55 protein-coding genes and 1 pseudogene (1 of these 56 running past the window's edge) are annotated in these 57,671 nt (G+C 42.1%); 44 read left to right on the top strand and 12 right to left on the bottom strand.

All coding sequences use genetic code 11. The features are described 5' to 3' along the window. Positions 1-110: 110 nt before the first annotated feature. The 5 genes and pseudogenes from ODU45_RS03555 to ODU45_RS03575 form a co-directional block, all read right to left on the bottom strand. The gene (locus tag ODU45_RS03555; protein ID WP_398580784.1) at positions 111-530 is read right to left on the bottom strand and encodes a DUF6176 family protein; all 420 of its coding nucleotides are present in this window, start codon (positions 528-530) and stop codon (positions 111-113) included. A 54-nt stretch (positions 531-584) separates the two neighbouring features. Further along, positions 585-2,300, bottom strand: coding sequence for a dihydroxy-acid dehydratase (gene ilvD, locus ODU45_RS03560; protein WP_398580785.1), 1,716 nt, complete (start codon positions 2,298-2,300; stop codon positions 585-587). 160 nt (positions 2,301-2,460) lie between these two features. Then, positions 2,461-2,877, bottom strand: a complete 417-nt coding sequence (locus ODU45_RS03565; RefSeq protein ID WP_398580786.1) for a hypothetical protein — start codon at positions 2,875-2,877, stop codon at positions 2,461-2,463. Beyond that, complete coding sequence (locus ODU45_RS03570) at positions 2,852-3,790, bottom strand: phosphodiester glycosidase family protein (RefSeq protein ID WP_398580787.1); 939 nt, start codon at positions 3,788-3,790, stop codon at positions 2,852-2,854. The genes ODU45_RS03565 and ODU45_RS03570 overlap by 26 nt, the downstream gene beginning before the upstream one ends. After that, positions 3,777-4,829, bottom strand: a pseudogene (locus ODU45_RS03575) (glycosyltransferase). The gene ODU45_RS03570 and the pseudogene ODU45_RS03575 overlap by 14 nt, the downstream one beginning before the upstream one ends. A gap of 225 nt (positions 4,830-5,054) precedes the next feature. Between ODU45_RS03575 and ODU45_RS03580 the strand changes: the two are divergent. The 6 genes from ODU45_RS03580 (at position 5,055) to ODU45_RS03605 (ending at position 11,128) form a co-directional block, all read left to right on the top strand. Further along, complete coding sequence (locus ODU45_RS03580) at positions 5,055-6,758, top strand: acetolactate synthase large subunit (protein WP_398580788.1); 1,704 nt, start codon at positions 5,055-5,057, stop codon at positions 6,756-6,758. Then, a complete protein-coding gene (gene ilvN / locus ODU45_RS03585; RefSeq protein WP_398580789.1) occupies positions 6,751-7,227 on the top strand; it encodes an acetolactate synthase small subunit in 477 nt (158 codons plus the stop codon). The genes ODU45_RS03580 and ilvN overlap by 8 nt, the downstream gene beginning before the upstream one ends. A 138-nt stretch (positions 7,228-7,365) precedes the next feature. Then, positions 7,366-8,388 carry a ketol-acid reductoisomerase gene (gene ilvC, locus ODU45_RS03590; RefSeq protein ID WP_398580790.1) on the top strand — a complete coding sequence of 341 codons (1,023 nt, stop codon included), beginning with the start codon at positions 7,366-7,368 and terminating at the stop codon, positions 8,386-8,388. Between the two features lie 282 nt (positions 8,389-8,670). Continuing rightward, complete coding sequence (ilvA, locus tag ODU45_RS03595; RefSeq protein WP_174854286.1) at positions 8,671-9,921, top strand: threonine ammonia-lyase IlvA; 1,251 nt, start codon at positions 8,671-8,673, stop codon at positions 9,919-9,921. Positions 9,922-9,930: 9 nt separating this feature from the next. Next, positions 9,931-10,833 (top strand): SPFH domain-containing protein, encoded by a 903-nt coding sequence (locus ODU45_RS03600; RefSeq protein WP_002942264.1) that lies wholly within the window; start codon positions 9,931-9,933, stop codon positions 10,831-10,833. Between the two features lie 85 nt (positions 10,834-10,918). Continuing rightward, on the top strand, positions 10,919-11,128 hold the full coding sequence (locus ODU45_RS03605; RefSeq protein ID WP_009910800.1) for a hypothetical protein: 210 nt from the start codon (positions 10,919-10,921) through the stop codon (positions 11,126-11,128). A 122-nt stretch (positions 11,129-11,250) separates the two neighbouring features. On the opposite strand, the gene ODU45_RS03610 is transcribed toward ODU45_RS03605, so the two are convergent. Then, positions 11,251-11,994 (bottom strand): amino acid ABC transporter ATP-binding protein, encoded by a 744-nt coding sequence (locus ODU45_RS03610; protein WP_398580791.1) that lies wholly within the window; start codon positions 11,992-11,994, stop codon positions 11,251-11,253. Beyond that, entirely contained in the window at positions 11,987-13,552 is a 1,566-nt protein-coding gene (locus ODU45_RS03615) for an ABC transporter substrate-binding protein/permease (RefSeq protein WP_253213382.1), read from the bottom strand. The genes ODU45_RS03610 and ODU45_RS03615 overlap by 8 nt, the downstream gene beginning before the upstream one ends. 126 nt (positions 13,553-13,678) lie before the next feature. On the opposite strand from ODU45_RS03615, the gene ODU45_RS03620 reads away from it, so the two are divergent. The 8 genes from ODU45_RS03620 to sufB all read left to right on the top strand — a co-directional run bounded on the left by ODU45_RS03620 (position 13,679) and on the right by sufB (position 22,195). Continuing rightward, the gene (locus ODU45_RS03620) at positions 13,679-14,515 is read left to right on the top strand and encodes an undecaprenyl-diphosphate phosphatase (protein WP_105115871.1); all 837 of its coding nucleotides are present in this window, start codon (positions 13,679-13,681) and stop codon (positions 14,513-14,515) included. Between the two features lie 127 nt (positions 14,516-14,642). Further along, positions 14,643-15,365, top strand: a complete 723-nt coding sequence (gene mecA, locus ODU45_RS03625) for an adaptor protein MecA (RefSeq protein WP_002938171.1) — start codon at positions 14,643-14,645, stop codon at positions 15,363-15,365. Then, a complete protein-coding gene (locus ODU45_RS03630) occupies positions 15,362-16,534 on the top strand; it encodes a glycosyltransferase family 4 protein (RefSeq protein ID WP_398580792.1) in 1,173 nt (390 codons plus the stop codon). Before mecA ends, ODU45_RS03630 begins: the two co-directional genes overlap by 4 nt. A 395-nt stretch (positions 16,535-16,929) precedes the next feature. After that, entirely contained in the window at positions 16,930-17,703 is a 774-nt protein-coding gene (gene sufC / locus ODU45_RS03635) for a Fe-S cluster assembly ATPase SufC (RefSeq protein WP_105210233.1), read from the top strand. Positions 17,704-17,719: 16 nt separating this feature from the next. Then, positions 17,720-18,982, top strand: coding sequence for a Fe-S cluster assembly protein SufD (gene sufD, locus ODU45_RS03640; RefSeq protein ID WP_398580793.1), 1,263 nt, complete (start codon positions 17,720-17,722; stop codon positions 18,980-18,982). A gap of 3 nt (positions 18,983-18,985) precedes the next feature. Further along, positions 18,986-20,209: a cysteine desulfurase gene (locus ODU45_RS03645; RefSeq protein WP_398580794.1), complete on the top strand. Its 1,224-nt coding sequence runs from the start codon at positions 18,986-18,988 to the stop codon at positions 20,207-20,209. Next, entirely contained in the window at positions 20,196-20,636 is a 441-nt protein-coding gene (gene sufU, locus ODU45_RS03650; RefSeq protein WP_398580795.1) for a Fe-S cluster assembly sulfur transfer protein SufU, read from the top strand. Before ODU45_RS03645 ends, sufU begins: the two co-directional genes overlap by 14 nt. 143 nt (positions 20,637-20,779) lie before the next feature. Continuing rightward, the gene (sufB, locus tag ODU45_RS03655) at positions 20,780-22,195 is read left to right on the top strand and encodes a Fe-S cluster assembly protein SufB (protein ID WP_002938151.1); all 1,416 of its coding nucleotides are present in this window, start codon (positions 20,780-20,782) and stop codon (positions 22,193-22,195) included. A gap of 238 nt (positions 22,196-22,433) precedes the next feature. Here sufB and pbp3 read toward each other — a convergent pair whose 3' ends face one another. Then, positions 22,434-23,675, bottom strand: coding sequence for a D-alanyl-D-alanine carboxypeptidase PBP3 (pbp3, locus tag ODU45_RS03660; protein ID WP_398580796.1), 1,242 nt, complete (start codon positions 23,673-23,675; stop codon positions 22,434-22,436). 212 nt (positions 23,676-23,887) lie between these two features. Here pbp3 and ODU45_RS03665 point away from each other — a divergent pair, with 212 nt between their 5' ends. The 10 genes from ODU45_RS03665 to ODU45_RS03710 all read left to right on the top strand — a co-directional run bounded on the left by ODU45_RS03665 (position 23,888) and on the right by ODU45_RS03710 (position 34,276). Further along, a complete protein-coding gene (locus tag ODU45_RS03665) occupies positions 23,888-25,678 on the top strand; it encodes an oligopeptide ABC transporter substrate-binding protein (RefSeq protein ID WP_398580797.1) in 1,791 nt (596 codons plus the stop codon). A 376-nt stretch (positions 25,679-26,054) separates the two neighbouring features. Further along, on the top strand, positions 26,055-27,053 hold the full coding sequence (locus ODU45_RS03670) for an ABC transporter ATP-binding protein (protein WP_002942324.1): 999 nt from the start codon (positions 26,055-26,057) through the stop codon (positions 27,051-27,053). 2 nt (positions 27,054-27,055) lie between these two features. Further along, positions 27,056-27,997, top strand: a complete 942-nt coding sequence (locus tag ODU45_RS03675; RefSeq protein ID WP_002938145.1) for an ATP-binding cassette domain-containing protein — start codon at positions 27,056-27,058, stop codon at positions 27,995-27,997. 1 nt (position 27,998) lies between these two features. Beyond that, positions 27,999-28,955 (top strand): oligopeptide ABC transporter permease, encoded by a 957-nt coding sequence (gene opp4B / locus ODU45_RS03680; protein WP_002938143.1) that lies wholly within the window; start codon positions 27,999-28,001, stop codon positions 28,953-28,955. Positions 28,956-28,968: 13 nt separating this feature from the next. Beyond that, the gene (locus tag ODU45_RS03685) at positions 28,969-29,871 is read left to right on the top strand and encodes an ABC transporter permease (RefSeq protein WP_398580798.1); all 903 of its coding nucleotides are present in this window, start codon (positions 28,969-28,971) and stop codon (positions 29,869-29,871) included. Positions 29,872-29,992: 121 nt separating this feature from the next. Then, on the top strand, positions 29,993-30,358 hold the full coding sequence (locus tag ODU45_RS03690) for an Asp23/Gls24 family envelope stress response protein (protein ID WP_002939192.1): 366 nt from the start codon (positions 29,993-29,995) through the stop codon (positions 30,356-30,358). Positions 30,359-30,360: 2 nt separating this feature from the next. Next, on the top strand, positions 30,361-32,025 hold the full coding sequence (locus ODU45_RS03695; protein WP_398580799.1) for a DAK2 domain-containing protein: 1,665 nt from the start codon (positions 30,361-30,363) through the stop codon (positions 32,023-32,025). A 100-nt stretch (positions 32,026-32,125) separates the two neighbouring features. Further along, positions 32,126-32,566, top strand: a complete 441-nt coding sequence (tsaE, locus tag ODU45_RS03700; protein WP_024412041.1) for a tRNA (adenosine(37)-N6)-threonylcarbamoyltransferase complex ATPase subunit type 1 TsaE — start codon at positions 32,126-32,128, stop codon at positions 32,564-32,566. After that, positions 32,559-33,086, top strand: coding sequence for a GNAT family N-acetyltransferase (locus ODU45_RS03705; RefSeq protein ID WP_172027612.1), 528 nt, complete (start codon positions 32,559-32,561; stop codon positions 33,084-33,086). Before tsaE ends, ODU45_RS03705 begins: the two co-directional genes overlap by 8 nt. After that, positions 33,083-34,276 carry an LCP family protein gene (locus ODU45_RS03710; protein ID WP_398580800.1) on the top strand — a complete coding sequence of 398 codons (1,194 nt, stop codon included), beginning with the start codon at positions 33,083-33,085 and terminating at the stop codon, positions 34,274-34,276. The genes ODU45_RS03705 and ODU45_RS03710 overlap by 4 nt, the downstream gene beginning before the upstream one ends. A 108-nt stretch (positions 34,277-34,384) precedes the next feature. Here the strand turns inward: ODU45_RS03710 and ODU45_RS03715 are convergent, their stop codons facing one another. Together ODU45_RS03715 and ODU45_RS03720 are read right to left on the bottom strand one after the other, a co-directional pair. Continuing rightward, positions 34,385-34,687 (bottom strand): hypothetical protein, encoded by a 303-nt coding sequence (locus ODU45_RS03715; RefSeq protein WP_024395377.1) that lies wholly within the window; start codon positions 34,685-34,687, stop codon positions 34,385-34,387. Between the two features lies 1 nt (position 34,688). Continuing rightward, positions 34,689-35,102 carry an HIT family protein gene (locus ODU45_RS03720; protein WP_029171023.1) on the bottom strand — a complete coding sequence of 138 codons (414 nt, stop codon included), beginning with the start codon at positions 35,100-35,102 and terminating at the stop codon, positions 34,689-34,691. Positions 35,103-35,164: 62 nt separating this feature from the next. On the opposite strand from ODU45_RS03720, the gene ODU45_RS03725 reads away from it, so the two are divergent. The 12 genes from ODU45_RS03725 (at position 35,165) to ODU45_RS03780 (ending at position 46,626) form a co-directional block, all read left to right on the top strand. Continuing rightward, on the top strand, positions 35,165-35,899 hold the full coding sequence (locus ODU45_RS03725) for an ABC transporter ATP-binding protein (RefSeq protein WP_002942356.1): 735 nt from the start codon (positions 35,165-35,167) through the stop codon (positions 35,897-35,899). Beyond that, positions 35,896-36,936: an ABC transporter permease gene (locus tag ODU45_RS03730; protein ID WP_332420698.1), complete on the top strand. Its 1,041-nt coding sequence runs from the start codon at positions 35,896-35,898 to the stop codon at positions 36,934-36,936. The genes ODU45_RS03725 and ODU45_RS03730 overlap by 4 nt, the downstream gene beginning before the upstream one ends. Before the next feature lie 49 nt (positions 36,937-36,985). After that, the gene (ccrZ, locus tag ODU45_RS03735) at positions 36,986-37,780 is read left to right on the top strand and encodes a cell cycle regulator CcrZ (RefSeq protein WP_002942360.1); all 795 of its coding nucleotides are present in this window, start codon (positions 36,986-36,988) and stop codon (positions 37,778-37,780) included. Beyond that, entirely contained in the window at positions 37,777-38,415 is a 639-nt protein-coding gene (gene trmB / locus ODU45_RS03740) for a tRNA (guanosine(46)-N7)-methyltransferase TrmB (protein WP_002939002.1), read from the top strand. Before ccrZ ends, trmB begins: the two co-directional genes overlap by 4 nt. A 297-nt stretch (positions 38,416-38,712) precedes the next feature. Beyond that, positions 38,713-39,183 (top strand): ribosome maturation factor RimP, encoded by a 471-nt coding sequence (gene rimP / locus ODU45_RS03745; RefSeq protein WP_002942369.1) that lies wholly within the window; start codon positions 38,713-38,715, stop codon positions 39,181-39,183. A gap of 72 nt (positions 39,184-39,255) precedes the next feature. Beyond that, positions 39,256-40,398 carry a transcription termination factor NusA gene (gene nusA, locus ODU45_RS03750; protein WP_014638606.1) on the top strand — a complete coding sequence of 381 codons (1,143 nt, stop codon included), beginning with the start codon at positions 39,256-39,258 and terminating at the stop codon, positions 40,396-40,398. Between the two features lie 16 nt (positions 40,399-40,414). Beyond that, positions 40,415-40,711 (top strand): RNase P modulator RnpM, encoded by a 297-nt coding sequence (rnpM, locus tag ODU45_RS03755; RefSeq protein WP_024389460.1) that lies wholly within the window; start codon positions 40,415-40,417, stop codon positions 40,709-40,711. Then, positions 40,668-41,006: a YlxQ-related RNA-binding protein gene (locus tag ODU45_RS03760; RefSeq protein ID WP_043028741.1), complete on the top strand. Its 339-nt coding sequence runs from the start codon at positions 40,668-40,670 to the stop codon at positions 41,004-41,006. The genes rnpM and ODU45_RS03760 overlap by 44 nt, the downstream gene beginning before the upstream one ends. A 17-nt stretch (positions 41,007-41,023) precedes the next feature. Next, a complete protein-coding gene (gene infB, locus ODU45_RS03765) occupies positions 41,024-43,846 on the top strand; it encodes a translation initiation factor IF-2 (protein ID WP_105179571.1) in 2,823 nt (940 codons plus the stop codon). Between the two features lie 155 nt (positions 43,847-44,001). Further along, positions 44,002-44,355 carry a 30S ribosome-binding factor RbfA gene (gene rbfA, locus ODU45_RS03770; RefSeq protein ID WP_398580801.1) on the top strand — a complete coding sequence of 118 codons (354 nt, stop codon included), beginning with the start codon at positions 44,002-44,004 and terminating at the stop codon, positions 44,353-44,355. 280 nt (positions 44,356-44,635) lie between these two features. Then, positions 44,636-45,307, top strand: coding sequence for a colicin lysis protein (locus ODU45_RS03775; protein WP_105179572.1), 672 nt, complete (start codon positions 44,636-44,638; stop codon positions 45,305-45,307). Between the two features lie 164 nt (positions 45,308-45,471). Then, complete coding sequence (locus ODU45_RS03780) at positions 45,472-46,626, top strand: carbohydrate-binding domain-containing protein (protein ID WP_398580802.1); 1,155 nt, start codon at positions 45,472-45,474, stop codon at positions 46,624-46,626. Between the two features lie 35 nt (positions 46,627-46,661). On the opposite strand, the gene ODU45_RS03785 is transcribed toward ODU45_RS03780, so the two are convergent. Further along, positions 46,662-47,321: a trimeric intracellular cation channel family protein gene (locus ODU45_RS03785; RefSeq protein WP_024385176.1), complete on the bottom strand. Its 660-nt coding sequence runs from the start codon at positions 47,319-47,321 to the stop codon at positions 46,662-46,664. Positions 47,322-47,553: 232 nt separating this feature from the next. On the opposite strand from ODU45_RS03785, the gene ODU45_RS03790 reads away from it, so the two are divergent. From ODU45_RS03790 to rpsR, 8 genes are all read left to right on the top strand, one after another. Then, entirely contained in the window at positions 47,554-48,522 is a 969-nt protein-coding gene (locus tag ODU45_RS03790) for a thiamine pyrophosphate-dependent dehydrogenase E1 component subunit alpha (protein ID WP_398580803.1), read from the top strand. A gap of 1,106 nt (positions 48,523-49,628) precedes the next feature. After that, positions 49,629-50,624, top strand: coding sequence for an alpha-ketoacid dehydrogenase subunit beta (locus tag ODU45_RS03795; protein WP_002942393.1), 996 nt, complete (start codon positions 49,629-49,631; stop codon positions 50,622-50,624). 330 nt (positions 50,625-50,954) lie between these two features. After that, a complete protein-coding gene (locus ODU45_RS03800) occupies positions 50,955-52,343 on the top strand; it encodes a dihydrolipoamide acetyltransferase (protein ID WP_136647199.1) in 1,389 nt (462 codons plus the stop codon). Between the two features lie 198 nt (positions 52,344-52,541). After that, positions 52,542-54,302, top strand: a complete 1,761-nt coding sequence (lpdA, locus tag ODU45_RS03805; RefSeq protein ID WP_105179576.1) for a dihydrolipoyl dehydrogenase — start codon at positions 52,542-52,544, stop codon at positions 54,300-54,302. Between the two features lie 100 nt (positions 54,303-54,402). Then, complete coding sequence (locus ODU45_RS03810) at positions 54,403-55,392, top strand: lipoate--protein ligase (protein WP_105179577.1); 990 nt, start codon at positions 54,403-54,405, stop codon at positions 55,390-55,392. 171 nt (positions 55,393-55,563) lie between these two features. Then, entirely contained in the window at positions 55,564-55,854 is a 291-nt protein-coding gene (gene rpsF / locus ODU45_RS03815) for a 30S ribosomal protein S6 (protein ID WP_002942403.1), read from the top strand. An 11-nt stretch (positions 55,855-55,865) separates the two neighbouring features. Next, positions 55,866-56,360, top strand: a complete 495-nt coding sequence (locus ODU45_RS03820) for a single-stranded DNA-binding protein (RefSeq protein ID WP_002942409.1) — start codon at positions 55,866-55,868, stop codon at positions 56,358-56,360. A gap of 32 nt (positions 56,361-56,392) precedes the next feature. Next, positions 56,393-56,632: a 30S ribosomal protein S18 gene (gene rpsR, locus ODU45_RS03825; protein ID WP_002939250.1), complete on the top strand. Its 240-nt coding sequence runs from the start codon at positions 56,393-56,395 to the stop codon at positions 56,630-56,632. Positions 56,633-57,020: 388 nt separating this feature from the next. On the opposite strand, the gene ODU45_RS03830 is transcribed toward rpsR, so the two are convergent. Then, a protein-coding gene (locus ODU45_RS03830) for a DUF1129 domain-containing protein (RefSeq protein ID WP_012027735.1) crosses the window boundary here: on the bottom strand, positions 57,021-57,671 show its 3' portion. The gene runs 6 nt beyond the window's last position; 651 of the gene's 657 nt are visible here — the last part of the coding sequence; its start codon lies off the right edge, out of view — the gene reads right to left on this strand; the stop codon is at positions 57,021-57,023.

Genomic DNA, 57,671 nt, shown 5'->3' on the forward strand with positions numbered 1-57,671 from the left:
TTGAAAAATAGGGTTAAAAAACCTCCTTTTTGTGCGCCCTAAAATAAAAACTATTCCCGTTTTGTCATGAACTGCTCAGACGGGAATAGTTTCTTTAGCTACTTAAATGCTTAACTTAATGACATTGGGCTTTTTGTCCAGCCTCTTTTTTTAAATGTTTCATCGTATTGTCTGTCTAATTCTTCCATGGTTTCATAAACAGGCTTGGGAATCATGATAACTTGCGGAGCCAAGTCTACCATGCTGTAGCTTGGGTCGATACATTCTTCCCAGTATTCTAAATGTTTTTTATCAATATAGGATTCTGAATCTTCGACTTCAATCCCTCCTTCGACTTGGACAGAGTACCAGTAGAGGTATTCGCGGCCGTCCAGTACTTCACGGAAGATAGTTTCGACATACATTTTCTCTCCTTCAAGAGTCAGAAGGGTGTCTACCATGTGCTCGTTGAGAAAGGCCATCCATTCATCTACTTTGGCAGTCTTGCCTTCCTTAACGCGGAAGCGGGATAGTTCGACGTTTAGTTTCATTCCATTTACTCCTTTAAAAACCCCGGTCATTGTGTGACAGGGGTTGTATTCTTTTTATTTTTTACCGCTTCGTTCGGGTCTCCAGAAGTCGGTAACGGCTCCTTTAGAGGCAGATGATACGGTGTGGGCATATTTTCCAAGAACACCACGAGAGTAGAGTGGTGGGATAACAGTTGTTTTCTTGCGTTCTTCGATTTCTTGGTCAGAAACATGCATGGTGATTTCTTTGGTATCTTGGTCAACCGTCACCAAATCACCTGTACGGAGGTAGGCAATTGGACCGCCATCCTGAGCTTCAGGTGCGATGTGTCCAACAACCAGTCCATAGGTACCGCCAGAGAAACGACCGTCTGTTAGAAGGGCTACTTTGTCACCTTGGCCTTTTCCGACAATCATGGAAGAAAGGGATAGCATTTCAGGCATACCAGGACCGCCTTTTGGTCCAACATAGCGGACAACGACTACATCGCCATCTACAATTTCGTCAGTCAAGACTGCTTCGATCGCTTCTTCTTCAGAATCAAAGACCTTGGCTGGACCTGTATGGTTGCGGACTTTCACACCAGAAACCTTGGCAACGGCACCTTCAGGAGCAAGGTTACCTTTGAGGATGATGAGTGGACCATCTGCACGTTTTGGATTTTCAAGAGGCATGATGACATCTTGACCTGGATTCAAGTCTGCAAAATTCTCTAGGTTTTCAGCAACGGTCTTACCTGTACATGTGATGCGGTCGCCATGAAGGAAGCCGTTTTTGAGCAAGTATTTCATAACCGCAGGGACACCGCCGACATTATAGAGGTCTTGGAAAACATATTTACCAGATGGTTTGAGGTCAGCTAGGTGAGGCACACGCTCTTGGAAATCGTTGAAATCTTCCAGTGTTAATTCAACATTAGCAGCATGGGCGATGGCTAGAAGATGGAGCGTAGCGTTGGTTGAGCCCCCCAGAGCCATTGTGACTGTAATAGCATCTTCAAAGGCTTCACGCGTCATAATGTCAGATGGTTTGATGCCAAGTTCTAGCATGCGTACAACAGCACGACCAGCTTCTTCAATATCAGCCTTCTTCTCAGGAGATTCAGCAGGGTGAGAAGAAGAGCCAGGAATGGACATGCCCATTACCTCAATGGCAGTAGCCATGGTATTGGCAGTGTACATACCACCACAACCACCAGGTCCAGGACAGGCATTACACTCAATCTGACGAACTTCTTCAGCAGTTAAGTCGCTATTATTCCATTTTCCGATTCCTTCGAAGACAGAAACCAAGTCAATATCTTTACCGTTGATGTTACCTGGTGCGATGGTTCCACCGTAGGCAAATACGGCAGGAATGTCCATATTGGCGATAGCAATCATAGAACCAGGCATATTTTTATCACAGCCGCCGATTGCGACAAAGGCATCCACGTTGTGCCCTCCCATAGCTGCCTCAATAGAGTCGGCTATGATGTCACGGGAAGTCAAGGAGAAGCGCATACCAGGAGTTCCCATAGCGATTCCGTCTGCAACGGTGATGGTACCGTATTGAACAGGCCAGGCACCTGCATCCTTGACCCCCTCTTTGGCTAATTTTCCAAAGTCATGAAGGTGGATGTTACAAGGTGTATTTTCAGCCCATGTCGAAATAACCCCAACAATAGGCTTTTCAAAGCTATCGTCGGTCATTCCTGTTGCGCGAAGCATGGCACGGTTGGGTGACTTGACCATCGAATCATAGACAGAACTGCGATGTCGAAAGTCTTTAAGTTTGTTTGTATCGGTCATAATTTTCTTCTCCCTATCTTATTTTACCCATTATATCATAGATATGAAAGAAACGATAAAATATTTGATAAATAATTGGAAATTTCCGAATTTTTCAACAATTCATTCTACAATAAAAGGCACCTAAGAATTTTAAGTGCCCTTATCATTTATTTGTAGATTAAGTGGTCGTTTTTCGGCGATTGTTTGCGGATGGATTGATGAAAAGACCGACTAAGGATAGAACTAGGAAGGCTGCGCCGATGTACCAATAAGGTTGATCTAAGGTAGTTGAACGTCCAGATAGGTTGATAATGCCTCGGAGAAGACAACCGGCTGTAATAGTTGCAACGCCAGAATTCCACAAATTATAGGAGAGACGTGAAAAAGTAGGTATAAGTTGCAACAGACCGAGTAGCACAGCTCCGCCTATTAATGGTACACAGAACATATAATGCATAAAGACAGAGACTTCGCCATAGCTGAGACTTTCATAGATTCGACTGAAAATAAACAGGAAAGCTATTATTGCTAAGTAGGAGATAAATGTTCTTGAAACTCTTGTAGTTGAATTAGTAACCGATGTAGACAATGTCACTCACCGCCCTTTCTGAGATAGTATTTCCATTTGTTGTTGGGTTGTTAACAACTTGACCGTTGAAGTAAAGAGTAGATGAACCACCGCCATCAAGGTTGTAGGCAGTTTGAGCACCATATTGTTTCATAACTTCTGCCAATTGATAGAGAGAGAGTCCTTCGCTTTCAGACGTACGTCCATCTGCTACGACGATGATATAATGATTTTCATCGATAATCCCGATAGCAGAACGAGGGTTGGATGACATTGCACGTCCGACTTCTGTTGAAGTATCGACGACAATTTCGCCGTTTTCGACCAATGATGGACCAAATGCTAAGAGGTTGACAACGCCCTTGTCAATCAATTCTTGGGCGGTAATCTCATTTTCATAAATGACCTCAAACGAGCCGTCTGTGTAGATGGCCAAGTCGCCATAAGATGCATTGTCCCGAACGGTGTCTCGATACAGAACCCCATTCTTAATAACATAACCAGTTGAGTTGGCTCCGTAGTAGTCACCGTTAACCGCTAGAATGGCATTGTTTGCTGCCGCTGTTTCTGAGGTTTTAGCTGTTACATTTGTACCGTAAGTGTTTTGTGCAAGTGCTGTTTTTAAATACTCGGGTGAGCTGACTTGAATATCTGCGACGTAAACAGTTGTGTTATTGGTGGTAATCGTCTCTAAATTTATCTGAATATTATCATCAGAGTAACTAGTATCAGTAGTAGATACATTGGTTGCTGTTGTGGCAGTGGTGGAAGACGAAGCTGCGGTCGTATTCTGCTCGCTCGTAGAAGTAGCATTGCTTGCTGAGACGGTTGTTATCGCTTCAGAAATGACGAAGGTTTTTAACATGGAGTAAGTAAAGCCTCCTGTCAAAAGCATTCCGAAGATGGATGCGTAGGCAAAGGGTTTTTTAAGCAATTTCATGGGAAAATGATTTCCTTTCTTTAAAAATAATATTCTTTTGAACAAACCAAGAAGCTAGGAAAAGGAGGATGCCAACTGCAAGTTTGACAATGTAGAGGTTGAGTCCTAGAATTTGGTGGAAGAGATAGAGGAGGGCTGTATCGCAAAGGAAGAGGACAAGGGCTAGTGTAAAGTAGCCTGCGCCTGTTCGTGCGATGCTCTCTTCATTGTTAAAGACTAATTTCTTATTAAGTGCAAAATTACAGGTAGCGCTACAAATGCGAGCAATCATGTTTGCGACCAATAAGCGTACAGCAGTTGGTAAGCTAGTGAGTAGCAATAAGGCAAGTGCATATATTTCGTAGTCAACTAAAAATCCACCAAAAGATGCCAGGGCAAATTTGAAGAGATTTTTGTAAATGAGCAGTCCATCTTTTATGGGACGAAAATGCGAACTGGCATTATCATCGATATAAATGGTTTGGATTGGGACTTCCGTAATTTTATAGCGTTGACTTGCCTGAGTTAACATGTTCATCTCGTACTCATAGCGGTTGCCTTCAATATCTAACATGAATGGAATTAAGTCAGTATGGAATCCACGCAAGCCTGTTTGTGTATCGGACACATTGATACCAGTTTGCAGTCTAAACAATACTCTGGTTAGTTTGTTACCAAAACGACTCCGAAAGGGAATGTCTTTGGTAAATTGACGAACACCAAGAATCAGGCGACTTGGCAGATTTATAGCTGCACGGGCGATGCGGTCAATATCATTCACAGCGTGTTGACCATCTGCGTCAGCAGTTACGATAACACCTGGTTTTCTCAAATCTTAGATGAAACTAAAGGCTGTTCGCAAGGCTTGGCCTTTTCCTTTGTTGACATCATGGTGTAGAACAATTGCATAGGTTTTGGCGATTTCAAGAATATTTTTGGATGCGCCAGTACTACCATCATCCACAACGATGACCTGACAATTTAGCCTGTTTTTCATTATTTCTAATAGTTGGATTAATTTTTCATCTGGCTGGTAAGCCGGTATCACTACATAATACATATCCTAAACCTCATTTAATTTTCTTAGTGGAACTACTATACTGATGTTTTCTGAAAGCAAGCTGAAACCAAGCCGGTCAAGGGATTTGCTTAAGTTTTGCTTAAGAAAATGTTAGGAAATAGTTAAGAAAACGAACAAATGTAGGAATTTTCAGAAAATTCCTTGACATTCTACTTACTTGTGATATTATAGTAGATAACAAATTTGCAGAGAGGAGGAATATTCGTGCAAGAAATTCAACTAGACCAACCGCGTTCGGGGTCCTATCTCATTTTGGACACCCTGCATCAGCTGGGAGTAGACCTTGTTTTTGGTTACCCTGGTGGGGCAGTTTTGCCTCTATATGATGCTATTTATCAATATGAGGGAATCCAGCATATTTTGGCTCGTCATGAACAAGGAGCGGTCCACGAGGCCGAAGGATACGCTAAATCATCAGGAAAGGTGGGCGTAGCCATTGTAACCTCTGGGCCAGGAGCTACCAATGCCATTACTGGAATTGCGGACGCAATGGGTGATAGTGTTCCTCTTTTAGTTTTTACTGGTCAAGTCGCAACACGTGGTATCGGTAAAGATGCTTTTCAGGAAGCAGATGTCTTGGGGATGACAATGCCGATTACCAAGTACAATTACCAAATTCGGGATACGGCAGATATTCCTAGAGTCATCACAGAAGCTCTCCATATTGCAACAACAGGGAGACCGGGTCCCGTTGTTATTGATGTTCCAAAAGACATCCAAGAAAGAGTTGTTGATTTTTATCATGACCCAACTCTACACCTACCAAGTTATCAGCCAACGATTGAACCAAATGGTTTGCAAGTTAAGAAAATTTTGAAACAGCTTAGCCAAGCTCAAAAACCAGTTATATTGGCTGGTGGTGGTGTCAATTATGCGGATGCCAATAAAGAATTAGTTGCCTTTGCAGAGCGCTACCGTATTCCAGTAGTTTCAACCCTCCTTGGATTAGGTGCAATGCCCATTGAGCATGAATTATCCTTGGCTATGGGGGGGATGCACGGTTCATACGCTGCCAATATGGCTATGGATCAGGCTGATTACATTATCAATATTGGAGCGCGATTCGATGACCGCCTAACAGGAAATCCAACAACCTATGCGCCAAATGCGACGGTAGCGCATATTGATATTGATCCCGCAGAAATTGGTAAAGTTGTCAAAACGGCTATTCCAGTAGTAGGTGATGCTAAGGCAACCTTGAAAGCTCTACTTGCTTTAGAAACAGTCGAAACAGGCTATGCTGATTGGACGGCACAAGTATTGGAAAACAAACGTCGGGCGCCATTTTGGTATGATGAAGATGAAAAGGTTATTAAGCCACAGGCGGCAATTGAATTAATTGGTCAGTTGACGCAAGGGGATGCCATTGTCGTGACAGATGTTGGTCAGCATCAAATGTGGGCTGCCCAATTCTACCCCTACAAACATGCACGTCAACTTGTAACATCTGGTGGCATGGGAACCATGGGCTTTGGTATTCCTGCGGCTATCGGCGCCAAATTAGCCAATCCAGATAAAGAAGTAATCATCTTTGTTGGTGATGGCGGCTTCCAGATGACCAACCAAGAATTGGCTATTTTGAATGGCTATGGTGTACCGATTAAGGTCGTATTGATCAATAACCACTCTCTTGGCATGGTGCGTCAATGGCAGGAATCCTTCTATGAAAAGCGTCGTAGCCAATCTGTATTTGACGATGAACCAAATTTCCAATTGTTGGCAGAAGCTTATGGTATCAGTCATTATAGTTTTGACAATCCAGTGACACTGAGCGAAGATATGAAAGTTATCTTAGAAGATAAGCCAATGTTGATTGAAATACATATTTCTAATCGTGAACATGTTCAACCGATGGTGCCAGCAGGTAAGAGCAATGCAGAAATGTTGGGGGTGAAGTTTAATGCGTAGAATGTTAACCGCAAAATTACGAAATTCATCAGGCGTCCTCAACCGCTTTACGGGTGTATTATCTCGTCGCCAAATCAATATTGAGTCCATCTCCGTCGGCCCAACAGAAGTAGATGGCATCTCACGTGTGACGGTGATTATAGACGTGGCCAGTCACGATGAGGTCGAACAAATCATCAAACAGCTGAACCGCTTGATTGATGTGGTTCGAGTACGTGACTTAACGGACATACCCCACTTAGAGCGTGAGGTGATTCTTGTCAAAATTTCAGCTCCGCCAACAAAACGAGCAGAAATTTTAGCGATTATCCAACCCTTTAGAGCAAATGTTGTCGATGTGGCACCTCACTCTATTACCATCCAAATGACAGGTGATGGAGATAAGATTGACGCCCTCCTGCGTGTGATTCAGCCTTATGGCATCAAGAATATCGCAAGAACGGGTGCGACTGGCTTTAGTAGAGACTAATCCTCTTCGATAATCAATCCTATACTGCGTTGACTTGGCTTGATGAACGTTAGTTCTATCTTCGTCTGCATCGCCTAGTCTAGCCTTCATTTTCTTTGAACATCCAAAATTACAAATAAAAATAGAAAAGAGAATCTTATGACAGTAACAATGCAATATGAAAAAGATGTAACAGTAGCAGCACTTGACGGTAAACGTATCGCCGTTATCGGTTATGGTTCACAAGGTCATGCCCATGCCCAAAACTTGCGTGATACAGGACACGACGTCATCATCGGTGTGCGTGCAGGCAAGTCATTTGACAAGGCAAAAGAAGACGGTTTTGAAACTTTTGAAGTAGCAGAAGCAGCAAAACAAGCAGATGTCATCATGATCTTAGCTCCAGACGAAATCCAAGCAGACCTTTACAATGAAGAAATCGCTCCAAACTTGGAAGCGGGCAATGCCCTTGGTTTTGCCCATGGTTTCAACGTTCACTTTGAATTTATCAAGGTACCAGCAGATGTGGATGTCTTCATGTGTGCACCAAAAGGTCCAGGTCACTTGGTTCGTCGTACATTTGAGGAAGGCTTTGGTGTGCCTGCTCTTTATGCGGTATATCAAGATGCTACTGGTGATGCAAAACATATTGCGATGGACTGGGCAAAAGGTGTTGGTTCAGCCCGTGTTGGTCTTCTAGAAACAACTTTCAAGGAAGAAACGGAAGAAGACTTGTTTGGTGAGCAAGCTGTTCTCTGCGGTGGTTTGACAGCCCTTATGCAGGCAGGTTTTGAAGTCTTGATAGAAGCTGGTTATGCACCAGAATTGGCTTATTTCGAAGTTCTCCACGAGATGAAACTTATCGTTGACCTTGTCTACGAAGGTGGCTTTAAGAAAATGCGCCAATCTATCTCAAACACTGCTGAATTTGGTGACTATGTATCAGGCCCACGTGTCATTACAGACCAAGTCAAAGAAAACATGAAGGCAGTTCTTGCAGATATTCAATCTGGTAAATTTGCAAATGACTTTGTAAATGACTATAAAGCAGGCCGTCCACGTATGGAAGCTTATCGTAAAGAAGCAGAGAATCTTGAAATCGAAAAAGTAGGTGCAGAACTCCGCAAAGCAATGCCATTTGTCGGACGCAATGATGACGACGCATTCAAAATCTATAATTAAACACTATCATGGTAGATAGGGTGATAGTCAGCTTTACTTTGAGTGATGGCAATACATTTAAGGTTTGAGTTGGCAGATGAGGGGATGTCATTCCCTTTTTTCCCCTATCTCCGAAAATGAATAAAAGAGCTGGTTTTTCCGGCTCTTTTGCCCATTTCATTCATGAATATATTAAAAAAATAAAAAAGTTCGGTTTTTATAAAATGACATAATAATAGTTTAAATACTAGGAATTTCTAGGGAATATTGATACAATAAATATAGAAAGAAATTAATGGAACTATGATTACAGCAAAAAATGTAGAACAAGCATACTCCGTTCTTAAGCGCGTGGTAGTACGTACCCCCTTGGATTATAGTCGATACTTGTCGGAAAAATATGGTGCAACTATTTATTTAAAAAGAGAAAATGAACAGCGTGTTCGCTCTTTTAAAATTCGAGGAGCCTATTATGCTATTTCACAATTGACAGATGATGAGAAGTCACACGGTGTGGTCTGTGCTTCGGCCGGAAACCATGCTCAAGGTGTGGCCTACACCTGTCAGGAAATGCAAATTCCTGCTACGATTTTCATGCCCATTACAACTCCGCAACAAAAAATAGGGCAGGTTAAATTTTTCGGAGGAGACCACGTAGAGATTCGACTCGTAGGTGATACCTTTGATGAGTCAGCCAAGGCGGCACAAGATTATACTCAGGAAAGTGGGAAAACCTTTATAGACCCATTCGATGATGAAAATGTGCAGGCTGGTCAGGGAACAGTAGCTTATGAAATCTTGGAAGAAGCGGAAGAGCAAACCATTAGTTTTGACCAAATTTTAGTTCCCATAGGAGGAGGTGGTCTGGTTGCAGGCGTTTCGGCCTATCTGAAAGAACATGCACCTGAAATTAAGATTGTTGGTGTTGAAGCAAGTGGGGCACGGTCAATGAAAGCGGCTTTTGATAAAGGTCGTCCGGTTAAATTAGACCAAATTGATAAATTTGCTGACGGTATTGCGGTACAGAAAGTCGGTAAGTCGACCTACGAAGTGGCTCGGAAATACGTAGATCGCCTGATTGGTGTGGATGAAGGATGGATTTCTGGGACTATTTTAGACCTCTATTCTAAGCTGGGTATTGTTGCTGAGCCAGCAGGAGCAGCAACGATTGCAGCTCTTGAGGTAGTCAAGGACCAAATCAAGGGGCAAACCATTTGTTGTATCATTTCTGGTGGTAATAACGACATCAACAGGATGCCGGAAATGGAGGAACGTGCGCTTATCTACGAGGGAATTAAACACTACTTTGTTGTTAATTTTCCACAACGTCCAGGGGCTCTTCGTGAATTTGTAAATGATATTCTAGGGCCAAATGATGATATTACTCGTTTTGAATATATCAAACGTGCCAATAAGGGAACAGGGCCGGTTCTAATCGGTATTGCCCTAGGAGATAAAACAGATTATACGCAGTTTATTTCTCGCTTGGAAGAGTTTGATCCCCAGTACATCAATCTTCATGAAAATGATTCGCTTTATAAAATGCTAGTTTAGGAGGTCATTATGGTGCTTGGTCCAATTGTTTTTATTGGTAGTTTCTTGTTCTTTGTACTGATTGCTTTGATTTTGATTGCTTCAGGGCTATACGTTGTCAAGCAGCAGACGGTCGCTATTATTGAGCGCTTTGGGAAATACCAAAAAACATCTACTTCAGGTATTAACTTTAAAATACCATTTGGAGTCGATGTCATCGCAGCCCGCATTCAATTGCGGATGTTGCAAAGTGAAATTGTGGTAGAAACCAAGACGCAGGATAATGTTTTTGTCACAATGAATGTGGCAACTCAATATCGAGTAAATGAAAATAATGTGACGGATGCCTATTACAAGCTCATGCACCCAGAAGCACAGATTAAGTCCTATATTGAAGATGCCCTGCGTTCATCTGTGCCTAAATTGACCCTGGATGAGCTCTTCGAGAAAAAGGATGAGATTGCACTTGAGGTACAAAAACAAGTAGCAGAAGAAATGTCAACCTACGGCTATGTTATTGTCAAAACCTTAATTACCAAGGTAGAGCCAGATGCCGAGGTTAAACAATCTATGAATGAAATTAACGCAGCTCAGCGGAAACGGGTTGCGGCCCAGGAATTGGCAGAAGCGGACAAGATTAAAATTGTCACAGCAGCAGAAGCGGAAGCTGAAAAGGATCGCTTGCATGGTGTAGGTATTGCACAACAACGTAAGGCGATTGTAGACGGACTGGCAGATTCGATTCGTGAACTGAAAGAATCAAATGTTAGCCTATCTGAGGAGCAAATTATGTCTATCTTGCTGACCAACCAATACTTGGATACTCTCAATAATTTTGCACAAGGAGGTAATCAAACTATCTTCCTTCCGGGGAATCCGGAGGGGGTCGAAGACATAAGGACGCAAATACTATCATCTCTTAGGGCAAAATGATGGTAAAAAGCGAACATTTTACTTGACAAAATAGGTTAAAACATATTATACTAAATTGCACGAATAAAAAAGAAAGGGGTTTCTAATGACTAGTTACGAAAAAGTAGCCGCTGTTGTCGGCTGGGTTCGTGAAAAGAAAATCACAGGTTACCGTATCAGTAAGGAAACAAATGCTCGTGAAATGTCAGTTATCGCTCTTGCACAAGGTCGCGCTAAGATTGACAATATTTCATTTGCAACTGCCTTGGGTCTGATTGATTTTTACGACAAAAACCACAAGAAATTTGAAAACTAATCTAAATGGTTTCATTTAGAGATGTCCAAAAAGAGGAATTTTGCGATTCCTCTTTTTTTGTATAAAAAAACTTACCAGCTTTGAAACTGGTAAGTAATAGTCTTCTATGGAACAGATTGAGTTTATCCAAGAAAACGCTGAAGGAATTCACGTGTGCGTTCTTCCTGTGGATTTTCAAAGATTTGCTGTGTGCTGCCTTCTTCGGCGATGACACCCTTATCCATAAAGATAACGCGGTCAGATACGTCACGGGCAAATTCCATTTCGTGAGTTACGATAAGCATCGTCAATCCTGATTTTGCCAAATCTTGCATGGTTTTGAGAACTTCCCCAACCATCTCTGGATCGAGAGCAGAAGTCGGCTCATCAAAGAGGATAACTTCTGGGTCAACAGATAGGGCACGTGCAATGGCCACGCGTTGTTTCTGTCCACCAGAGAGTTGACTTGGTTTGGCTTGCCAGTACTGTTCGGTCATGCCAACCTTGTTGAGATTTTCTTTGGCGATTTTCTCTGCCTCAGCTCGATCTCGTTTCAGTACCGTAGTTTGTGCTACAATGGCATTTTCCAATACATTTAGATTGTTGAAAAGGTTGAAGGATTGGAATACCATACCTAGTTTTTCACGGTAAGTCGTCAAATCATATCCTTTAGCCAAAACATCTTGTCCGTGGTATAGAATCTGTCCTTCTGTTGGTGTTTCCAAAAGGTTGATAGATCGGAGGAAGGTTGATTTTCCCGAACCAGATGAACCGATGATTGAGATAACCTCGCCCTTTTCAACGCTAATAGAGATGTCTTTGAGGACTTGATTTTGTCCGTATGATTTCTTTAGATTATTGATTTCAAGAATTACATTTTTAGTCATGTGGCACCTCGACTTGCATTTGGTTTGCACCTGTTGTGTATGTATCTGTATCAAAATGCTTTTCAACTGCGCGTAAGATACGTGTCACAGTAAAGGTTAGGATGAAGTAGATAATAGCAATAACCGTAAAGGTTTGGAAATATTGATAGGTTTGGGTTGCGACAGTATTTCCTGAGAAATAGAGTTCAACAACTGAGATAACGTTCAATACAGAAGTATCTTTGATATTGATGACAAATTCATTACCAGTCGCTGGTAAGATGTTACGAATAACCTGTGGAAGGACAATCTTACGCATGGTCTGATTATGGGTAAATCCGAGAGCAGTCGCAGCTTCAAATTGGCCCTTATCGACGGCAAAGATACCACCGCGGACAATCTCACTCATGTAGGCACCTGTGTTGATGGATACAATGAAGATAGCGGCAAGTGTGCGGTCAAGATTGAGTCCGAATGCTTGGGCGGTACCATAGTAAATAACCATGGATTGTACAATCATCGGCGTACCACGGAAAATTTCGATGTAGATATTGATAATATAACCGAGCACTTTTTGACCAATAGCAAGCGCCTTGTTTGCTGCTTTTGGAGCTGTACGGAAGACACCGATGAGGAGACCGATAGCAGTACCGATAATTGTACCGAGGATGGAAATGAGTAATGTCATCCCAGTTCCGCGCAGAAGTTGTTGCCAGTTGTTAACAACAATATTCCAAACTTGGGCGAAGAAACTAGGTGTTTCGCCCTCGCTGGCTTCTTCAACGGGTTGGTTTTCAATCATATCATCCATAAGTGCGATTTGCTCTTCTTTTGAAATAGTTGCTAAGACTTCGTTGACCTGAGTGATACGAGCGTCATCTTTGCGCATACCGACAGCAATGGTCACGTCTTCGGCATTGGTTTCAAAACTGTCTGCCAATTCAACCATTTTGAAAGCTTTATTTGCAGCTTCTGCTGTACGACCTTCTGGACGTTCAGAAACATAGGCGTCTATAATGCCAGATTCTAAAGCTTGACGGATTTGGGAGAAATCTCCCATGGCAGTCTGTTTGTTAGCCCCTTCGATTTGGTCAATCAAATCATAGAGGTAAACCCCTTGCTGGGCAGTGATTTTTGCGCCAGCAAAATCTGCCAAGCTGGTTGCGTTTGCGTACTGACTATCAGAACGAACAACCAGGGTCGGAATTGAAGTGTAGTAGCTATCTGAGAAGGCGATTTCTTTCTTGCGCTCTTCTGTCGGGCTCATACCGGCGATAATCATATCGATTTTACCCGATGTAAGAGCAGGGACCAACCCTTCCCACTTGGTTTTAACAACCAAGAGTTCTTTGTCCATGGATGCAGCGATTTTTTTTGCAACCTGAACATCATATCCATTGGCAAATTGATTGGTTCCCTCAATAGGAACGGCACCGTTGCTATCATCTTCTTGGGTCCAGTTAAATGGTGCGTAGGCGGCTTCCATACCGACCCGCAGGTATTCGTCTGCCCGAACCCCTGTTGTTACAGAAAAAACAGCGATTAGGGTCAGCAGAAATATACTGAGTTTACGTTTCATAATGTCTCCTTTAAAATGCTATTACACCATTTTATTAAAAATTCTGACAAATTTCAATATCCTTGTACTATGAATAGGGAGTTTTTTTATGATATAATGTAGAGAATTGATGAAAAGGAGCTTTTTATGCTATTGGAATTGTTGAAGGCTATATTTTTAGGAATCATTGAAGGGGTAACGGAGTGGTTGCCAGTTTCTTCAACTGGGCATTTAATTTTGGTTCAAGAGTTCGTGAAATTAAACCAAAGTAAGAACTTCCTAGAAATGTTTAATATTGTCATTCAGCTAGGAGCAATTCTAGCGGTTATGACCATTTACTTTAAAAAATTGAATCCATTCCAGCCTGGAAAAACCAAGCGTGATATTCAATTGACTTGGCAATTATGGGCCAAGGTTGTCATTGCCTGTATTCCGTCCATCCTAATTGCAGTCCCGTTGGATAATTGGTTTGAAGCACACTTCAATTTTATGGTACCGATTGCGATTGCTTTGATTGTCTACGGTATTGCCTTTATTTGGATTGAGAACCGTAACAGAGGTATAGAGCCACAGGTGACGGACTTAGCGAAAATGTCTTATAAAACTGCCTTGTTGATTGGGTGTTTCCAGGTCTTAAGCATCGTTCCGGGGACTAGTCGCTCAGGTGCGACCATTCTGGGAGCAATCATTTTAGGGACCAGCCGATCTGTGGCGGCAGATTTTACCTTCTTCCTTGGGATTCCAACCATGTTTGGTTATAGTGGCTTGAAGGCTGTTAAATATTTCTTAGATGGCAATAGCCTGAATATGGAGCAGGTATGGCTCTTGTTAGTCGCTAGTGTGACGGCTTACTTGGTATCCTTAGTTGTTATTCGTTTCTTGACAGACTTTGTTAAAAAACATGATTTCACGGTTTTTGGTTACTACCGCATCATTTTAGGAGCGATTTTATTGGTTTATGCCTTTATCACATTTTTATTTTAAGAGCAGGGAGACCTGCTTTTCTTTTGTCTTTCGAGCTTGGTTTTAGTATAATGGTGGAAGATATGTATGAGTATTGAAAATGATCAATCAATTTTAAGAAATTGATGAATCAATGAATGAGGTAGTTATGAAAGTAAAGCAAATTAGTGATTCAACCTTGAAAATCACTATAAAATTAGATGATTTGGAAGAGAGAGGAATGGAACTTTCGGACTTTCTCATTCCGCAAGAAAAGACAGAGGAGTTCTTCTATACTGTTTTGGATGAATTGGATTTACCAATGACTTTCCGAGAAAGCGGTATGCTGAGTTTTCGTGTGACTCCGAAGCCAGATCGGGTGGACATCTTTGTTACCAAGTCTGATTTGGATCAGAGCTTGAATTTCGATGAATTTACAGATTTGTCGGAACTTGGTGATGTCGCAAGTATGACTCCAGATGAGTTTTTCAAGAGTTTGGAGCAAACCGTTCGTGAGAAAAGCGCACCGGATGCAACAGCCGTTCGTCATTTGGAAGAGGTAGAGCAAGAGGAAGAAGCAGATGAAGAGGAGCAGGAGCGCTATATTTACTATATTTTGGAATTTCCAACGATAGAGGATTTGTTTACTTTTGTTGGTACGGTTGATTATCCAGTAGAAGAATCGGAATTATATAAAATGGATGGTCACTACTACTTGACCGTTCTTATCAATGTAGAAAATCGTTCCAAGCAGTATCCAGGCTACATTCTCTCACGAATGTTGGAATTTACCAATGATACTAAGTTGACCAGACCTGCTTTACAAGAACACGGAACTTTGATGCTTCCGCTTGCGGCAATCGAGGAGCTTAGGAAGGTTCCGACAGTATGATTCCTTTTGCTCTAAAATACATAATGGTCATTATTACAACCATGGTCATATCAGCCATTGCGACCCCCTTGGTTCGTTTTATGTCCCTGAGGATTGGAGCGGTAGATAATCCCAATGCACGGCGGATAAATAAGGTGCCCATGCCTTCAGCGGGAGGTCTGGCCATCTTTGTGGCATTTACCATTTCTGTCCTATGGTTTTTACCAGGAATTGTTACCCGTGTCAATTACCATGGCACTTACTTGCATTATATCTGGCCCTTGGTCCTAGCATCCGGCATTATCGTTCTTACGGGATTCATTGATGATGTCAAGGAGCTAAAGCCTGCTCCTAAAATGTTTGGTATTCTAGCTGCAGCGACGATCATTTGGATTTTTACGGAATTTCGTTTTGATAGCTTTAAGATTCCTTTTGGAGGACCTTTCCTTCAATTTCCTGTCTGGCTCTCTTTTCTATTAACGGTCCTTTGGATTGTTTCCATTACGAATGCAGTTAACTTGATTGATGGTCTGGATGGTCTGGTTTCGGGAGTATCGATTATTTCCTTGACAACGATGGGAATTGTGTCTTATTTCTTTTTGCATGATAGCAATATTTTTTTGACCTTAACCATCTTTGTTTTGGTTGCGGCGATTGTAGGTTTTTTGCCTTATAACTATAATCCCGCCATCATTTATCTTGGCGATACAGGAGCCCTTTTCATTGGGTTTATGATTGGAGTCTTGTCGCTTCAAGGACTGAAAAATTCGACAGCTGTTGCAGTGGTTACTCCGATGATTATTCTTGGAGTGCCTATTACGGATACTGTAGTAGCCATCATTCGTCGAAAATTGTCTGGGCAAAAAATCTATGAAGCAGATAAGATGCATCTGCATCATCGCTTGCTCTCTCTGGGACTTACTCATCGTGGCACAGTATTGGTGATTTACGCCATCTCTTTCTTATTCTCCCTGACCTCTCTTTTGCTCAATGTTTCGAGTCGAATAGGGGGGATTCTCCTATTGGTGACCATGGGACTGGGGATTGAGATTCTCTGTGAATTGATTGGCATCTTTGGTATCAATAGAACTCCGTTGCTCAACCTTCTTCGGTTTATTGGTAATAGTAGTTACCGTCAAGAAAAAATCGCAAAGTATAAAAAGTGCTACGAAGAGAAAAAAAGAAAATAAGAATCTTTCTAAACAAGATAAGAGCCGTCAGGCTCTTTTTTTGATATAATATAGTGGATATGGTTAATTAAAATTGTCAGAAAAGACTATTTTATAGATTAACACTCTCTGAAAATCATCATTAACACGAAAAGAGGCTGGGCTCAAGCCCAGCACCGCTTCTCAAAGTTGGCGTCAATATCTCAGCGCAGTAGTGGTTAACAGCCCAGTGGAGTGAAACAGTCTGGGAATAGACTGTTTCAGCTCAACAACTAGAAATAAAGACTTGTTGACGAACTCTTCTATGAATGGTCGGGTTCTTTCCCACTGCCAAAGTTGAGTCTTATCGGTGTATCTAGTTAGCTTGGTCAGTTAATGTGGTTTTTGAAGAGGACAAAAATGAAAAGGAGCGCAGCATGTCAGTATTAGAAATCAAAGACCTTCATGTGGAAATTGAAGGCAAAGAAATCTTGAAGGGTGTGAATTTGACCCTTAAAACAGGTGAAATTGCAGCCATCATGGGACCGAACGGAACAGGGAAATCCACCCTTTCAGCAGCCATCATGGGCAATCCAAGTTATGAAGTGACCCAAGGTGAGATTCTGTTTGATGGTATCAATATTTTAGAATTAGAAGTCGATGAACGTGCCCGCATGGGACTCTTCCTGGCTATGCAATATCCGTCAGAAATTCCAGGGATTACCAATGCGGAATTTCTTCGTGCCGCTATGAATGCTGGTAAGGAAGATGAGGACAAGATTTCTGTCCGCGACTTCATCACCAAGTTGGATGAAAAAATGGAACTCCTTAATATGAAAGAGGAAATGGCAGAACGCTACCTCAATGAAGGTTTCTCAGGTGGTGAGAAAAAACGCAATGAGATTCTGCAACTACTCATGTTGGAACCAACTTTTGCCCTTCTTGATGAGATTGACTCAGGATTGGACATTGATGCGCTTAAAGTCGTGTCAAAAGGAATCAATGCTATGCGTGGGGAAGGTTTCGGTGCCATGATTATCACCCACTACCAACGCTTGCTCAACTACATCACGCCAGACGTTGTCCATGTCATGATGGAAGGCCGTGTCGTGCTTTCAGGCGGACCAGAATTGGCGCAACGCTTGGAAAAAGAAGGTTATGTCCAAGTTGCAGCTGAGCTTGGCATTGACTACAAAGAAGATGACATTTAAGTCTTTGGAGGAAGCTATGACCAAAGAAAAAATTCAAGAATTTTCAGCCTTGCAGGCAGAACCAACTTGGTTGACAGACCTGCGTCTTAAGGCTTTTGACAAAATAGCAGAGCTGGACTTGCCAGTTATTGAGCGGGTCAAGTTTCATCGTTGGAATCTGGGTGACGGAAGCCTAGCCACAAATGATGAAATCGGGGCTGTTCCAGATTTTACAGCCATCGGTGACAATCCTATGTTGGTACAGGTTGGCAGCCAAACTGTTCTAGAACAGTTGCCGGTTGACCTTGTAGAGAAGGGTGTAGTCTTTACAGACTTCGCATCGGCTATGGACATCATTCCAGATGTGCTTGAAAAATACATCGGCGTTGCCGTAGCCTACGATGAGCACAAGTTAGCGGCTTACAACACAGCTTATTTTAACGCAACAGCGGTCCTCTATGTGCCAGATAATGTTGAAATCGACCAGCCAGTTGAGGCCCTTTTCTACCAAGACAGCACTAGTCCAGTTGCCTTTAACAAACGTGTCCTCATCATCGCTGGAAAAAATGCCAAGCTTAATTACCTGGAGCGTTTTGAAAGTTTAGGCGACGGCACAGCAGCGACTTCAGCCAATATTGTCGTGGAAGTAATTGCTCTTGCTGGTAGCCAAATCAAGTTTGCGGCCATTGACCGCCTTGGTAAGCATTTGGATACCTACCTCAATCGTCGTGGCTATCTCGGAAACGATGCAACGATTGACTGGGCGATTGGTCTGCTCAACGAAGGAAATGTGGTTTCCGATTTGGACAGCGAATTAAAAGGAAACGGCAGTCATGCCAACCTCAAAGTTGTCGGCCTTTCATCTGGTCGTCAGGTACAAGGTGTGGATACGCGCGTGACCAACTATGGTCATAATTCGGTCGGACACATCCTGCAACATGGGGTTATCTTAGAAAGCGGAACCTTGACCTTCAATGGTATCGGACACATTGTTCGTGGTGCTAAAGGTGCAGACGCCCAGCAAGAAAGCCGTGTCCTCATGCTGTCTGACAAGGCTCGCTCCGATGCCAACCCAATTCTCCTTATCGATGAGAATGAGGTCACAGCTGGACACGCAGCCTCAATCGGTCAGGTAGATCCAGAAGATATGTACTACCTCATGAGTCGTGGTCTGGACCGAGCAACTGCTGAACGCTTGGTTGTTCGCGGTTTCCTTGGCGCAGTCATTACCGAAATTCCTGTCAAGGAAGTTCGTGACCAACTGATTGCCGTGATTGAAGAAAAACTAACAAAGAGATAAGATATGGATTTGGAACGCATTCGCAAGGATTTTTCAATCCTAGACCAAGTTGTTAACGATGAGCCGCTGGTCTATTTGGACAATGCGGCGACCACTCAAAAACCGCAGCAGGTACTAGATGTGCTGGCGGATTATTACCAGAAGGATAATGCCAATGTTCACCGTGGCGTTCACACTCTATCTGAGCGGGCGACGGCTCGCTACGAGGCGGCTCGGCAGAAGGTAGCTGATTTTATCCAGGCCAAGTCTAGCAAGGAAATCCTCTTCACCAGAGGAACGACCACCGGTCTTAACTGGGTGGCTCAGTTTGCAAAGGAAATTCTCCAGCCAGACCAGGAAGTGATCATCTCGGTCCAAGAGCACCACTCCAATATCATCCCTTGGCAGCAAGCCTGTCAGCAAACAGGTGCCAAGCTCCGCTATGTAACCCTAAAAGACGGCGAGCTAGACATGGACCACCTGCGGTCGCTGTTGTCTTCCAAGACCAAGTTTGTCTCCCTAGCCCACGTATCCAATGTCCTAGGTGGCGTGGCTCCTATTGGGGAAATAGCAGAGCTGGTGCATCAGGTCGGTGCCTACTTGGCGGTGGACGGAGCCCAGTCAGTTCCCCACATGGCTGTCAATGTGCAAGAATTAGACGTGGATTTCTATGCCTTTTCAGGTCATAAAATGTTAGGACCGACAGGAATCGGCGTTCTCTACGGCAAGGAAGAATTGCTCAATCTCATGTCACCTGTTGAATTCGGTGGTGAGATGATTGACTTTGTCTATGAGCAGTCAGCCACATGGAAGGAATTACCTTGGAAGTTCGAGGCAGGAACGCCCAATATTGCAGGTGCCATTGGGCTGGGAGCGGCCATTGATTACCTGACCGAAATTGGTATGGACGCTATCCAGGCCCACGAGGCGGAACTGGTTGACTATGTCTTTCCAAAATTGCAGGCTATTCCAGGCTTGACCATTTATGGCAGTCAGGACCTGTCCAAGCGAACGGGGGTTATTGCCTTTAACTTGGACGACTTGCATCCACACGATGTGGCAACTGCTCTGGACTATGAAGGGGTTGCTGTGCGGGCTGGCCACCATTGTGCCCAACCGCTTCTCAGATATTTGCAGGTGCCTGCTACTGTACGAGCAAGTTTTTACATCTACAATACCAAGGCCGACTGTGATAAGTTGGTTGAAGCAATTATCAAGACAAAGGAGTTTTTCAATGGCCCTATCTAGATTAGATTCTCTTTATATGGCAGTTGTGTCTGAACACTCCAAGTCGCCTCGTCATCGCGGAAGTTTGGACGGAGTGGAAAAATTAGAACTCCACAACCCAACCTGCGGTGATGTGATTGAATTGTCTGTCAAGATTGAAAATGGCCTGATTGCCGACATTGCCTTCGACGGAGTTGGGTGTACCATTTCAACCGCATCGGCTTCCATGATGACCGAGGCAGTCCTTGGCAAAGAAATCAGTCAGATTCAAGAACTGGCAGAAATCTTCTCACAAATGGTCCAAGGGCAAGAAGACATACGCCAGAAGGAACTAGGAGACGCCTCCCTACTCGCAGGTGTTGCCAAATTCCCCCAACGCATCAAGTGTGCTACACTTCCATGGAATGCCCTGAAGAAAGCACTAGAACGGAGTGAAAGTGCTGTCTGAGCGCCATCGAATAAACAAAAAATGAAAATCATACAGAAAGGATTGTTCAGTTTCTGATTGGAAATGAAATTGAACTCGCCCAGCAAGTATTTAAGAGAGCGTAACTGCTATTTTCATACTTTTTGGGCTTAGTATCTTATATTATGTCAGAAGAAAGAATTGAACCAACCCCGATTGACCTTGGGGAATACAAATTTGGTTTCCATGACGAGAACGTGGAACTGGTGGCTTCGACTGGTAAGGGTTTGAACGAAGAAGTCATTCGTGAAATGTCCCGTATCAAAGGCGAGCCTGAATGGATGTTAGAATTCCGTTTGAAATCCTACGAAACCTTTAAGAAAATGCCTATGCAGACCTGGGGAGCCGACTTGTCTGAACTGGATTTTGATGATATTGTTTACTATCAAAAACCGTCGGATAAGCCAGCACGTAGCTGGGATGATGTACCAGACAAAATCAAAGAAACCTTTGAACGCATCGGTATTCCAGAAGCTGAGCGTGCTTACCTGGCAGGAGCTTCTGCCCAGTACGAATCAGAAGTGGTCTACCACAACATGAAAGAAGAGTACGACAAGCACGGTATTATCTTTACAGATACCGACACGGCTCTCAAGGAACATCCAGAACTCTTCAAAAAATACTTTGGAAAACTCGTTCCGCCGTCAGATAATAAACTAGCTGCCCTCAACTCAGCAGTTTGGTCAGGTGGGACCTTCATCTATGTACCAAAGGGTGTTAAATTGGATATTCCACTCCAAACCTATTTCCGTATCAACAACGAAGGAACAGGTCAGTTTGAACGCACCCTCATTATCGTGGATGAAGGAGCAAGCGTTCACTACGTAGAAGGCTGTACCGCTCCGACTTACTCAACTGCCAGCCTCCACGCTGCTATTGTGGAAATCATTGCCCACGAAGGTGCCTATATGCGTTACACCACCATTCAAAACTGGTCAGATAATGTTTATAACCTGGTAACCAAACGTGCTCGTGCCGAGAAAAATGCCACTGTCGAGTGGATTGACGGGAACCTTGGTGCTAAGACGACCATGAAATACCCGGCGGTTTACCTAGAAGGCGAAGGAGCCCGCGGAACTATGTTGTCCATTGCTTTTGCCAACAAAGGTCAGGTCCAAGATACCGGTGCCAAGATGATCCACAATGCACCACGGACTTCATCTTCTATCGTATCCAAATCCATTGCCCGTGGCGGTGGAGAAGTTAACTACCGTGGTCAAGTAACCTTTGCTAAAAACTCAGCCAAGTCTATCAGCCACATCGAGTGTGATACCATTATCATGGATGATATTTCCAAATCAGATACCATTCCATTTAATGAAATCCACAACTCACAAGTGGCCCTCGAACACGAAGCCAAAGTATCAAAAATCTCAGAAGAACAGCTCTACTACCTCATGAGCCGTGGCTTGTCCGAGTCCGAAGCTACAGAGATGATTGTCATGGGCTTTGTTGAACCATTCACCAAAGAACTCCCAATGGAATATGCAGTCGAACTCAACAGACTGATTGCCTATGAAATGGAGGGGTCAGTAGGATAAAAATAGTCTGGGAGACTATTTTTATCCTATTGACGTCGCTTCCTGTAAGGAAGCGATATGTAATAAGGAGTTCTGCAGGAACTCTCTCCTCTTTGTAATTCAGCCAACCTTGTGACTCAAACAGCTTTAAAGCTGTTCAAGCCCGTCAAACTCCCTACTGAAGTAGGAGAAGAGGAGTAGCGGATGTCACTCTGCGATAAAAAAATAGTATGTCGAAAATCGTTCGACATACTATTTTTTATAATTTTTCATTGACATAGCGGACAAATTGATTCCACCAAGAGAAAGGCCAGGATGCTTCTTTCATATCGCTAGGGATAATCATATTGACACTAGCTTGCTCGGAAATATAACCTTTTCCAATGAGATCTTGATCTTTCAGTTGCAGTTTGCCAACCAAGGTCCCCGCTTTGAGGGGAGCATCAATTTCTTTTATATCCGTTGTAAAAGTTGCGGTGGGGACATTATCAGTTTGTTTTCGTTGAACAACGGTTAAATCTGCTGCTGCAACAACAGGACTTGTTTCTTTTTCACCATTGAAAACCTTTATCTTACTATCTTCAAAGGCTTCACCTTTTTTTACTAGTGTAACAAGCGAAAAGTTAGAATAAACATAGTTCATCAAATCATTTGTCGCGACAAAGCGATTTTCTGGAGAGGTCAGCCCATCATTGGCATTCAATACTACTGTGATAATGCGCATACCAGCTTGTTGAGTTGTTGCAAGAAAACTTGAACCAGCCGAGTTTGAGGTCCCTGTTTTTAAGCCGTCAACCCCTCCACGAGCGTGAGTGCCGTCGCTCAGCATTTGGTTGGTGCTATAGTAAGTGTAGCCGCCAAAATCGTAGGCGTTTAGCGAGGTAATGTCGAGCACCTGAGGATAGTCGAGTATTAATCGTCTTGCGATGATAGCAACATCTAGGGCTGAAAACATATTTACATCTTCAGGACTGGAACCTGGATAAATATTTTCACCCAAGTCGGTATTATCTAGCCCGGATACATTGACAATTTTTGTATCGGTAATTCCCCATTCTTGGACTTTTGCTTTCATTCGATCAACGAATGCAGCTTCGCTACCGGCTATTTTTTCTGCCAGAGCAATAATAGCACTATTGGATGATGTTATTAAAGAAGCGTTTAATAGGTCTCTTACAGAATAGGAGCGTTCATCTAGATTGACATTGCTTAATTCGGTATTAGAAGTGAGGCTATAGGGATAATCAGAAATATCTACCATAGTATCTAAAGTGATTTCCCCCTTTGCCAGTGCTTCGTAGACCAGGTAAATGCTCAATGTCTTACTGATAGAAGCAATGCTTGCTTTGGTTTCGGCATCTTGCTCATACAAGATTTTGCCGCTACCTACTTCAACCGCGATAGCATGCTTGGCTGCAACAGAAAAATCTTCTGCCAAAATAGGTGTGGAAGTTAAAAAAACGGCAAGGATTGTAGTGAGTGTTAGTAAAAGTTTACGCATAATCATTCCTTTTTGGGGTATTTTATTCTATTATATCACAAGAAATGTTAGAAAAATTTGGAAAAAACATGTAAAAAATGAGAAAATGATGAAAAAATATGTTTTTACAAAATTTTCTGACAAAAAGACTTTATTTAAGAAAAATTTATGATATAATGATTTTTATAAGACATAGTAATAAGTGTCAAACAAAAAGAAAACAGAGGTGTTTTATGAAAAAGACAACGAAACTTTTTGCACTTGCAGGTGTGACTCTCCTTTCAGCATCTGTTCTTGCAGCATGTGGTTCAAAACAATCAGGTGCAGCAAAACAGGAATTGTCATTCCCAGCTGAAGTAAAACAAGATGGAACAGCAGTCGCAGATGCTCAATTGAAATATGCATTTGTGTCACCAACAACTTCATCAGGTCTTTTAATTGACGAGTTGACTGAGAATACTACTGACTCAACATTTGGTGGAATGGTTGATATTTCAATGTTCGGTTACGATGGAGATCGTAAGTTGGATGATTCTGGTCTTGCTAAGGCTGAATTTGATGTGAAAGGTAAGAAAATCACAGTCAGCTTGACTGGTAAGGATTACAAGTGGTCAGATGGTGAGCCATTCACAATCAACGACTATATCTTTACAATTAAGTCAATGGCAAGCAAAGACTATACAGGTATTCGTTTTGATGATAAATTCTTGAACATTGAAGGTATGCAAGAATTTGTTGATGGAAAAGCATCAGACATCTCTGGTCTTAAGAAAGTTGATGACTATACAGTAGAATTGACTGTAAAAGAAATGTCCCCTTCAATGATGTATGCAGGTGGTGATGTCCCAGCCTATATCCAACCAGAACACATCTATAAAGACATCCCTGTTGCAGACTGGGAAAAGAGCGAATACTCACGTACTGCGAAGCTTGTTGGTATGGGTCCGTGGAAGATTAAAGAAATCGTCAATGGTGAGTCTATCACTTACGTACCAAACGAATACTTCTTCAAAGGTACGAAACCAAAAACAAGCTCATTGAAGATTGACATCGTATCTCCTGATACTATTGTTTCTGAAATGAAAGCGGGGAATTATGATATTGCTGACATGCCAGTAGATCAGTTGGATTCATATAAAAAAGCATCTAACTTGAATATTGTTGGTTCTTTGGACTCAGCTTATGAATACATTTCATTTAATTTTGGTAAATATGACGAAGCAGCCGGTAAGAACGTTATGGACGAAAATGCCAAGATGAATGATGTGAAACTTCGTCAAGCAATTGCCTATGCGATTGATACTAAGACAGCTGGTGAGTCATTGTACAATGGTCTTTACCACCCTGCAAAATCATTGATTATCTCATTCTTCGGCGATATTCATGATTCAGAGTTGGAAGGCTATTCATACAATCCTGAAAAAGCGAACAAGCTTTTGGATGAAGCTGGCTACAAAGATGTAGATGGTGATGGTATCCGTGAAGGCAAAGATGGTAAGGCATTCAAGATTACCTTTGCGGCTCGTAAACGTACTGAAGCTAACGAAGCGCTTGTACAACAATACATTGCTTGGTGGAAAGAAGTTGGCTTGAATGTCGAACTTTACACAGGACGTACAGTTGAAGGTAAGTCGTTCTATAACTCAGTTCAGGCTAATGATGCTGCTATTGATATGTATGCTGGTGGATGGTCAACAGGTTACGATCCAAACCCAAGTGGTCTATGGGGACCTATCGCTGCCTTCAACATGTCACGTTTCGTATCTGATGAAAATACTAAGTTGTTGGAAGCAATTAGCTCAACAGAATCATTTGACGATAAGAAAAATGTTGAGAACTATAAGGCTTGGCAAAAATATGCTCACGAACAAGCATTTGCTATTCCAACATTTGAATCTGAGTCAATTGTAGCGCTTAACAAACGTGTGAAAAACTATGACACCAACTACGGTTCAGCTTCAGGTAAAGGTATCGCTTTTGAGAATATCGAACTTACTGCTGATAAAGGTGTAGTGGCAGAATAATTTGTTAGAAGACAATAAAATCTGAAAAAGCCAATTTGATTGGCTTTTTTCAGATTGCTATTGGAATTTTCAGATAATTGTGGTATAGTAGATTCAGTACACAAAAATGAGTCCCTACTAACAAAAACTCAAGATGAAAAACATTAACCTACTCAATTCCTAATTGAGACAGTGATAGGGATGGTCTTGATTTATGATTGGATATAGGTACATTTTTTACTTCTGGGTAATCGCTATCAAACGATAATTTGGTAGAAATATGTTATTCTAGAGTAGTTATATAAAGTCAGTTAATCAAACGTTATATGAACTTGATAATCGTAAGGCTATTGAATTGATTGAGCTTGATTAGCTGGCACATAAAGGAGGAAAAAGCGTGGCTACCGAAAAACCGCTTTTAGACATTAAAGATTTACACGTCGGTTTCCGTATTGGAGATGATTATTTTGACGCTGTTGACGGTGTTGATATCTCATTGCAAAAAAATGAAATTTTGGCAATTGTAGGGGAATCTGGCTGTGGTAAATCAACTTTGGCAACGACCATCATGGGCTTGCATAACCCTTTGAATACCAAAATCACAGGAAGCATCCAGTACAATGATATGGAATTGATTGGCATGGATGAAGCTAAGTACAATACGGTACGTGGTAATGATATTGGTATGATTTTCCAAGATCCCTTGGCTTCTCTAAATCCATTGATGACGATTGGTGCACAGATTGATGAGGCACTGTTCTATCATACTGATTTGGATGCCAATGCTCGTACAGAGCGAGTTTTGGAACTCTTGGCTCAGGTAGGTATTCCAAATCCTAAGCGGACATTCAAACAGTATCCACATGAGCTTTCAGGTGGTATGCGTCAGCGTATCATTATTGCTATGGCCTTGTCTTGTAAACCGCCAATTATTATTGCGGACGAACCTACAACGGCCTTGGATGTTACAATTCAAGCACAAATCTTGGATCTCTTAAATGATATTCAAGCGGAGACAGGTTCGGGTATTATTTTGATTACCCATGACTTGGGAGTAGTTGCAGAGACTGCTGATCGTGTGGCGGTCATGTACGGTGGTCAGTTTGTCGAAGTAGCGCCAGTAGAAGAATTGTTTACCAATCCAAAACATCCATATACACGTTCGCTCTTGAAGTCAAATCCTCAATCAGGTAGCGAAGGAGGCGATCTTCATGTTATTGAAGGTATTGTGCCGCCGATTACAAAAATGGTTCGTAAGGGTTGCCGTTTTGCTCCGCGTATTCCGTGGATTGGAGCAGAGGCTCATGAAGAGAATCCGAGTATGCACGAGGTAGGTCCAAATCACTTTGTTCGTTGTACCTGCCATGAGACATTCTATTTTGAAGGGGAGGCCTAATAGTGGGATTTATTGAAGTAAAAGATTTAAAAGTCCATTATCCAATTCGTAGTGGCTTCTTTAACCGTGTGACGGATCATGTCTATGCTGTCGATGGCGTTAATATTGAGTTTGAAGAAGGAAAAACCTATGGTTTGGTAGGTGAGTCAGGTTCTGGGAAATCGACCATTGGTAAGGCAATTATCGGTTTAGAGCGTGCCACTTCTGGTCAGATTATCTATGAAGGACAAAATGTAACCAACAAATCACGTGGTAAAAAAGGAAACTTTAATCGTGATGTTCAAATGATTTTCCAAGATTCTCTTTCAAGTTTCAACCCGAAAAAACGTATCTTGGACATCATTGCAGAACCAATTCGTAACTTTGACCGCTTATCTCCAGATGAAGAAAAGAAAAAGGTTCTTCAACTCTTGGATACAATCGGTCTAAATGAAGAAGCTCTGATTAAATATCCTCACGAATTCTCAGGTGGTCAACGCCAACGTATCGGTGTTGCTCGTGCCTTGGCTAGTAATCCTCGTTTGATTATTGCAGACGAGCCGGTTTCTGCCTTGGATTTGTCTGTGCAGGCACAGGTCTTGAATTATATGAAACGTATCCAAGATGAGTTTAAGCTCAGCTATCTCTTTATTTCCCATGACCTCGGTGTTGTGCAACACATGTGTGATGAATTGTTCATCATGTATCGCGGACGTTTCGTAGAAACAGGAAATAAGAACGATATTTATAATAATCCACAACACATTTATACTAAACGTTTGTTGTCAGCTATTCCAACGATTGACCCACTCAATCGATTGAAGAATAAAGAAAAGCGTTTGGCTGCTGAAAAAGAATATCAAGAAATGCAAGGTCAATACTATGATGAAAACGGTCGTGTGTACGATTTGAGATCCTTCTCAGAAACTCATCAAGTAGCCCTTCCAGAAGGAGGTCAGAACTAAGATGTGGAAAACAGTATTACGTCGTTTACTCATGATGATTCCGCAGATTATTATTTTGAGTGTCATTGCGTTCTTTGTTGCGAAGATGATGCCGGGGGATCCCTTTACAGGATTGATTGACCCAAATATTGATCCAGCAATCATTGAACAAAAACGGATTGCGGCAGGTTATTATGACCCAATCCCTGTTCAGTATTTCCGTTGGGTAGGCAATCTTTTGCAAGGAGATTTTGGTCAGAGTGTTATTTTTAAACAACCAGTTGTTGATGTCATCATGCAGCGCTTGAATAATACAATTGGATTATCCCTCTTGACGATGGTATTGACTTATTTGATTGCACTTCCATTGGGTATGATTGCAGGTCGTTATCAAAACTCACTTGCAGATAAAATCATTGGCGTGTATAACTTCTTGACATTTTCAACTCCAACTTTCGTTTTTGCCATCCTCATGCTCTGGATGTTTGGCTTTAGTTTGGGCTGGTTCCCGACGCGCGGTTCGATTAGCGGTGGTGTGGAAGGATTTGCAGCGACTCTCAGTCGTTTACACCATATGATTCTGCCAGCGATTACAATGGCGATTTTGTCAACAACAGTTACTATTCAATATCTCCGTACGGGGATTATTGATGCTAAGAGCCAGGACTATGTTCGTACAGCTCGTGCCAAAGGTGTTCCTGAGAGAGTTGTTTATAACCGTCATATTTTCCGTAATTCGATTTTACCGATCGCATCTTTCTTGGGCTATGAATTGACAGGATTAATTGGTGGTTCTATCTTTATTGAAAATATTTTCACTTACCCAGGTATCGGTCAGTTATTCTTTAACTCTATTTCTAGTCGTGACTATAGTGTTATCTTAGCTTTATTGTTGGTATTTGGTATGGGTACTTTGTTGGGGACATTGATTTCAGATATTATCATGAGTATCGTGGATCCACGTATCCGTGTGAAATAGAAGGAGGAGTAAGGTGAGTAAAGAAAATAAAAAACAAGTACAATCTGCTTCAACTCCTCCAGGTGGCTTCCGTGTCATCGCGCGGGAGTTTATGAAAGATCGACTTGCATTGACCTCATTAATTATCTTAGTGACGGTTCTTTTGACAGTCTTTATCGGAGCGCTTCTGTTGAATCAAGAACAAGTTATGAAAGTCAACCTTTTGGGACGTTACTTGGAACCAGGTGTTAACGGCTATATCTTGGGGACAGATGAAGGTGGTAAAGATATCTTTGGTCAGCTGATTATCGGTGCTCGTAACTCGATTATTATCGGTTTTACCATTACGATTATTACAAGTATTGTCGGAATCTCTGTCGGTCTGATTTCTGGTTATTATGGCGGTCGTTTGGACGGATTCTTGATGCGTATTGTCGATTTCATCATGATTTTGCCGGTGACAATGTTGATCATTGTTTTCGTGACAGTTATCAAGAACTATACAATCTATCATTTCATTCTTATCATGAGTGCCTTTTATTGGACGGCCAAGGCTCGTCTATTCCGTACAAGGACTTTGTCAGAGGCAAGTTTGGACTATGTCAATGCATCAAAAACATTGGGAACAAGCGACTTCATGATTATGTTCCGTGAAATTTTACCAAACTTAAGTTCATTGATTATCGTTAACTTGACCTTGAACTTTGCGGGAAATATCGGTATCGAGACTTCGTTGACTTATCTTGGTTTCGGTCTACCATCGACAGTACCAAGTTTGGGTACCTTGATTGCCAATGCCCGCAATGCAGATATTTTGGAAAACAAGACATGGATTTGGTTGCCAGCAGCCATCTTCATCCTTGTGATGATGCTCTGTATCAACTATGTCGGACAAGCTTTCCAACGTGCAGCAGATGCTAAGCAGCGTTTAGGTTAATTGTGAAAAGGGTTCCTTTGGGAGCTCTTTTTTTGTAAAATCCGATGTAACAAGCTTGTTTTTTACAGAAAGCAGAAAATGTGGTAGAATGGAGTGATAAAACTATTTGAGGTAACGAATTATGACTGTTAAAATCAATACTAAAGACGGCCAAATCGAATTGACTGATGACGTGATTGCCACAGTTGTTGGCGGTGCTACGACTGAGATTTTCGGTGTTGTTGGGATGGCTAGTAAGTCTGCGATCAAGGATAATTTTCAAGCACTTTTGAGAAAAGAAAATTATTCTAAAGGTGTTGTGATCAAGACCTTGGAAGATGGTCGCATTGCAGTCGATGTTTATACTGTGATGAGCTACGGTGTAAAGATCAGTGAAGTATCTCGCAATATCCAAGAACGTGTTAAGTTCAACTTGGAAAATCAACTAGGTATCTCTGTAGATGCCGTCAATGTCTTTATCCAAAATATCAAAGTCGTAGGAGAATAATTGTGTCTAAAATTACAACTAGTTTATTTCAAGAAATGGTGCAGGCAGCATCAACTCGTCTGAATAAACAAGCCGAATATGTGAACTCACTCAATGTTTTCCCAGTTCCAGATGGGGATACTGGTACCAACATGGGGATGACTATTACCAATGGTGCTAAAGAAGTGGCAGATAAGTCTGCTTCTACTGTTGGAGAAGTTGCACAAATTCTTTCTAAGGGCTTGTTGATGGGAGCTCGTGGAAACTCAGGTGTTATTACGTCGCAATTGTTCCGCGGCTTTGGTCAATCTGTTAAAGGCAAGGTTGAATTGGACGGTAAGGATTTGGCGCAAGCCTTTCAACATGGTGTAGAAGTGGCTTATAAAGCCGTTATGAAGCCAGTTGAAGGTACAATTCTTACTGTTTCGCGTGGGGCAGCCACTGCCGCTTTAAAAAAGGCAGAAGAGACTGATGATGCGGTTGAGGTCATGCGTGCCACTCTTGACGGTGCTAATCGTGCTCTTAAGAAAACGCCAGAGATGCTTCCAGTCTTGAAGGAAGTTGGTGTTGTCGATTCAGGTGGACAAGGTCTTGTTTACATTTATGAAGGCTTCTTGTCAGCTTTGACAGGTGAGTATATTGCTTCGGAAGATTTTGAGGCGACACCTGCTGTTATGTCTGAAATGATCAATGCTGAGCACCACAAGTCAGTGGCTGGACATGTTGCAACAGAAGACATTACCTTTGGTTATTGTACCGAAATCATGGTAGCTCTTCGCCAAGGTCCTACTTATGTGAAGGACTTTGATTATGAAGAATTCCGTAACTATCTCAACGACCTTGGGGATTCCCTCCTTGTAGTCAACGATGATGAAATCGTTAAAGTCCATGTCCATACAGAAGATCCAGGTTTGGTCATGCAAGCGGGTCTTCAATACGGTAGCTTGGTCAAGGTAAAAGTGGACAATATGCGTGAGCAACATGAAGCTCAGGTCGAAAAAGAAGAAACTTTCCAAAAACCGACTGAACAAAAAGAGTATGCTATTATTGCGGTTGCTGCTGGTGAAGGTTTGACAGAAATTTTCAAATCACAAGGCGTTGACTATGTGATTTCAGGTGGTCAGACTATGAACCCATCAACAGAAGATTTTGTCAATGCTATTGAATTGGTTAATGCCCGCAATGTCATTTTGTTGCCAAACAACAAAAATATCTTGATGGCTGCTCAGACGGCTGCTGAGGTTGCAGAAGTTGCGGTTAAGGTTGTGGAAACCAAGACCCTACCACAAGGTTTTACTAGCTTACTTGCCTTTGATCCAAGTCGTGATTTGGGAAGCAACTTTGAGGCTATGACCGCATCACTTGCAGAAGTGAAAAGTGGTAGCGTGACAACTGCGGTCCGCGATACAACCATTGACGGTCTTGAAATCCATGAGAATGACAACCTTGGTATGGTTGATGGCAAGATTGTGGTTTCTAATCCAGATATGATGGAAACACTTGTCGCTACATTTGAGAAAATGCTCGATGAAGATAGCGAAATCGTGACGATCTATATCGGTGAAGATGGTAATGAAGAATTGGCTCAAACTCTTGCTGAACAGCTAGAAGAACAATTTGAAGATGTCGAGGTCGAAATCCATCAAGGAAATCAACCAGTCTACCCATATCTTTTCAGCGTAGAATAAACAAAATCGCAGGCTCTGGCTTGCGATTTTTTCTGTCGACTTGTCTACAATTTCTAGTAGACCTATGACAAACTACTGGGGCTATGGTATAATTAAAGACATGTATAGTCAGAATGAAAATGAATTGATTGCCATTGGTGAGAGAATTGGAAAAGCCTGTAAGCCAAATCAAGTTCTAGTATTATCAGGAGATTTGGGTGCTGGGAAAACAACTCTGACCAAGGGTTTGGCCAAGGGTTTAAAAATTGAACAGATGATTAAGAGTCCTACTTATACGATTGTTCGAGAGTATGAGGGGACCCTGCCACTTTATCACTTAGATGTTTATCGAATTGGAGATGATCCTGACTCGATTGATTTGGATGATTTTCTTTATGGAGGTGGTCTAACGGTTATCGAGTGGGGAGAATTACTGGATGTCAGTCTATTTGATGACTATTTGCTCATTCGTATAGAGAAAGAGGGAGATGGTCGACGATTGACAGTCGAATCTCATGGGGCTCAAAGTAGCGATTTAGCGAAGGAGTTCCAAAATGTCTGAAAAAGAAGTGTATTTTAGTGAAGCTGAACCAGCTGATGCAGCAGCTTTTATTGATTTTATGAATCAAGTTGCTAGAGAAACGGATTATCTGGTCATGGATGAGACTGGTTTTCGATTTAGTGTTGATGAAATGGAGACCATCTTCGAAGCAGGAATCGAAAATCCTCGTGAATTGTGCCTGTTGGCTAAAGTTGGTTCGGAAGTCGTCGGCGCAATTTCTGTTAAGTCCTCTAAGCAGTTTCGCATTAGCCATATCGGAAATATTTTTATTGCAGTAAAAAAAGCCTATTGGGGTCACGGTCTAGGGACGATTTTACTGGAGGAAGTATTGCATTGGGCAGAGGAAATGGATGTATTGAAGCGTTTGGAATTAACGGTTCAGGTTCGCAATCAGGTGGCAGTACATTTATATCAAAAACTAGGATTCAACATTGAAGGAACCCAGATACGTGGGGCTAGAACAGATGAAGGAGAATGGCTTGATCTTTATTATATGGGCAAGTTAATTGGTGAAGTATGACAATTGGAAAAAAAATATTCTTAATGTCTTTGGCTATTGTTGGTTTAACACTAGGTGCCGGCTTAATATATGGAGCCAGCTTGTTAAATTTTTCTACGGATGCTATTTCGAAAACATTTAAGCAGTTAGATGGAGAAGAAAAAATCACTCCGATTGATGCGACAGAGCCCCTAACTATCCTACTGATGGGGGTGGATATGGACCAAGCGACCCGTGGAGGAGATTGGGAGGGTGGTCGTAGTGATTCGATGATTTTGGTAACCGTCAATCCTAAGACTAAGGAAACCAATATGATGAGCTTGACTCGTGATATTATGGTTGAAATCGCAGAAGCGAGCGGGGAATCTTCAGGAACGGTTGAAAAACTAAATCATTCTTATAGCTACGGACAGGCACCGATGGCCATTGCCACGATCGAAAAGATGATGGATATTAATATTGACCGCTATATCGAAATAAATATGGATGGTCTGGTTGAGCTTGTTGATGCGGTTGGAGGTATTGAGGTAAATAATACTCTTGGCTTCCCTATATCCATTTCGGAACATGAGCCTGCCTACACCTCTATCGTTCAGCCGGGGAAACAGTTGGTAAATGGAAATCAGGCGCTGGTTTATGCTCGGATGCGCTATGATGATCCTGAGGGGGATATTGGTCGTCAGAGACGTCAACGTGAAGTTATAACGGCTATTATAAAAAAACTCCTTCAGTTAGACGGTTTTACCCAGTATAAGAAGATTCTGACTGCCATTTCCAATAATATGCGAACCAACATTGAGATTAGTCCTGCGACAATTCCAAGTCTCTTGGGGTACAAAGACTCTGTCTCCAAGTTGAATTCCTATCAGTTGCGCGGTGTGGATCAAATGGTTGATGCAATCTATTATCAATTACCAACCAGCGAACACCTATTGGAAATGCAAAATATTTTGAAAAAATCTATCGGCTTAGAAGAAAAGACCGACTTAGTCACAAACGTGAAGGTTTACGAAGGACAAGTGGGATTACCAAGTCCAATCAACGTTTATGATGTATATACAAATCTCTTGTTGCTAGAAGCAAGTCCGTGGGCGGAACGCTTGGATCCAGAAATAGGGAATCCATCAGCTACTACGACTGTAACAACAGAAGAGCAGGTAATCGATTTTTCAACAGAGCCAGTACTTGGTGATGAAAACGGGTCACAATAATGTAGTCATTCAGTTTTTCTTTTATTACTTTGACGAGCGAGTATAAAAGCCTATAAAAATAGAGGTTGTTTGCAACCTCTATTTTTATATATTTGGAAATTCCCTATGTCAGGGAGTGCTATTCTCATTCTGGTATTTTTTGAGAATCTGTTGGATTTCTTCCAAGTTTCCTGCAATACTTTGCTGATAGACTCGAGTCTTATATTGTAAGTCAGAAGCCATTTCCTGCAAGGGTTCTTGAAAACTTTGGATAATGGCAAGTTGTTCCTGAATATTGTCCTTGCTCAATTGAATATCTGATAGAAGTTGTTTGGTTTCCTGTACTTCTTTAGCAATTTTATCCCGATGCGTGACTGCAAGGAAGCTGGCGGTAGCGGCGCTTACGGCTAAAATGATATTACGAAGTTTCATATTATTCTCCTAGATAGAGCTCTTGTGCCAGTTGAGCCAGGGCTGGGAAGTCAGGGTCGTTGGCTTTAAATTGAATGTTCAATCCATCTTGATTGTTAAAGCGTGGTAAGAGATGGATGTGTGTATGAAAGACGGTTTGTCCAGCAGCCTCCTCGTTGTTATTAACGATGTTTAGACCACTAGCTCCAAGTTTTTCTTTTAACTGACGAGCGATGGTCGGCACAACAGAAAAGAGTGTGGCTGCAGCTTCTTCATCCATGTCAAGCACGTTTCGGTAGTGTTTTTTAGGGACGACCAATGTGTGTCCTTTTGTGACCTGAGTGATGTCTAAGAAGGCTAATACTTGGTCATCTTCGTAGACTTTTGAAGCTGGTATTTCTCCAGAGATAATTTTGCAAAAAATACAATCCGACATAATGGCAACCTCTTTCTGGGATTTTTGTTATAATAATTATATCAAATTGTAGGAAGAAATGTATGTTAGAAGTAAAAAATGTAACTGGAGGGTATGTCAATATCCCGGTTTTGAAAGATGTATCTTTTACGGTTGAGGATGGTCAATTAGTTGGTCTAATTGGTTTAAATGGTGCAGGGAAATCAACGACTATTAAGGAAATTATCGGTCTTTTGACACCTTATCAAGGACAGATTGCAATTGACGGCCTAACTTTGCTACAAGGGGCTGAAAATTATCGGAAGAAGATTGGGTTTATCCCTGAAACACCAAGTTTGTATGAAGAACTAACCCTCAAAGAGCACTTGGAAGTGGTAGCAATGGCCTATGATTTATCCTGGGAGCAAGCTTGGGGACGTGTTGAGCACTTGTTAAAACTGTTTCGCTTGGATGAAAAATTGGACTGGTTTCCTGTCAATTTTTCAAAGGGAATGAAGCAGAAGGTCATGATTATTTGTGCTTTTATGGTGGAGCCGAGTCTGCTGATTGTTGATGAGCCTTTTCTGGGATTAGACCCTGTGGCTATCTCTGACTTGATCGCTCTTTTGGAGGAAGAAAAATCTAAGGGAACTTCCATTCTCATGTCCACTCACGTTCTTGACTCAGCTGAGAAAATGTGCGACTCTTTTGTGATTTTACATCAGGGACAGGTCCGTGCAACTGGAAATTTGGAGGAACTACAAAGCGCATTTGGTATGGATGGTGCAAGTCTGAACGAAATTTATCTGGCCTTGACGCAAGAAGGAGTGGCTGGATGAAAGAATTGTTTCAACAACGCCGACTAGATTTTTTAAATCGTTGTTCCAAATATCTGCGCTATGTTCTGAATGACCATTTTGTTTTGGTTCTCATGGTTTTATTAGGCTTTTTGAGTTTGCAATACCGTCAATTATTGTTGTCATTCCCTGAGAATCCGTTGCCGATTGTTTTGGTGGTTATTGCAATCAGTCTACTGGTGCTATTGTCCGGAAGAATTGCGACTTATTTAGAAGAAGCTGATCAAATCTTCTTATTGACCAAGGAAAAAGACATTCTGCAAGGACTCGAGGTTGCGGCCAGACGCACGGTCTTGTTTTGGTCCTCTATACAGGTGGTGGTTCAGCTTGTTTTGTTACCAATCTATTTGAAACTGGGTTTACCGGTGTGGATGATTGTAGCTGGTCTTCTTACTTTGTTGGTTTTAAAATGTCTTCTTGTCAAGCGCCAATTAGTGGCTTATCAGTCACAGGGAGTATTGGACTGGTCTAAGGCTATTCAAGATGAACAAAAAAGGAAACAGTCTATTTTACGTTTCTTTGCCTTGTTTACGACGGTTAAAGGCATCAGCACGACAGTTAGACCGAGAAGCTATCTCAATGGAATCTTGCGTCTTGTCAAGTCGAGACAGACTTGGTTTTATCTCTACTTACGGGCTTTCTTGCGTTCAGGAGACTACTTGGGCTTGACGATACGTCTACTGTTGTTGGCGATTTTGTCCCTATTTGCCATTGAAGAATCGTGGTTATCCATCGGCCTAGTTTTAGTCTTTCATTATTTGCTTGTCTTCCAGTTGTTGGGGCTTTACAAGCACTATGATTATCAATATGTAACACAACTGTATCCTTTGGAGAAAGCTTCCAAGAAAATCGGTCTTCAGAATTTGCTTAGAGTGATTTTATACAGTCTATTACTGGTGGAATTGGGCTTTGCTCTGCTATTTTCTAAAGAGAATACGATGGTAGTCGTCTTACTTCTCGTGGGGATTTTCCTGCATGAAATATATTTGCCTCTAAAATTAAAAAAATTGATTGACTAAATAGACGAAAATTAGTAAAATAGTAGGGAATTTTTAAAGGAGGAAAGGCATGCAGTTTGATACCAGTGGGCTACAATTACAGTCTATTGCAGGAAATAGTGGCAAAGCGTTTAAAGGCCTACGGTCAGACGGAACGCCAGTCTTTGTGAAGTATGAGATGCCTCCGATAGTGTCTGCTCTTGCGCGTGAGCAAATTACACCACCCGTTTTGTCAGCAAATCGTGAAGTAGGAATGGGGCATCGTGTAGAGCAGGAGTGGTTGAATGGTCGTACCTTGGAGCGTCAAGATATGACTAGTAAACAGATTCGTCAAATACTGGTGAGAATGCACTATTCTCGTATTTTGCTCAATCAGGCTTTGCAGATGAATTATACCTATATGGAACCTCAGGATTTGGTTTATCGTTGGCAAAAAGAGGCGCCAACTAGATTGGGACAGAATTCTTATCTGCAATCTATCTGCCAAGATTTATTGAATAATCTACCAAGATTCCGTCAAGAGGTGGCAACATTTGTTCACGGAGATTTGCATCATAGTAACTGGGTAGAAACGACGTCTGGTTTGGTGTATTTGACAGATTGGGAGACCGCTTGTGTAACGGATCGGATGTTGGATGTTGCCTATATTTTGACGCATTATATTCCTCGTCAGTCCTGGGAAGAGTGGCTTCGGGCTTATGGCTACAAATATAACAGCACAGTATTAAATAAGGTTTATTGGTATGGCCAGCTTGGCTACCTAAACCAAATTGCTAAGCATGTAGAAAGCTACAATGTTTTGGCTGCAAATAAAGAAATTTACGCTCTACGGCAATTCCGTCAGAGTTTCTATAAGGAAGTATGAGAGTTAGAAATCGTAAGGGAGCGAGTGAGCTTCTAGCAAACAATCCCCAGTATGTTATCTCCAATCCAGAGGAATGTAAGGGGAAATGGGCAGAGATTTTTGGAAACAATAATCCTATCCACATAGAAGTTGGTTCTGGTAAAGGTCGCTTTGTCACTGGTATGGCTGCGCAAAATCCAGATATTAACTATATTGGTATTGATATTCAGATGACCGTGTTAAGCTATGCCTTGGACCGTGTGCTTGAAGCTGGCTTGCCAAATATAAAATTATTGCAGGTGGATGGTTCGAGTTTGACCAACTATTTTGCACCGGCAGAAATAGATCAGCTTTATCTGAATTTTTCAGATCCATGGCCTAAGAAACGTCATGAGAAACGCCGTTTGACCTACAAGTCATTCTTGGATACCTACAAGGAAATCCTACCTGAGAAGGGAGAAATCCACTTCAAAACAGATAATCGTGGTCTGTTTGAGTATAGCCTAGCTAGTTTTTCTCAATATGGCATGGTCTTGAAGCAAGTTTGGCTAGATTTGCATGCTGATGGTTTGGAAGGTAACGTTATGACTGAGTATGAGGAGAAATTCTCAAACAAGGGTCAAGTCATCTATCGTGTGGAAGCACAGTTTCAATAATTCCCTTAGTGGAAAATGAGGAGAGGTCTAGCAGAGACCTTTTTCCTTTGTCGAATAAACTAAATGACTATAATCCATCGTTTTCCTTTACAAATAGGGATAGATATGATAGAATAATGGAAGTGAATAATGAGAAAAGGGGTTGGCGTCAGTCAACCCTTTCCCTGTACACGGATTTCTGTATATAGAATGAATGATAGTACAAGGGAGTTTACTGTCAAAGGAAATAGAGAGTCCTGGATAGTGCGAACTATTTGAGTAATGTATTTCTAGCGACTGTAAAAGTAGGAGGTGTTTATGTCATCAATTATTGAATTGGTCACAGCAGCAATTACCCCCGCTATTCAAACTCCTTACGAGTTGGTAGATGTGGAATATGGTAAAATGGGCGGTGACTATGTCCTATCGATTTTTGTCGATAAGGAGGGTGGAATCTCTCTTCAAGATACGGCAGATTTATCCGAAAAGATCAGTCCGATTTTGGACACTATCAAACCAGATCCATTTCCAGACCAATACATGCTGGAGGTAACAAGTCCAGGTTTGGAACGTCCTTTAAAAACGGCAGATGCTGTTGAAAAGGCAGTTGGAAAGTACATCCATGTTAAGCTCTATCAGGCAATTGATAAAATCAAGGTTTTCGAAGGAACTTTGCTCTCCTTTGATGGAACAGACCTGATTATGGAATATATGGATAAAACTCGTAAGAAGGAAGTGACTATTCCTTACCAGACGGTAGCTAAGGCCCGTTTGGCTGTTAAGTTATAATGCTCTTTCATGAGTATTTTAAAAGATATTAGACTTTAAGAAAGGACCTTTTGAGCGCAAAAGGAAAACAACATGAGTAAAGAAATGCTAGAAGCCTTCCGTATTTTAGAGGAAGACATGGGTATTAACAAAGCGGATATCATTGATGCAGTTACAGAGTCGCTTCGTTCAGCTTATAAACGCCGTTATGGTCAATCAGAATCAGCAGTGATTGAATTTGACGAGAAAAAAGGCGATTTCCATGTATTTACTGTTCGTGAAGTAGTAGATGAAGTATTTGATAGCCGACTAGAAATTAGTCTAAAAGATGCCTTGGCTATTTCATCAGCTTATGAAATGGGTGACAAAATTAAATTCCAAGAAGACCCAGCGGAATTTGGACGTGTAGCTGCTCAATCAGCTAAACAGACCATCATGGAAAAGATGCGCAAACAAAAGCGTGCCATTACCTTCAATACCTACAAGCAACATGAAAATGAGATTATGTCAGGTACGGTAGAGCGTTTTGATAATCGCTTTATCTATGTCAACCTTGGTACGATTGAAGCACAGTTGTCAAAACAGGATCAAATTCCTGGTGAGGTTTTCCAATCTCATGATCGCATCGAAGTCTATGTCTACAAGGTAGAAGACAATGGTCGTGGGGTTAATGTATTTGTTAGCCGTAGCCATCCAGAAATGATTAAACGTCTCATGGAGCAGGAAATTCCAGAAGTATACGATGGAACAGTTGAAATCATGAGTGTTGCCCGTGAAGCTGGAGACCGTACGAAAGTGGCTGTTCGTAGCCATAATCCAAACGTGGATGCCATCGGTACGATCGTTGGTCGTGGTGGTTCAAATATCAAGAAAATCACTAGCAAATTCCATCCAGCTCGTTACGATGCTAAGAATGACCGTATGATTCCTACTGAGGAAAATATTGACGTTATCGAGTGGGTAGCTGATGAAGCGGAATTTATCTACAATGCCCTTGCACCTGCTGAAGTTGACCAAGTATTGTTTGACACGGAAGATGGGAAACATGCTACAGTCGTTGTACCAGATGATAAGTTGTCATTGGCAATTGGTCGTCGTGGTCAAAACGTTCGTTTGGCAGCGCATTTGACAGGATTCCGTATCGACATCAAGTCAGCATCGGAGTATGAAGCTTTTGAAGCAACTCAATATGCAACAGACGAAGTTGTAGAAGAAGTCGAAGAAGAACAAGAATAAGGCAAAAGGAGCAACCATGGCAAAAGCTAGAAAAATACCCTTGCGCAAGTCTGTGGTGTCCGGTGAAATCATCGACAAACGGGATTTGCTCCGTATTGTAAAAAATAAAGAAGGTCAAGTATTTATCGATCCAACAGGCAAGGCAAATGGTCGTGGGGCTTACATCAAGCTTGATAATGATGAGGCAAGCCAAGCTAAGAAACGTCGTGTCTTCGATCGTTCCTTTAGTATGGAAGTGACCGAAGAATTTTACGATGAATTAATTGCCTATGTTGATCATAAGATCAAGAGGAGAGAACTTGGACTCGAATAAGAGACAGAAAATCTTAAATTTATTAGGTTTGGCCCAGCGAGCTGGTCGCCTGGTTTCTGGTGAGGACCTGGTTGTTGAAGCTATTCAAAAAGGGCAGGCAAAGTTGGTGTTTTTAGCCGAAGATGCTGCTGGAAATTTAAGTAAAAAAGTAACAGATAAAAGTCATACCTATCAAGTAGAAGTTGTAACAGTGTTTTCAACACTGGAATTGAGTGCAGCTGTCGGCAAGGCTAGAAAAGTTCTTGCAGTGACAGACGCTGGATTTACAAAGAAGATGAGGTCTATTATGGAATAGAACAGGAGGACAAGGCATTGTCTAAGAAGAGATTGAATGAAATAGCCCGTGAATTAGGCGTAAGCAGTAAGGAAGTTGTTGCTAAGGCTCAAGAATTGGGCTTTGAAGTCAAAAGCCATGCTTCAAGCGTAGATGAAGCAAGTGCTAAACGCCTTGCAGAAAGCTTTGGTGGACAAAAATCAGAGGCAACTAAAGTTGCGACAAAAGTTAGCAAGCCTGAGAAGGTTGATGAAACTCCAAAGGTGGAAACAGCTAAGCTAGAAAAAGCTAAGGAAACACAGCCAGTAGTAAAAGAAGAAGTTGCGACAGCTACAGTACAATCAGCTCCACATCGTCCACAGAGTCGAAACTTTAAGGCAGAACGTGAAGCACGTGCCAAAGAGCAGGCTGCTAAGCGAGCTCAGGGGCAAGGAAAAGGTGGTCAAACTAAATCTGGTCAGGACCGTCGTGATAACCGTCAACAAGGTCAGGGACGTTCAAACAATGAGCGAAATGATCGCCGCGACAATCGTCGTGACCAGCGTCCAGAAGAGCGGAAAGACAACCGATTTGGTGAACGACGCGATAATCGTGCCAGCCGTCGTCAGGACAACCGTCCAGGTCAGTCAGCTCGCTTTGAACAAAGAGAGGCTGCAAAACCAGCAGGACCTAAAATTGACTTCAAAGCGCGTGCTGCTGCTTTGAAAGCAGAACAAAATGCGGAGTATGCTCGTACCAGTGAAGAACGTTTTCGTCAGGCTCAGGAAGCTAAAAAGCAACCTAAGAAGCCAAAAGAAATTAAGTTTGAAGAACCGGTTGTGGAAAGCAAACCATTTGTGAAGCCTGCACCTGTTGCATCGGTACCAGAGCAAGTTGCAGAAACTACTGTAGATACCCGTCGTAAGAAACAAGCTCGACCAGATAAAAAACGTGACTTTAATAGTGACGAAGAAGATGGTCCACGGAAACAACAAAGAAATCGAAATAGTCAAAATCAAGTGAGAAATCAAAGAACAAGTAACTGGAATAACAACAAGAAAAATAAAAAAGGCAAGGCTAACCAACCTGCCAAACCTGTCACAGAACGCAAGTTCCACGAATTGCCAACTGAATTTGAATATACTGCTGGCATGACCGTCGCAGAAATTGCAAAACGGATTAAACGCGAACCTGCTGAAATTGTGAAAAAACTCTTCCTTATGGGAGTTATGGCGACTCAAAACCAATCTTTGGATGGAGATACTATCGAACTCCTCATGGTTGATTATGGTATTGAAGCGAAAGAAAAGGTAGAGGTCGATAACGCAGATATTGAGCGTTTCTTCGTAGAAGAGGGCTACCTCAATGAAGAAGAGATGACAGAACGCCCACCTGTTGTGACTATCATGGGACACGTTGACCATGGTAAAACAACCTTGTTGGATACCCTACGTAATTCTCGTGTTGCTACTGGAGAAGCTGGTGGTATCACACAGCATATCGGTGCCTACCAAATTGAGGAAGCTGGTAAGAAAATTACCTTCTTGGATACTCCAGGACACGCGGCCTTTACTTCTATGCGTGCACGTGGAGCATCTGTTACCGACTTGACCATCCTAGTCGTTGCAGCAGATGATGGTGTCATGCCACAAACAATTGAGGCTATCAACCACTCAAGAGCAGCTAATGTGCCAATCATTGTAGCTATCAACAAGATTGACAAGCCAGGTGCAAACCCAGAGCGTGTCATCGGTGAATTGGCTGAGCACGGTGTTATCTCAACCGCTTGGGGTGGAGAATCTGAATTTGTAGAAATCTCAGCTAAGTTTAACCAAAACATTGATGAATTGTTGGAAACTGTTCTTTTGGTTGCTGAAATTCAAGAACTGAAGGCAGATCCAACTGTTCGTGCGATTGGTACAGTTATCGAAGCGCATTTGGATAAAGGGAAAGGTGCGGTTGCAACCCTTCTCGTTCAACAAGGGACACTTAATGTTCAAGACCCAATCGTTGTCGGAAATACCTTTGGACGTGTTCGTGCCATGACAAACGACCTTGGTCGTCGTGTTAAAACTGCTGGTCCATCTACACCGGTATCTATTACTGGTTTGAACGAAGCACCTATGGCAGGCGATCACTTTGCAGTTTACGAGGATGAGAAATCAGCTCGTGCAGCAGGTGAAGAACGTGCTAAACGTGCTCTTCTTAAACAGCGTCAAGCAACGCAACGAGTTAGTCTTGAAAACCTCTTTGATACCCTTAAAGCAGGTGAGGTTAAGTCAGTTAATGTGATTATCAAGGCTGACGTACAAGGTTCAGTTGAAGCACTTGCATCATCGCTTCAAAAGATTGAAGTAGAGGGAGTACGTGTCAATATCGTCCACTCTGCAGTCGGCGCGATCAACGAATCAGATATTACTCTTGCGGAAGCTTCAAATGCTCTTGTGATTGGTTTCAACGTTCGTCCAACAGCTGAAGCACGTAACCAAGCTGAAGCAGATGATGTTGAAGTACGTCTTCACAGCATCATTTACAAGGTTATCGAAGAGATGGAAGACGCCATGAAAGGTATGCTTGACCCAGAATATGAAGAAAAAATCATTGGTGAGGCAATCATTCGTGAAACCTTCAAGGTATCCAAAGTTGGAACGATCGGTGGTTTCATGGTTGTTCGTGGTAAAGTTACCCGTGATTCAAGTGTTCGAGTTATCCGTGATGGTGTTGTAGTATTTGATGGTAAACTAGCTAGTTTGAAACGCTATAAAGATGACGTGAAAGAAGTTGGTAATGCTCAAGAGGGTGGTTTGATGATTGAGAACTACAACGACTTGAAAGTTGATGATACCATTGAAGCTTACATCATGGAAGAAATCAAAAAATAATATTTTCTTATTGTCAAAATCATAGACAAGTGATTTTGTCGAGGAAGTGATAATTTAATAGATTTTAGTAGATTTTAAAGCAATAGTTTTTAATCTACTTGGATTATTCAAGCTGGGGAAACTCAGCTTTTCTATCATCTAAGAAAGGAAAGAATATGGCGAATCATTTTCGTACAGACCGTGTCGGGATGGAAATCAAGCGCGAAGTCAATGAGATTTTGCAAAAGAAAGTTCGTGATCCACGTGTGCAGGGAGTGACCATTACAGATGTTCAGATGGTCGGCGATTTGTCAATGGCCAAGGTTTACTACACAATCATGAGTAATTTGGCATCCGATAATCAAAAAGCACAAATGGGTCTTGAAAAAGCGACGGGAACCATTAAGAGAGAACTTGGTCGTAAGTTAACTCTTTATAAAATTCCGGATTTGGTCTTTGAAAAAGACCAATCAATTGAGTACGGTAATAAAATTGATCAAATGTTGCGTGCTCTTGATCAGAAAGATTAACAACAAAAGTCGGATGGAAACATTCGGCTTTTTCTGGCTCGGATGCTTTGTCCATATATGGTGGCGTTTACAAGCCCTCGGAAAGATGTTATACTAATACTCAATGAGAATCAAAAGTAGCCTAGGAAACGAAGTCGAAGATAGAACTCTGTTACTATCTTATTTCAAGGTAACAGGCTGAAAACCTCCACTGGAGCTTTTCACTCATCAAGGCTCTTGACAACGGATAATTTTGGTTTTCGAAGAGTATAAGACCAAAGATAGAGCACAGGAGGAAGTTATGAAAACATTTATTAGTAAACTGATGTTAGTGTCCACGGTTGTACTATTAGGTGCTTGTCAGTCTAATCAGGTAAAAGGTGGTGAGAGTTCTAGTTCTAGTGCTTCAAGCCAAGTTTCAGATAGTTCTAGTTTGCAGCAAGCGTCAACGATAGCATCTAGCTCCGAGACGCAAGCATCCTCAGTGACCACTCCTGAACTAAGTGAGGTATACCAATCAGTTATTGATCGTTATCAAGCGAATATGGGGCAGCCTGCTGAGGCAATCAATCAGGATGAGGTCAGTAGCTATCTGAGCTTATTAACTAGCCAGGGGCAAGAATACAGTGGAATATTTTATAGTTTGTATGATGTCAACTATGATGGTACAGAGGAGCTGCTTCTAGCTTTGGACAAGTCGGAAGAATATGTCTTAATTGACCTCTATACTCAGCTTGCCGATGAGAGTCTACGTTTGGTGGATAATTTCCGCAATCTTGGATTTGAAATTGGACCGGACGCCCTACTTCGTCCTTTACAGGATGGAACATACTTATTTGAAGGAGATGGTGTTTTTCGCATTTATCAATACAATGCGATGATTCCAGGTTTAAAACGCATTTCTGAATCAGATACCAACCCTGAAACATCTCCCTTGCTTGAGTTGAAAAGCTTGCATTGGGTTAAGTTATAGATTTTATCAATGATTATTCCTAGGCTGGGTTTCCCGGCCTTTTGTAGTTCCTAAGAACTTTAAGTTTTCTTTTGGCAATCGTTAATCTTTCTTTTAGGAAGGAAAGGTAAACTAGGAGCATATCAGGAAGGGATACGACTTCCTAAAGAAAAGGAATCTTTATTATGAAAACAAATCTTAAAAACTTACTTTACTCTGGTGTTACTCTTATGAGTCTTGGTGTCTTAGTAGCATGTTCATCTACTTCAAGTTCAACGACTACTTCAAGCTCAGCAGCAACTAGTCAGACAAGTGTAGCGACAACTTCAAATAATAGCACTTCACCAGATTCGAGCTCGTCATCTATTGACTGGTCAGCCCTTCCAACGACAGAAGTGACGCTTTCAAATGATGGCTTGAAAATTACTGAGGGAGGAACCTATATTTTGACTGGTTCAACAACAGCTGGTGTAACGGTTGAAACAGATGCCAATGTTCGCATCATTCTAGCAGGTGCTGAGATTTCAAGTTCAGATACTGCAGCAATCAATGTTATTAATGCTGATAATGTTGAATTGGAAATCAAAGATGGTACGACGAATACAGTGAAAGATACCAGCAATCATACAGACACCAATATTGAGGGGGCTATCCATGTTGAAGCAGATTTGACCGTCACTGGTAATGGTAGCTTGATAGTTGAGGGGAACTTCCAAGATGGTATTGTATCGACGGACGACCTTGTCGTGAATTCAGGAAACATTACCGTTACTGCAGTGGACGATGGTATTCGTGGTAAGGATTCATTGACAATCAATGGTGGTACAATCAATGTAACAGCAGGTGGTGATGGTATCAAGTCTACAAATGATACAGATACTACCAAAGGTTATACAACTATCACAGGTGGTGAAATTACTGTAACAGCAGGTGATGATGGTATTAAAGCGGAGACGGCTTTGACAATTGACGGAGGTACCATTACAGTATCAGAATCTGCTGAGGCACTTGACGGTACTAACATCACGATTAATGGTGGTACATTAGATGTTTACGGTTCAGATGATGCTATTAATGCGGCAAGTACAACGTCATCAGATATCTTTATCAAGGTAACTGGTGGTGACTTGAAAGTAGCTGTAGGTAGTGGAGATACGGATGCCTTCGATGCTAATGGAGACATTTACATCTCCGGTGGTACAATCGATGTAACAGCTCAATCTGCTTTTGACTTCGATGGAACTGCTGAATTGACAGGAGGTACTGTGACAGTTAACGGTGAGCAGATTACTCAAATCACTGCGACAGGGCCAGGTGCTGGTGGCCACGGTGGCTGGTAATCAATAATAATACAAAAAGGTCTGAGTTGACGAACTCAGACCTTTCGTTTGCTTTCCATATTGGGAAGATTGATTTTGTATTTAATTACCAATAATCGAATGATTAAAGAAATGGTAAAAATGGTGATGAAGGTTGGAATTTGAGGTAATTTCCAATTTACAACGCAAAGATGATAGAGGACTCCTGAGAAAAATGCAAGGACAGCATAGACATCTTCTTTAAGAACAATAGGTGTTTCATTGACGAGTAAATCACGGGCGATTCCGCCTCCGACACCTGTCAAAGCTGCCAGAATACCACTGGTTAGAGCGTTTAGCTGGAGAGAGATGCCAGTACTGGCTCCAATGAGGGCGAAGATGGCTAGACCGATTGCATCAAAGATAAGGTTTGTCTGGGAAAGGAAATGAATCATCTTCTTATCAAGTGGTTTGTCCTGCTTTAGATTGATAACAATCAAGTACATGCTAATCGCTACTCCGAGAGATAAATAGATGGCTGTAGGATCAGTCAAAGCAGTAGGAATACGATTGGCCATCGTATCTCGAATAATTCCCCCACCAACAGCGGTAATGATGCCGAGCAAGCTAATTCCAAAAATATCTAACTTTTTCTTAAATCCTTTTACGGCCCCCGAAACAGCAAATGCGATAGTGCCTACGTAGTTACAAATCATAAGAAATAAATCGAATTCCATAAGAACCTCCGTACCTATATTAACAGAAAGAAAGACGGCGTGCAAGCTCATTTCAAAGTTTGTGAAAAAAGTTTCAAACAAGGAAAATAAATCTTTTTGGAATTTGTGAAAAAACGCACTAAATCAAGGTTTTTACGAAAATTTCTGTAAAAAGAAAACGGTTCAATTACTTGCTATTTGTGAAATATTGGTCTATCATAGTACAGAAAGAGAAAAACCTTTGGAGGAAATTATGGTATCTATCACAAAAGAACAACATTTAGACATGTTCTTGAAAATGAAACAAATCCGTGATGTTGATATGAAATTAAACAAATTAGTGCGTCGCGGTTTCGTACAAGGTATGACTCACTTCTCAGTCGGTGAAGAAGCTGCGGCTGTTGGACCTATTGCTGGATTGACAGATGAGGACATCATCTTCTCACATCACCGTGGTCACGGTCACGTTATTGCAAAAGGTATTGACATCAATGGCATGATGGCTGAGCTTGCTGGTAAGGCAACTGGTACATCAAAAGGTCGTGGTGGTTCCATGCACTTGGCAAACGTTGAAAAAGGAAACTTTGGTTCAAACGGTATCGTAGGTGGTGGTTATGCCCTTGCAGTTGGTGCAGCCCTTACGCAACAATACCTTGGTACAGATAATATCGTTATTGCCTTCTCAGGTGACTCAGCGACAAACGAAGGCTCATTCCACGAGTCAATGAACTTGGCAGCTGTTTGGAACTTGCCAGTTATTTTCTTCATCACTAACAACCGTTACGGTATCTCAACAGATATTTCTTATTCGACTAAGATTCCTCACCTTTACCAACGTGCTGCTGCATACGGTATGCCAGGTCACTATGTTGAGGATGGTAACGACGTTATTGCTGTTTATGAAAAAATGCAAGAAGTCATCGAGTACGTTCGTGCAGGAAACGGACCAGCAATGGTTGAGGTTGAGTCATATCGCTGGTTTGGTCACTCAACTGCCGACGCAGGTGTCTACCGTACAAAAGAAGAAGTTAACGAGTGGAAAGCAAAAGACCCACTTAAGAAATACCGCAAATACTTGACAGAAAACAAGATTGCGACAGACGAAGAATTGGATGCTATCGAAGCACAAGTTGCAGAACAAGTAGAAGCATCTGTGAAATTCGCACAAGAAAGCCCAGATCCAGACATCTCAGTAGCTTACGAAGACGTGTTTGTAGATTAAGTAACGAGAACGTTAAAAGGACACAGCGAAAATAGGAAATCAGCCAAGGAAATTGGGATTTCCTGCTGATTTATCTTTTTCGCACAGTCCTTAGTTCGAGTACAATTCTAACTAAGTTGTGAGGTCGTCTAAAAAACGACTGAAAAATAGGGAACTGACACAGTGTGCTTGCACACAAGGAAGTTCGCACCTAAAGGTAGCCACATCCGTAATTCAGCTGAAGCTGAAACGGTTGCGTCTCTTTTTTCCGAGTTTTTAGACCGAACACGATTGTAACGTAAGAAGTTTGACTAAGCTCTAAAGAGCAAGTCAAACTACGGTAGCCACTATGGTGGACTACCTACTTACCTCACTAACTTCGCCTATTCAGCAATATCGGCTGAATAGTCTCCGTGTCGTAAGTAACGAGAACGTTAAAAGGACACAGCGAAAATAAGCGGTAAGTCCGAAATCTTTGATTTCGTAGACGCACCCTCGTCAAGACAACTAGTATTTTCACAGGTGAAACCGAAGAAAGTACAGTTGTCTACGACGCAGTAACTGCAATAGTTAAACATGAAATTCGCACAGTCCTTAGTTCGAGTACAATTCTAACTAATTTGTGAGGTTGTCTAAAAAACGACTGAAAAATAGGGAACTGACACAGTGTGCTTGCACACAAGGAAGTTCGCACCAAAGGTAGCCACATCCGTAATTCAGCTGAAGCTGAAACGGTTGCGTCTCTTTTTTCCGAGTTTTTAGACCGAACACGATTGTAACGTAAGAAGTTTGACTAAGCTCTAAATAGCAAGTCAAGCTAGGGTAGCTCACCAAGGTGGACTACCACCTTAGTTCGAGTACAATTCTACGGTGCCTCAAGCTGGGGCTATAAACAATTATAGTCTTTTAGTTTGCTTTAAGTACTAGGCAACGAGCCGCAGGTATAACTGAAGTTAGGCAAGGCGAGTTCAAACAATCCAGTGGAGTGTTTGAAGTTGGAAATAAGGAAACAGAGTTTCCTCTTACGTCGAAGTAATAAAAGAAAAACTAAATGACGCTACATCGTGGTAATTGATTGATTTTCCTTAGTACAGTATAGATAAATTGATATAAATTAGGAGTAAAAAATGGCTGAAACAAAAGTAATGGCCTTGCGTGAAGCGATTAACTTGGCTCAGAGCGAAGAAATGCGTAAGGATGAAAAAGTATTCTTGATGGGTGAAGACGTCGGTATCTACGGCGGTGACTTCGGTACATCTGTTGGTATGTTGGACGAGTTTGGTCCAAAACGCGTTCGCGATACGCCTATCTCTGAGGCTGCAATCGCTGGTTCTGCGGTTGGTGCGGCTCAAACAGGTCTTCGTCCAATCGTTGACTTGACTTTCATGGACTTCATCACAATTGCCCTTGATGCGATTGTTAACCAAGCGGCTAAAACCAATTATATGTTTGGTGGTGGCTTGAAAACACCTGTAACCTTCCGTGTGGCATCTGGATCAGGTATCGGTTCAGCGGCACAGCACTCACAATCTCTTGAAGCTTGGTTGACTCATATCCCAGGTATCAAAGTTGTTGCACCAGGTACAGCTAACGATGCAAAAGGTCTTTTGAAGTCATCTATCCTTGACAACAACCCAGTTATCTTCTTGGAGCCAAAAGCTCTTTACGGTAAAAAAGAAGAAGTGAACTTGGACCCAGATTTCTACATTCCACTTGGTAAGGGCGAAATCAAACGTGAAGGTACGGATGTAACCATTATTTCATACGGTCGTATGTTGGAACGTGCCTTGAAAGCGGCTGAAGAAGTGGCTGCTGAAGGCATCAGCGTTGAAGTGGTTGACCCACGTACTCTTATCCCATTGGATAAAGAATTGATCATCGAATCTGTGAAGAAAACTGGTAAGGTTATCTTGGTCAACGATGCTTACAAAACAGGTGGTTTCATCGGTGAAATCGCATCAATCATCACAGAAAGCGAAGCTTTTGACTACTTGGATGCACCAATTATCCGTATCGCTTCAGACGATGTACCAGTTCCTTACGCAAACATTCTTGAAAACGCAGTATTGCCAAACGTAGAGAAAATCAAAGCGGCAATCTACAAGCAAGTAAACAAGGGTTAATCTTATCGTCATCCGCTTATCTTTTCTGGCTATGTTGATTTGGCTTGCCTAAGGTCAGTTATGCCTGCACAAAATTGACTTGTCAGAAAAGCAATCGGAAAGATGATAACCCTAATATGCTAGAAATAAAGTGTTCTAGCATGACTAAGAATGCTTGGAAAAGAATTAAGCCACTTCGATCATCGAAGTCTGGTTTGGTTCTTGACAAGGTAAGAAACTGAAAGAAAGGAATTGAACCCGTCCGGAAGACTTGGAAAAAAGATAAATCGCTACGAAAATGAGGATTTTCTATTTTTCAATCGTTTTCTGTTCGGACTTGGTATCTTAATAATGGCTATTGAAATCATTATGCCTAAGCTCGGTGTGGACATGCAAGAAGGTGAAATCATCGAGTGGAAAAAACAAGAGGGCGATTTTGTCAACGAAGGCGACGTCATCTTGGAAATGATGTCTGACAAGACCAGCATGGAGCTGGAAGCAGAAGAGTCAGGCGTCCTATTGAAAATTGTTCACGGAAACGGTGCTACCGTTCCTGTAACAGAAGTTATTGCCTACATCGGTGCTGAAGGTGAGACGGTTGAAGCCGGCGCTTCAGCTGCACCTGCTGTTGAACCAGCAGCGGCTATTGAAGAAGTACCTGCAGGTCGTACACCAGTGATTGTTGCTCCTGCAACTGCTGCCAAACCACAAGGTGGTGGCAAGGTTCGTGCGACTCCAGCAGCACGTAAATTGGCGCGTGAGCTTGGAATTGACTTGGGTCTGGTTCCAGGAACAGGTGCTAACGGTCGTGTCCACAAGGTTGACGTTGAAGACTTTAAGGGAGCAGCTCCAAAAGCAACACCGCTTGCAGCCCGTATTGCAGCAGATCAAGGTGTTGACTTGTCAACTCTTACTGGTTCAGGTGTCAATGGTAAGATTGTCAAGAACGACGTTCTTGCAGTACTTGCTCCTGCAGCTGTAGAAACTGCTGCTCCAGCACCAAAAGCAGAAGAAAAACCAGCTAAAGAATTGCCAGAAGGCGTTGAAATCATCAAGATGAGCCCAATGCGTAAGGCGATTTCAAAAGGTATGGTCAACTCTTACTTGACTGCTCCGACATTTACACTTAACTACGATATTGACATGACCAACCTCATGGCACTTCGTAAGCAAGTCCTTGAGCCAATCATGAATAAGACTGGTTTGAAAGTAACCTTTACAGATTTGATCGGTCTTGCGGTTGTTCGTACTTTGATGAAAGAAGAACACCGCTACATGAACGCATCTTTGATTAACGATGCACAAGAAATCGAATTACACAAGTTTGTCAACCTTGGTATCGCAGTAGGTCTAGATGATGGCTTGGTGGTGCCAGTTGTTCACGGCGCAGATAAGATGAGCTTATCTGACTTTGTGGTGGCTTCGAAAGATGTCATCAAGAAGGCTCAATCTGGTAAGTTGAAGGGGGCTGAAATGTCAGGTTCGACCTTCTCTATCACCAACTTGGGTATGTTTGGTACTAAAACCTTTAACCCAATCATCAACCAACCAAACTCAGCAATCCTTGGTGTAGCATCAACTGTTCAAACACCAGTTGTTATCGACGGCGAAATCAAAATCCGTCCAATCATGGCACTCTGCTTGACCATCGACCACCGTATCATTGATGGTATGAATGGTGCTAAGTTCATGGTTGACTTGAAGAACTTGCTGGAAAACCCATTGGAATTGTTGATCTGATAAGGTTTTTATTGGTCGAAAATAAAGGAATGTAGATTTCTGAATAGAAAATAAAGAAAGGGAATAAGAGCGAGAGAGTTTTAGCAATTGAACCCGAGCGGAAAGCTCGGAAAAATAGATAAATCGTTTAGAAAATCAGGATTTTCTACGATTTCCTAATTTTTCAGTCGCTTTCTCTTCGCTCTTGGTATCTTAAACATGGCAATTGAAATTATTATGCCGAAACTTGGTGTCGATATGCAAGAAGGCGAAATCATCGAGTGGAAAAAACAAGAGGGTGATTTTGTCAACGAGGGTGATGTTATCTTGGAGATGATGTCAGACAAGACAAGCATGGAATTGGAAGCGGAAGAATCAGGTGTTCTTTTGAAAATCGTTCATGGTAACGGTGCAACTGTTCCTGTAACAGAAGTCATTGCTTACCTTGGTGCAGAAGGTGAAACTGTTGAAGTGGGTGCTGCACCTGCTCCAGCTGAAGTTGCTCAAGCAACTGCCGACTTGAAAGCAGCTGGTTTGGAAGTACCTGCAGCTCCTGCAACAGCTCCACAAGCTCCTAAGGCTGAATTGGCAGCTGACGAGTACGACATGGTTGTTGTCGGTGGTGGTCCTGCTGGTTACTACGCTGCTATTCGTGGTGCTCAATTGGGCGGTAAAATCGCTATCGTTGAGAAATCAGAATTTGGTGGTACTTGCTTGAACAAGGGTTGTATCCCAACTAAGACCTACCTTAAAAACGCTGAAATCCTTGACGGCTTGAAGATCGCAGCTGAGCGCGGTATCAACCTTGCTTCAACTAACTACACCGTTGATATGGACAAGACAGTTGACTTCAAGAACAAGGTTGTGAAGACATTGACTGGTGGCGTTCAAGGTCTCTTGAAAGCTAATAAAGTGACTATCTTCAACGGTCTTGGTCAAGTAAATCCTGATAAGACTGTTGTTATTGGCGACAAGGTTATCAAAGGTCGTAGCATCATTCTTGCAACAGGTTCTAAAGTATCACGTATCAACATCCCAGGTATTGATTCTAAGTTGGTATTGACTTCTGATGATATTCTTGATTTGCGTGAAATTCCTAAGTCACTCACTGTTATGGGTGGTGGCGTAGTCGGTGTGGAACTTGGTCTGGTTTACGCATCATACGGAACAGAAGTAACCGTTGTTGAAATGGCTGACCGTATCATTCCAGGTATGGACCGCGAAGTGTCTGTTGAATTGCAAAAAGTCCTTTCTAAGAAAGGTATGAAATTCTTGACATCCGTTGGTGTATCTGAAATCGTTGAAGCTAACAACCAATTGACAATCAAATTGAACGACGGTTCAGAAATCGTTTCTGAAAAAGCCCTTCTTTCAATCGGACGTGTACCACAATTGGCTGGTCTTGAAAATCTTAACCTTGAGTTGGATCGCGGTCGTATCAAGGTTAATGCATACCAAGAAACTTCTATCCCAGGCATCTACGCACCAGGTGATGTCAACGGTACTAAGATGTTGGCACACGCTGCTTACCGTATGGGTGAAGTGGCAGCTGAAAATGCGATCCACGGTAACCACCACAAAGCTAAATTGGACTTCACACCAGCAGCGGTGTACACACACCCAGAAATCGCTATGGTTGGTTTGACTGAAGACCAAGCAATCGAGAAATACGGTAAAGAAAACATCCTTATCGGTCGCAACAGCTTCACTGGTAACGGTCGTGCAATCGCTTCTAACGAAGCACACGGTTTCGTAAAAGTTATCGCTGATAAGAAATACCATGAAATCCTTGGTGTCCACATCATCGGTCCAGTTGCAGCTGAAATGATCAACGAAGCAGCAACCATCATGGAATCTGAATTGACAGTTGACGACGTGGCAGCATCTATCCACGGTCACCCAACCTTCTCAGAAGTGATGTACGAAGCCTTCCTTGATGTGCTTGGTGTTGCGATCCACAATCCACCAAAACGTAAATAATAAGAGCCTCTAAAATACAGTAGAGAGACAGGTCTTCGGACTTGTCTTTTGTTATCGTTTCCACTATAATAAAAATTAGTTAACAATAAAGGAGTTTTGCATGAAATACATCGTAAACAACAGCAATGACCCAGCCTATAATATTGCCCTCGAAGCCTATGCCTTCAAGGAATTAACAGATATTGACGAAATTTTTATTCTCTGGATCAATGAGCCTGCCATCATTATCGGTAAGCATCAGAATGCTATTGAAGAAATCAACAAGGAATTCACAGACGAAAAGGGCATCCATGTTGTTCGCCGTCTGTCAGGTGGTGGCGCTGTCTATCATGACCTCAACAACCTTAACTACACCATTATCTCTAACAAGGCAGACGAGGGAGCTTTTGATTTCAAAACCTTCTCCAAGCCTGTGATTGATACCCTTGCGACACTAGGTGTTGAGGCGAATTTCACCGGCCGTAATGACCTGGAAATTGACGGCAAGAAAATCTGTGGTAATGCCCAAGCCTATGCTAAAGGTCGCATGATGCACCACGGTTGCTTGCTCTTTGATGTGGATATGTCAGTCCTCGCAAGCGCCCTCAAGGTCAGCAAGGACAAGATTGAGTCTAAGGGAGTCAAGTCAGTCCGTGCCCGTGTGACCAACATCAACAACGAACTGCCAGAGAAGATGACGGTCTTGGACTTCAAAGATGCTATCCTCAACCAGATGAAGCTAGAATATCCAGATATGGACGAGTATGTCTTGTCAGAAGATGACTTGGCCCGTATCCAAGAAATCCGTGATACCCAGTTTGCGACATGGGATTGGACCTACGGTCAAACACCAGAATACACGGTTGAGCGTAGCGTTCGTTATCCAGCTGGTAAAATCACAACCTACATCAAGGCTGAAAAATCCGTCATCGAATCCATCAAGATTTACGGAGACTTCTTCGGTATCGGTGATGTATCAGATATTGAAGATTTGCTGGTAGGCACTCGCTACGAATACGCAGATGTCCTAGCGAAACTCCAAGAAATCGACACAACACACTATTTCTCACGCATGACAACAGAAGAAGTAGCAAAAGCGATTGTAGCTTAATCCATAGGGCTGCCCTTTGTTTGGGCAGTCTTTATTTTTTGTGAAAATGTTTTCGGAAAACTGTTTTCGCTTGCACATTTTCTATATTATGGTATAATTATTTTCTGTGAGTATCCCTCACTTACTCGTGGCTAGACCATGAGTCATTAGACCAAAAGGAGGAACATATCAATGGCTAAATACGAAATTCTTTATATTATTCGTCCAAACATTGAAGAAGAAGCTAAAAACGCTTTGGTAGCACGCTTTGACTCTATCTTGACTGACAACGGTGCAACTATCGTTGAATCAAAAGCATGGGAAAAACGTCGCCTTGCATACGAAATCAAAGATTTCCGCGAAGGTTTGTACCACATCGTTAACGTTGAAGCTAACAACGATGAAGCTCTTAAAGAGTTTGACCGTTTGTCAAAAATCAACGGCGACATTCTTCGTCACATGATTGTCAAACTTGACGCGTAAGAAGGTGTTGTATGATTAATAATGTAGTATTGGTTGGTCGTATGACCCGTGATGCAGAACTTCGTTATACTCCGTCTAATCAAGCTGTTGCGACTTTTACTTTGGCGGTTAACCGCAATTTTAAAAATCAAAACGGTGAGCGTGAAGCGGACTTTATCAACGTAGTCATTTGGCGTCAACAAGCTGAGAATTTGGCGAATTGGGCTAAGAAAGGTGCTCTGATTGGTGTTACAGGTCGTATCCAGACTCGTAGCTATGACAATCAGCAAGGGCAACGTGTCTACGTTACTGAGGTAGTTGCAGAAAGTTTCCAACTCTTGGAAAGCCGTACTGCCCGTGAAGGTCAAGGTGGAGGCTATTCAGCTGGCAACTCGTTTGCTGGAGGAAATGACTATAACTCACCTTATCAAGCACCTGCACAATCTACACCAAACTTCGCTCGAGAAGAAAGTCCATTTGGAGCAAGCAATCCAATGGACATATCAGACGATGACCTACCATTCTAGGTCAAAAATTAATAATATAAAGGAGAACACACATGGCTCAACAACGTCGTGGCGGTTTCAAACGCCGTAAAAAAGTTGACTATATCGCAGCTAACAAAATTGAATATGTTGATTACAAAGATACTGAGCTTCTTAGCCGTTTCATTTCTGAACGTGGAAAAATCCTTCCACGCCGTGTAACTGGAACTTCAGCTAAAAACCAACGTAAAGTAACAACAGCTATCAAACGTGCTCGCGTTATGGCTCTTTTACCATTCGTAAACGAAGATTAAAAAAACAACCCCGACGGGTTGTTTTTTCATGAGCTCGGAAATTAGAAGGCGAATTGAGACCCTGACGGGTCTTTTTAGCTTGTGCCCTAGAAACTGGAAAGGCGCAATCGCCCTGTGTGGCGATTTTTTCTTGCGCTCTAGAAATGCGAAAAGTGCAATAACAGAATGGTTCATTTTTCATGAGCTCGAAATTAAGAAAATGAATTAAGTTCTTGAATGGACTGTTTCAACCCGAGCCAAGAAGTTAGAAAGCGAGGCACGGTCTGGGGATAGACTATTTTAGCAGAGTACATAGATAAGTGATAGCGGATAAAGTTCTCGGGTGATTTGATAGCTGGACTGTATAGATAAACAAAAGCGACTGGAATATTCCAATCGCTTTGTTTTATTATTGAACTGGGGACATGGCATTGCGAATGTTATATTTCTTTTTCAAGAGGTAGCGTGCACCGAAAGCAGCAGCTCCGATAAGAATAGTAACAAGCGGAGGGAGAACTGGATTAAATGCGGCTGGAATCAGTGCTGCTAGAATGAAAACGACTGACCAAGCCAGCGTAGCAAGTCCGAGAAAAGCGATAGCTTTCAGCAATTTAGGACGTTGCCCAGTTTTAATTTGTTCTCTATAAACGAAATGGTACATCAAGTACATCCCTGCACCAACACCGAAACCGATGACAAATAAGGTCAATAGCCCATACTGTGCACCTTGGCCAAAAAGATTCATCAAACCATTGATACCAGCAATAATTGCAAGCATGAAAAGACTAGAATCTAGCCACATCAACCATGGATTTTCATTGTATTCCACTTGGTCTTTCTTTTCCTGTTCAGAAATTGTCTTACTAGCAGCCCACTCACTTGGTGCTCCATAGAGATTACGGGCAGTCACGCCAGTTTTTTGCTTTTCAATGATAGTTGGTAAAATTTCTTCCAAGAGTTCTTTGATTTCGCTATCAGACTTTCCATCTTTAATCAGTTGGTTGGTCGCAATATGGATAAATTCTTGGTTCTTTTTTGTTAATCCGTTGATTTCTGTAAA

Origin of the sequence: Streptococcus sp. 2022WUSS135 (genome assembly GCF_044427045.1) — a bacterium.
Classification (GTDB): Bacteria; Bacillota; Bacilli; order Lactobacillales; family Streptococcaceae; genus Streptococcus; species Streptococcus hashimotonensis.

Coding starts and splice junctions, on each gene's coding strand:
- sufD (WP_398580793.1), top strand. CDS start 17,720: ATGACCAAAGAAAAAATTCAAGAATTTTCAGCCTTGCAGGCAGAACCA.
- opp4B (WP_002938143.1), top strand. CDS start 27,999: ATGTGGAAAACAGTATTACGTCGTTTACTCATGATGATTCCGCAGATT.
- ODU45_RS03800 (WP_136647199.1), top strand. CDS start 50,955: ATGGCTATTGAAATCATTATGCCTAAGCTCGGTGTGGACATGCAAGAA.
- mecA (WP_002938171.1), top strand. CDS start 14,643: ATGAAAGTAAAGCAAATTAGTGATTCAACCTTGAAAATCACTATAAAA.
- nusA (WP_014638606.1), top strand. CDS start 39,256: ATGAGTAAAGAAATGCTAGAAGCCTTCCGTATTTTAGAGGAAGACATG.
- ODU45_RS03790 (WP_398580803.1), top strand. CDS start 47,554: ATGGTATCTATCACAAAAGAACAACATTTAGACATGTTCTTGAAAATG.
- ODU45_RS03690 (WP_002939192.1), top strand. CDS start 29,993: ATGACTGTTAAAATCAATACTAAAGACGGCCAAATCGAATTGACTGAT.
- ODU45_RS03555 (WP_398580784.1), bottom strand. CDS start 530: ATGAAACTAAACGTCGAACTATCCCGCTTCCGCGTTAAGGAAGGCAAG.
- ODU45_RS03730 (WP_332420698.1), top strand. CDS start 35,896: ATGAAAGAATTGTTTCAACAACGCCGACTAGATTTTTTAAATCGTTGT.
- sufU (WP_398580795.1), top strand. CDS start 20,196: ATGGCCCTATCTAGATTAGATTCTCTTTATATGGCAGTTGTGTCTGAA.
- ODU45_RS03620 (WP_105115871.1), top strand. CDS start 13,679: ATGCTATTGGAATTGTTGAAGGCTATATTTTTAGGAATCATTGAAGGG.
- sufB (WP_002938151.1), top strand. CDS start 20,780: ATGTCAGAAGAAAGAATTGAACCAACCCCGATTGACCTTGGGGAATAC.
- ODU45_RS03780 (WP_398580802.1), top strand. CDS start 45,472: ATGAAAACAAATCTTAAAAACTTACTTTACTCTGGTGTTACTCTTATG.
- ilvN (WP_398580789.1), top strand. CDS start 6,751: ATGCGTAGAATGTTAACCGCAAAATTACGAAATTCATCAGGCGTCCTC.
- ODU45_RS03705 (WP_172027612.1), top strand. CDS start 32,559: ATGTCTGAAAAAGAAGTGTATTTTAGTGAAGCTGAACCAGCTGATGCA.
- ODU45_RS03725 (WP_002942356.1), top strand. CDS start 35,165: ATGTTAGAAGTAAAAAATGTAACTGGAGGGTATGTCAATATCCCGGTT.
- ilvC (WP_398580790.1), top strand. CDS start 7,366: ATGACAGTAACAATGCAATATGAAAAAGATGTAACAGTAGCAGCACTT.
- ODU45_RS03630 (WP_398580792.1), top strand. CDS start 15,362: ATGATTCCTTTTGCTCTAAAATACATAATGGTCATTATTACAACCATG.
- ODU45_RS03820 (WP_002942409.1), top strand. CDS start 55,866: ATGATTAATAATGTAGTATTGGTTGGTCGTATGACCCGTGATGCAGAA.
- ilvD (WP_398580785.1), bottom strand. CDS start 2,300: ATGACCGATACAAACAAACTTAAAGACTTTCGACATCGCAGTTCTGTC.
- ODU45_RS03760 (WP_043028741.1), top strand. CDS start 40,668: ATGTTGATCATAAGATCAAGAGGAGAGAACTTGGACTCGAATAAGAGA.
- ODU45_RS03665 (WP_398580797.1), top strand. CDS start 23,888: ATGAAAAAGACAACGAAACTTTTTGCACTTGCAGGTGTGACTCTCCTT.
- pbp3 (WP_398580796.1), bottom strand. CDS start 23,675: ATGCGTAAACTTTTACTAACACTCACTACAATCCTTGCCGTTTTTTTA.
- ODU45_RS03785 (WP_024385176.1), bottom strand. CDS start 47,321: ATGGAATTCGATTTATTTCTTATGATTTGTAACTACGTAGGCACTATC.
- ODU45_RS03645 (WP_398580794.1), top strand. CDS start 18,986: ATGGATTTGGAACGCATTCGCAAGGATTTTTCAATCCTAGACCAAGTT.
- ODU45_RS03810 (WP_105179577.1), top strand. CDS start 54,403: ATGAAATACATCGTAAACAACAGCAATGACCCAGCCTATAATATTGCC.
- lpdA (WP_105179576.1), top strand. CDS start 52,542: ATGGCAATTGAAATTATTATGCCGAAACTTGGTGTCGATATGCAAGAA.
- rbfA (WP_398580801.1), top strand. CDS start 44,002: ATGGCGAATCATTTTCGTACAGACCGTGTCGGGATGGAAATCAAGCGC.
- ODU45_RS03570 (WP_398580787.1), bottom strand. CDS start 3,790: ATGAAATTGCTTAAAAAACCCTTTGCCTACGCATCCATCTTCGGAATG.
- rpsF (WP_002942403.1), top strand. CDS start 55,564: ATGGCTAAATACGAAATTCTTTATATTATTCGTCCAAACATTGAAGAA.
- ODU45_RS03600 (WP_002942264.1), top strand. CDS start 9,931: ATGGTGCTTGGTCCAATTGTTTTTATTGGTAGTTTCTTGTTCTTTGTA.
- rnpM (WP_024389460.1), top strand. CDS start 40,415: ATGGCAAAAGCTAGAAAAATACCCTTGCGCAAGTCTGTGGTGTCCGGT.
- ODU45_RS03720 (WP_029171023.1), bottom strand. CDS start 35,102: ATGTCGGATTGTATTTTTTGCAAAATTATCTCTGGAGAAATACCAGCT.
- tsaE (WP_024412041.1), top strand. CDS start 32,126: ATGTATAGTCAGAATGAAAATGAATTGATTGCCATTGGTGAGAGAATT.
- sufC (WP_105210233.1), top strand. CDS start 16,930: ATGTCAGTATTAGAAATCAAAGACCTTCATGTGGAAATTGAAGGCAAA.
- trmB (WP_002939002.1), top strand. CDS start 37,777: ATGAGAGTTAGAAATCGTAAGGGAGCGAGTGAGCTTCTAGCAAACAAT.
- ODU45_RS03605 (WP_009910800.1), top strand. CDS start 10,919: ATGACTAGTTACGAAAAAGTAGCCGCTGTTGTCGGCTGGGTTCGTGAA.
- ODU45_RS03710 (WP_398580800.1), top strand. CDS start 33,083: ATGACAATTGGAAAAAAAATATTCTTAATGTCTTTGGCTATTGTTGGT.
- ODU45_RS03775 (WP_105179572.1), top strand. CDS start 44,636: ATGAAAACATTTATTAGTAAACTGATGTTAGTGTCCACGGTTGTACTA.
- rpsR (WP_002939250.1), top strand. CDS start 56,393: ATGGCTCAACAACGTCGTGGCGGTTTCAAACGCCGTAAAAAAGTTGAC.
- ODU45_RS03615 (WP_253213382.1), bottom strand. CDS start 13,552: ATGAAACGTAAACTCAGTATATTTCTGCTGACCCTAATCGCTGTTTTT.
- ODU45_RS03715 (WP_024395377.1), bottom strand. CDS start 34,687: ATGAAACTTCGTAATATCATTTTAGCCGTAAGCGCCGCTACCGCCAGC.
- rimP (WP_002942369.1), top strand. CDS start 38,713: ATGTCATCAATTATTGAATTGGTCACAGCAGCAATTACCCCCGCTATT.
- ilvA (WP_174854286.1), top strand. CDS start 8,671: ATGATTACAGCAAAAAATGTAGAACAAGCATACTCCGTTCTTAAGCGC.
- ODU45_RS03795 (WP_002942393.1), top strand. CDS start 49,629: ATGGCTGAAACAAAAGTAATGGCCTTGCGTGAAGCGATTAACTTGGCT.
- ODU45_RS03610 (WP_398580791.1), bottom strand. CDS start 11,994: ATGACTAAAAATGTAATTCTTGAAATCAATAATCTAAAGAAATCATAC.
- ccrZ (WP_002942360.1), top strand. CDS start 36,986: ATGCAGTTTGATACCAGTGGGCTACAATTACAGTCTATTGCAGGAAAT.